Annotated in this window: 52 protein-coding genes and 1 pseudogene (2 of these 53 cut by a window edge); 14 read left to right on the top strand and 39 right to left on the bottom strand. The window is 35.4% G+C overall.

All coding sequences use genetic code 11. The features are described 5' to 3' along the window. Window positions 1-239, top strand: the 3' portion of a protein-coding gene (locus BFS35_RS00605) for a TrmB family transcriptional regulator (protein ID WP_099579884.1). 544 nt of this gene lie to the left of the window's left edge; only the last 239 of its 783 coding nucleotides appear in the window; its start codon lies off the left edge, out of view; it ends in the stop codon at window positions 237-239. A gap of 46 nt (window positions 240-285) precedes the next feature. On the opposite strand, the gene BFS35_RS00600 is transcribed toward BFS35_RS00605, so the two are convergent. The 4 genes from BFS35_RS00600 to ezrA are packed head-to-tail and all read right to left on the bottom strand — an operon-like array spanning window position 286 to window position 5,205. After that, window positions 286-1,092 (bottom strand): glycerophosphodiester phosphodiesterase, encoded by an 807-nt coding sequence (locus tag BFS35_RS00600; protein WP_099579882.1) that lies wholly within the window; start codon window positions 1,090-1,092, stop codon window positions 286-288. 12 nt (window positions 1,093-1,104) lie between these two features. Beyond that, window positions 1,105-2,316 (bottom strand): tRNA uracil 4-sulfurtransferase ThiI, encoded by a 1,212-nt coding sequence (thiI, locus tag BFS35_RS00595; protein WP_099579880.1) that lies wholly within the window; start codon window positions 2,314-2,316, stop codon window positions 1,105-1,107. Continuing rightward, on the bottom strand, window positions 2,313-3,449 hold the full coding sequence (locus BFS35_RS00590) for a cysteine desulfurase family protein (protein ID WP_099579878.1): 1,137 nt from the start codon (window positions 3,447-3,449) through the stop codon (window positions 2,313-2,315). The genes thiI and BFS35_RS00590 overlap by 4 nt, the downstream gene beginning before the upstream one ends. A gap of 55 nt (window positions 3,450-3,504) precedes the next feature. Next, the gene (gene ezrA / locus BFS35_RS00585) at window positions 3,505-5,205 is read right to left on the bottom strand and encodes a septation ring formation regulator EzrA (RefSeq protein ID WP_170137289.1); all 1,701 of its coding nucleotides are present in this window, start codon (window positions 5,203-5,205) and stop codon (window positions 3,505-3,507) included. Between the two features lie 136 nt (window positions 5,206-5,341). Here ezrA and BFS35_RS00580 point away from each other — a divergent pair, with 136 nt between their 5' ends. Together BFS35_RS00580 and rpsD are read left to right on the top strand one after the other, a co-directional pair. Continuing rightward, entirely contained in the window at window positions 5,342-5,818 is a 477-nt protein-coding gene (locus BFS35_RS00580) for a GAF domain-containing protein (protein ID WP_099579874.1), read from the top strand. Between the two features lie 219 nt (window positions 5,819-6,037). Then, window positions 6,038-6,640: a 30S ribosomal protein S4 gene (rpsD, locus tag BFS35_RS00575; RefSeq protein WP_096076146.1), complete on the top strand. Its 603-nt coding sequence runs from the start codon at window positions 6,038-6,040 to the stop codon at window positions 6,638-6,640. A 44-nt stretch (window positions 6,641-6,684) separates the two neighbouring features. Here the strand turns inward: rpsD and BFS35_RS00570 are convergent, their stop codons facing one another. After that, window positions 6,685-7,566, bottom strand: coding sequence for a glycerophosphodiester phosphodiesterase (locus BFS35_RS00570; RefSeq protein WP_099579872.1), 882 nt, complete (start codon window positions 7,564-7,566; stop codon window positions 6,685-6,687). Between the two features lie 293 nt (window positions 7,567-7,859). Here BFS35_RS00570 and BFS35_RS00565 point away from each other — a divergent pair, with 293 nt between their 5' ends. Together BFS35_RS00565 and BFS35_RS00560 are read left to right on the top strand one after the other, a co-directional pair. Further along, window positions 7,860-8,318: an OsmC family protein gene (locus tag BFS35_RS00565; protein ID WP_099579870.1), complete on the top strand. Its 459-nt coding sequence runs from the start codon at window positions 7,860-7,862 to the stop codon at window positions 8,316-8,318. Window positions 8,319-8,725: 407 nt separating this feature from the next. Further along, window positions 8,726-10,036 carry a cation:dicarboxylate symporter family transporter gene (locus BFS35_RS00560; RefSeq protein ID WP_099579868.1) on the top strand — a complete coding sequence of 437 codons (1,311 nt, stop codon included), beginning with the start codon at window positions 8,726-8,728 and terminating at the stop codon, window positions 10,034-10,036. Window positions 10,037-10,067: 31 nt separating this feature from the next. Here BFS35_RS00560 and hutH read toward each other — a convergent pair whose 3' ends face one another. Both hutH and nagE read right to left on the bottom strand, forming a co-directional pair. Then, window positions 10,068-11,573, bottom strand: coding sequence for a histidine ammonia-lyase (gene hutH / locus BFS35_RS00555; protein ID WP_099579866.1), 1,506 nt, complete (start codon window positions 11,571-11,573; stop codon window positions 10,068-10,070). 196 nt (window positions 11,574-11,769) lie between these two features. Next, window positions 11,770-13,260 (bottom strand): N-acetylglucosamine-specific PTS transporter subunit IIBC, encoded by a 1,491-nt coding sequence (nagE, locus tag BFS35_RS00550; RefSeq protein ID WP_099579864.1) that lies wholly within the window; start codon window positions 13,258-13,260, stop codon window positions 11,770-11,772. A gap of 207 nt (window positions 13,261-13,467) precedes the next feature. Here nagE and BFS35_RS00545 point away from each other — a divergent pair, with 207 nt between their 5' ends. After that, window positions 13,468-13,674, top strand: coding sequence for a hypothetical protein (locus BFS35_RS00545; protein WP_096076141.1), 207 nt, complete (start codon window positions 13,468-13,470; stop codon window positions 13,672-13,674). A gap of 17 nt (window positions 13,675-13,691) precedes the next feature. Here BFS35_RS00545 and BFS35_RS00540 read toward each other — a convergent pair whose 3' ends face one another. Next, window positions 13,692-14,111 carry a DUF1801 domain-containing protein gene (locus tag BFS35_RS00540; RefSeq protein ID WP_099579862.1) on the bottom strand — a complete coding sequence of 140 codons (420 nt, stop codon included), beginning with the start codon at window positions 14,109-14,111 and terminating at the stop codon, window positions 13,692-13,694. Window positions 14,112-14,395: 284 nt separating this feature from the next. Between BFS35_RS00540 and BFS35_RS00535 the strand changes: the two genes are divergently transcribed. Continuing rightward, complete coding sequence (locus BFS35_RS00535; RefSeq protein ID WP_099579860.1) at window positions 14,396-14,623, top strand: hypothetical protein; 228 nt, start codon at window positions 14,396-14,398, stop codon at window positions 14,621-14,623. Between the two features lie 3 nt (window positions 14,624-14,626). Here the strand turns inward: BFS35_RS00535 and BFS35_RS00530 are convergent, their stop codons facing one another. Then, entirely contained in the window at window positions 14,627-15,235 is a 609-nt protein-coding gene (locus BFS35_RS00530; protein ID WP_099579858.1) for a lysophospholipid acyltransferase family protein, read from the bottom strand. Window positions 15,236-15,458: 223 nt separating this feature from the next. Between BFS35_RS00530 and BFS35_RS00525 the strand changes: the two genes are divergently transcribed. Continuing rightward, on the top strand, window positions 15,459-16,715 hold the full coding sequence (locus BFS35_RS00525) for a S1C family serine protease (protein WP_099579856.1): 1,257 nt from the start codon (window positions 15,459-15,461) through the stop codon (window positions 16,713-16,715). A gap of 44 nt (window positions 16,716-16,759) precedes the next feature. Here the strand turns inward: BFS35_RS00525 and BFS35_RS14095 are convergent, their stop codons facing one another. The 3 genes from BFS35_RS14095 to tyrS form a co-directional block, all read right to left on the bottom strand. After that, complete coding sequence (locus BFS35_RS14095; protein WP_099579854.1) at window positions 16,760-17,608, bottom strand: TPM domain-containing protein; 849 nt, start codon at window positions 17,606-17,608, stop codon at window positions 16,760-16,762. After that, window positions 17,608-18,201: a LemA family protein gene (locus BFS35_RS00515; protein ID WP_099579852.1), complete on the bottom strand. Its 594-nt coding sequence runs from the start codon at window positions 18,199-18,201 to the stop codon at window positions 17,608-17,610. Before BFS35_RS00515 ends, BFS35_RS14095 begins: the two co-directional genes overlap by 1 nt. Window positions 18,202-18,320: 119 nt before the next feature. Next, a complete protein-coding gene (tyrS, locus tag BFS35_RS00510; RefSeq protein WP_099579850.1) occupies window positions 18,321-19,577 on the bottom strand; it encodes a tyrosine--tRNA ligase in 1,257 nt (418 codons plus the stop codon). Window positions 19,578-19,966: 389 nt separating this feature from the next. Between tyrS and BFS35_RS00505 the strand changes: the two genes are divergently transcribed. Further along, complete coding sequence (locus BFS35_RS00505; RefSeq protein WP_099579848.1) at window positions 19,967-22,369, top strand: transglycosylase domain-containing protein; 2,403 nt, start codon at window positions 19,967-19,969, stop codon at window positions 22,367-22,369. Between the two features lie 82 nt (window positions 22,370-22,451). On the opposite strand, the gene BFS35_RS00500 is transcribed toward BFS35_RS00505, so the two are convergent. Together BFS35_RS00500 and acsA are read right to left on the bottom strand one after the other, a co-directional pair. Continuing rightward, complete coding sequence (locus tag BFS35_RS00500) at window positions 22,452-24,119, bottom strand: formate--tetrahydrofolate ligase (protein WP_099579846.1); 1,668 nt, start codon at window positions 24,117-24,119, stop codon at window positions 22,452-22,454. 103 nt (window positions 24,120-24,222) lie between these two features. Further along, window positions 24,223-25,935 (bottom strand): acetate--CoA ligase, encoded by a 1,713-nt coding sequence (gene acsA, locus BFS35_RS00495; protein ID WP_099579844.1) that lies wholly within the window; start codon window positions 25,933-25,935, stop codon window positions 24,223-24,225. Between the two features lie 131 nt (window positions 25,936-26,066). Between acsA and BFS35_RS00490 the strand changes: the two genes are divergently transcribed. The 3 genes from BFS35_RS00490 to BFS35_RS00480 are packed head-to-tail and all read left to right on the top strand — an operon-like array spanning window position 26,067 to window position 28,480. Next, on the top strand, window positions 26,067-26,699 hold the full coding sequence (locus BFS35_RS00490) for a GNAT family N-acetyltransferase (protein ID WP_099579842.1): 633 nt from the start codon (window positions 26,067-26,069) through the stop codon (window positions 26,697-26,699). 9 nt (window positions 26,700-26,708) lie between these two features. Next, complete coding sequence (locus tag BFS35_RS00485; protein WP_099579840.1) at window positions 26,709-27,347, top strand: CBS and ACT domain-containing protein; 639 nt, start codon at window positions 26,709-26,711, stop codon at window positions 27,345-27,347. After that, the gene (locus BFS35_RS00480; protein ID WP_099579838.1) at window positions 27,344-28,480 is read left to right on the top strand and encodes an acetoin utilization protein AcuC; all 1,137 of its coding nucleotides are present in this window, start codon (window positions 27,344-27,346) and stop codon (window positions 28,478-28,480) included. The genes BFS35_RS00485 and BFS35_RS00480 overlap by 4 nt, the downstream gene beginning before the upstream one ends. A 71-nt stretch (window positions 28,481-28,551) precedes the next feature. Here BFS35_RS00480 and ccpA read toward each other — a convergent pair whose 3' ends face one another. The 14 genes from ccpA to BFS35_RS00410 all read right to left on the bottom strand — a co-directional run bounded on the left by ccpA (window position 28,552) and on the right by BFS35_RS00410 (window position 43,533). Next, on the bottom strand, window positions 28,552-29,541 hold the full coding sequence (gene ccpA, locus BFS35_RS00475; RefSeq protein ID WP_099579837.1) for a catabolite control protein A: 990 nt from the start codon (window positions 29,539-29,541) through the stop codon (window positions 28,552-28,554). Between the two features lie 85 nt (window positions 29,542-29,626). Then, window positions 29,627-30,697, bottom strand: a complete 1,071-nt coding sequence (locus BFS35_RS00470; protein ID WP_099579835.1) for a bifunctional 3-deoxy-7-phosphoheptulonate synthase/chorismate mutase — start codon at window positions 30,695-30,697, stop codon at window positions 29,627-29,629. 81 nt (window positions 30,698-30,778) lie between these two features. Then, window positions 30,779-31,318 (bottom strand): YtxH domain-containing protein, encoded by a 540-nt coding sequence (locus BFS35_RS00465; protein ID WP_099579833.1) that lies wholly within the window; start codon window positions 31,316-31,318, stop codon window positions 30,779-30,781. Between the two features lie 98 nt (window positions 31,319-31,416). Then, window positions 31,417-31,962 (bottom strand): DUF948 domain-containing protein, encoded by a 546-nt coding sequence (locus BFS35_RS00460; protein ID WP_099579831.1) that lies wholly within the window; start codon window positions 31,960-31,962, stop codon window positions 31,417-31,419. Between the two features lie 82 nt (window positions 31,963-32,044). Continuing rightward, window positions 32,045-33,340 (bottom strand): UDP-N-acetylmuramate--L-alanine ligase, encoded by a 1,296-nt coding sequence (gene murC / locus BFS35_RS00455; protein WP_099579829.1) that lies wholly within the window; start codon window positions 33,338-33,340, stop codon window positions 32,045-32,047. Between the two features lie 11 nt (window positions 33,341-33,351). Beyond that, a complete protein-coding gene (locus tag BFS35_RS00450; RefSeq protein ID WP_099579827.1) occupies window positions 33,352-36,981 on the bottom strand; it encodes a DNA translocase FtsK in 3,630 nt (1,209 codons plus the stop codon). A 9-nt stretch (window positions 36,982-36,990) separates the two neighbouring features. Beyond that, window positions 36,991-37,587 (bottom strand): YtpR family tRNA-binding protein, encoded by a 597-nt coding sequence (gene ytpR / locus BFS35_RS00445; protein WP_099579825.1) that lies wholly within the window; start codon window positions 37,585-37,587, stop codon window positions 36,991-36,993. 125 nt (window positions 37,588-37,712) lie between these two features. Continuing rightward, window positions 37,713-38,588 (bottom strand): DUF1444 family protein, encoded by an 876-nt coding sequence (locus BFS35_RS00440; RefSeq protein ID WP_099579823.1) that lies wholly within the window; start codon window positions 38,586-38,588, stop codon window positions 37,713-37,715. 77 nt (window positions 38,589-38,665) lie between these two features. Then, on the bottom strand, window positions 38,666-38,974 hold the full coding sequence (locus BFS35_RS00435) for a thioredoxin family protein (protein ID WP_099579821.1): 309 nt from the start codon (window positions 38,972-38,974) through the stop codon (window positions 38,666-38,668). A 4-nt stretch (window positions 38,975-38,978) separates the two neighbouring features. After that, window positions 38,979-39,977, bottom strand: a complete 999-nt coding sequence (locus BFS35_RS00430; RefSeq protein ID WP_099579819.1) for a PTS sugar transporter subunit IIC — start codon at window positions 39,975-39,977, stop codon at window positions 38,979-38,981. 150 nt (window positions 39,978-40,127) lie between these two features. Then, window positions 40,128-40,856: an amino acid ABC transporter ATP-binding protein gene (locus tag BFS35_RS00425; protein WP_099579817.1), complete on the bottom strand. Its 729-nt coding sequence runs from the start codon at window positions 40,854-40,856 to the stop codon at window positions 40,128-40,130. Beyond that, window positions 40,853-41,572, bottom strand: coding sequence for an amino acid ABC transporter permease (locus BFS35_RS00420; RefSeq protein ID WP_099579815.1), 720 nt, complete (start codon window positions 41,570-41,572; stop codon window positions 40,853-40,855). Before BFS35_RS00420 ends, BFS35_RS00425 begins: the two co-directional genes overlap by 4 nt. Beyond that, window positions 41,556-42,320: an amino acid ABC transporter substrate-binding protein gene (locus BFS35_RS00415; protein WP_099579813.1), complete on the bottom strand. Its 765-nt coding sequence runs from the start codon at window positions 42,318-42,320 to the stop codon at window positions 41,556-41,558. The genes BFS35_RS00420 and BFS35_RS00415 overlap by 17 nt, the downstream gene beginning before the upstream one ends. Window positions 42,321-42,468: 148 nt before the next feature. Further along, complete coding sequence (locus BFS35_RS00410; protein ID WP_099579811.1) at window positions 42,469-43,533, bottom strand: M42 family metallopeptidase; 1,065 nt, start codon at window positions 43,531-43,533, stop codon at window positions 42,469-42,471. A gap of 93 nt (window positions 43,534-43,626) precedes the next feature. Here BFS35_RS00410 and BFS35_RS00405 point away from each other — a divergent pair, with 93 nt between their 5' ends. Continuing rightward, on the top strand, window positions 43,627-43,911 hold the full coding sequence (locus tag BFS35_RS00405) for a hypothetical protein (protein WP_096076113.1): 285 nt from the start codon (window positions 43,627-43,629) through the stop codon (window positions 43,909-43,911). A gap of 37 nt (window positions 43,912-43,948) precedes the next feature. Here BFS35_RS00405 and BFS35_RS00400 read toward each other — a convergent pair whose 3' ends face one another. From BFS35_RS00400 to BFS35_RS00365, 8 genes are all read right to left on the bottom strand, one after another. After that, complete coding sequence (locus BFS35_RS00400; protein ID WP_099579809.1) at window positions 43,949-45,151, bottom strand: MalY/PatB family protein; 1,203 nt, start codon at window positions 45,149-45,151, stop codon at window positions 43,949-43,951. Window positions 45,152-45,262: 111 nt separating this feature from the next. After that, entirely contained in the window at window positions 45,263-45,898 is a 636-nt protein-coding gene (trmB, locus tag BFS35_RS00395; RefSeq protein ID WP_099579807.1) for a tRNA (guanosine(46)-N7)-methyltransferase TrmB, read from the bottom strand. 13 nt (window positions 45,899-45,911) lie between these two features. Next, the gene (locus BFS35_RS00390) at window positions 45,912-46,703 is read right to left on the bottom strand and encodes a phosphotransferase family protein (protein ID WP_099580143.1); all 792 of its coding nucleotides are present in this window, start codon (window positions 46,701-46,703) and stop codon (window positions 45,912-45,914) included. 186 nt (window positions 46,704-46,889) lie between these two features. Next, entirely contained in the window at window positions 46,890-47,729 is an 840-nt protein-coding gene (gene dat / locus BFS35_RS00385; protein WP_099579805.1) for a D-amino-acid transaminase, read from the bottom strand. A gap of 1 nt (window position 47,730) precedes the next feature. Then, window positions 47,731-49,143 (bottom strand): dipeptidase PepV, encoded by a 1,413-nt coding sequence (gene pepV, locus BFS35_RS00380; RefSeq protein ID WP_099579803.1) that lies wholly within the window; start codon window positions 49,141-49,143, stop codon window positions 47,731-47,733. A gap of 121 nt (window positions 49,144-49,264) precedes the next feature. Continuing rightward, window positions 49,265-49,711 (bottom strand): YtxH domain-containing protein, encoded by a 447-nt coding sequence (locus tag BFS35_RS00375; protein ID WP_099579801.1) that lies wholly within the window; start codon window positions 49,709-49,711, stop codon window positions 49,265-49,267. 68 nt (window positions 49,712-49,779) lie between these two features. Continuing rightward, entirely contained in the window at window positions 49,780-50,490 is a 711-nt protein-coding gene (locus BFS35_RS00370; protein WP_099579799.1) for a pseudouridine synthase, read from the bottom strand. Next, a complete protein-coding gene (locus tag BFS35_RS00365; protein ID WP_099579797.1) occupies window positions 50,487-52,109 on the bottom strand; it encodes a putative polysaccharide biosynthesis protein in 1,623 nt (540 codons plus the stop codon). The genes BFS35_RS00370 and BFS35_RS00365 overlap by 4 nt, the downstream gene beginning before the upstream one ends. Before the next feature lie 157 nt (window positions 52,110-52,266). On the opposite strand from BFS35_RS00365, the pseudogene BFS35_RS00360 reads away from it, so the two are divergent. Further along, window positions 52,267-53,515, top strand: a pseudogene (locus BFS35_RS00360) (NAD(P)/FAD-dependent oxidoreductase). A gap of 369 nt (window positions 53,516-53,884) precedes the next feature. Here the strand turns inward: BFS35_RS00360 and BFS35_RS00355 are convergent. From BFS35_RS00355 to BFS35_RS00345, 3 genes are all read right to left on the bottom strand, one after another. Further along, window positions 53,885-54,181, bottom strand: coding sequence for a rhodanese-like domain-containing protein (locus tag BFS35_RS00355; RefSeq protein WP_407943196.1), 297 nt, complete (start codon window positions 54,179-54,181; stop codon window positions 53,885-53,887). 8 nt (window positions 54,182-54,189) lie between these two features. Then, window positions 54,190-56,604 carry a leucine--tRNA ligase gene (leuS, locus tag BFS35_RS00350; RefSeq protein WP_099579791.1) on the bottom strand — a complete coding sequence of 805 codons (2,415 nt, stop codon included), beginning with the start codon at window positions 56,602-56,604 and terminating at the stop codon, window positions 54,190-54,192. A 336-nt stretch (window positions 56,605-56,940) separates the two neighbouring features. After that, on the bottom strand, window positions 56,941-57,671 hold the 3' portion of the coding sequence (locus BFS35_RS00345; protein ID WP_099579789.1) for an MDR family MFS transporter. Its footprint extends 439 nt past the window's final position; 731 of the gene's 1,170 nt are visible here — the last part of the coding sequence; the start codon falls outside the window, past its right edge; it ends in the stop codon at window positions 56,941-56,943.

Below are 57,671 nucleotides of genomic sequence, written 5' to 3'. Positions count from 1 at the left end.
CAAGTTATACAGATGCAATCGAAGATAAACAATGGTTTATTATCATAAATGATCAAGGCGAGATGATTTATGGGAGTGATCTTAATATTCACCCACAAGCGTATTACTCAATCGATCCACAACAAATTTATTTAATGCAGAACTTTATCTGGCATGACATACTTGTAAATCAGCTTGTTGAACAGAACCCGGAAGCTGATAAATGGATAGAGCTCAAGCGAGAAGCATTCTTTAATTAATTATCAAAAAAGCTAGCGACAAATAAATGTCGCTAGCTTTTTAACATTAACCTTCAAATATTTCTCCATTATCCATTCGAAATTGCTTTCTAAGTAAGTCTGGATAATTCGTAAATGCACCGTCAATGCCTTCATTGATAAGTCGCTCCATATCCACTTCATCATTTAAAGTGTATGGGAAGACAAGAAAGCCGATTCTGTGCATACGTTCAATTAACGCTTGATCTAAATCTTTATAGTTAGGACCGACCGCATAAACAAACTGATGAATCTTCTTTAGATCATCATCACTCATATCACGCAGCATACCTTTCTTACATAATAATAGTAATGGGATGCCTTGTTTTAACTGATTCATCTTTATCAAACTTTCCAGACTAAATGACTGAATGACAGTATGGTAATTCGCCATTCGCTCGTCCGTTAACAAATTAAAATCCTCTAGAATCATCGTCAATTGTTCTTCCATACCCGGATAAATATCTGGTGCTTTCGTTTCTATATAATAGTTCGCTTGTCCGTAACGCATAAATACTTCTCGTAATGTCGGGACAGTCTGTTCGGCATAATAATCATGTGCAAGTTCAGGAAACTTGTCATTAAACCACTGGCCGATGTGTATACGCTTAATCTCTTCAAGTGTCATTTCTTTGATTGTTCCTTGCGTGAGTCCTGTACGTTCAACTGTTTCATCATGCATTACGATAATTTCTCCGTCCAGGGTCATCTGTACGTCCAGCTCAATATAGTCTGCATGCATATCAAAGTGACTTAAATCATAAGATGCATAACTATGCTCAGGTGCGTAGGCACTCGCCCCACGATGAGCAATTACAACATTTTTATCTAACATCAAACTACCTCCTTATAAAAGGTCAGAGAAGTCACTTTCTGTTTTTTGATTATTTTTTGAAAGTGTGATTGTCTCTATACCTTCAATCGCAGTCTCGATCATTGCATCAAAATCGACCTTACTTTCAAAGCTTTCAACTTTGTCTAGTCTAGGATTAGTCTTAGGATTTTTCGGTGTAAATATTGTACAGCAGTCTTCAAATGGTAAGATAGACGTTTCATACGTACCAATTTCTTTCGCTTTAATTACGATTTCTTCTTTATCATACGTTAATAAAGGGCGTAGAATCGGTAGGTTTGTAACCGCGTTAATTGCATACATACTGCCTAATGTTTGAGAAGCTACCTGACCTAAATTTTCTCCGTTGACAAGTGCTTTCGCATCAATTTGACGTGCAAATTGATCGGCGATACGCATCATCATACGGCGCGTTGAGGTCATCGTTAAATTCTCAGGCACTGTCTTATGAATCATCTTCTGAATATCAGTAAACGGTACGAGATGAAGTTTAATTTCACCGGCAGTTTCCGCCATAATCTGAGTGAGATCTATAACCTTTTGCTTCGCTTCTTCACTCGTAAATGGTGGAGAATGAAAATGTATTGCTTCAATTGTTACGCCACGACGCATCACTTCAATTCCTGCAACCGGTGAATCAATACCTCCAGATAACATTAATAATGTCTTTCCACCTGTACCAACCGGCAATCCACCTGCGCCTTTAATAACGCGTGAGTAAAGGTATGCTGCATCACGACGAATTTCTACTAATAGCTTGTAATCTGGATCTTTCACTTTTACAGTTAAATGTTCGATGTGCTTTAATATCTCTCCACCCAGAATTTGTTGTAAATCAAACGTTTCGTATGGAAAGCCTTTATCAGAACGTTTCGCATCCACTTTAAACGTTTTGCCTGGTTCATCAATATCTTTAGCTAATACAACAGCCGCTTCTTTAATTGCTTCAATCTCCTTTTCTACTTTAACGACAGGACTTACTGAGTGCACACCAAATACTTTTGAAATTCGACGCATAATCTCTTCAACGTCCGCATCTTCTGTTACTTCAACATACATTCTATCTCTATTTGCTAATACTTTATATCCTTCTAAAGGGATTAAAGCATATTTTATATTACTTTTTAACTGGTTAACAAATGTGTTACGGTTGCCTGATTTTAATGTCAGTTCACCATATCTTACTAAAATATGATCAAATTTCATCGTTTTAATAGCTCCTTCATCTCTTCATAGATCAATTCAAATGCTTTCAAAAATGCTTCAATGTGTGCATGAGTCGTATATTTATCAAAAGAAATACGTACACTTCCAGTAATCGCATCTTCTGGTACATGGAGTGCAGTTAATGTTTCATTTAACTTTGCTCGCTTTGAGGAACAGGCACTCGTTGTAGATATCATAATACCATGTTTCGAAAAACTATTGACGATAACTTCACCTTTTACCCCGACAAACGAAATATTAACAACATGTGGTGCACCGTCTTTTATTGAATTTACACGAATGCCAGAATACTGACTCACTTTAGATTCAATAGCATTTTTAAATGCTTTCATACGCTCAAAATTATCATTCTGTTCATTTAAAGCGATTCGCATCGCTTTTGCCAAAGATACGTCACTCGCAACATTCACTGTGCCGCTTCTAAACCCGTACTCCTGTCCTCCACCAAACAAAGTATGCGTGATGGTTACAAGCTGATCAAACACGAGTATCCCTTGTCCTTTTAGACCATTGAATTTATGTCCACTTAATACAAAGCTATCCATCAGCTTAGCATCAATCGGTAGTTTACCAAAGGACTGTACGCAGTCTACATGAAAATGAATCTTTGGATATTCCTGAATAATATCATGTATCTCTTTAATCGGTAAAATTGCACCCATCACGTTATTAACATGCATTAAACAAACCATGATGACATCCTGATCAAGTATCGATTTAAAATGGACTAAATCAAGCGTGGCATCATCATTAAACTGAACATATTTAATATTGAAACCTTCATCTTCCAGTGCTCTTACTGTTTCTAACACTGATGGATGTTCAAGTTTAGAAGTGATGATTGTCTTTCCAAACTGTTTCTTACTACGTGCCATACCAGTTATCACTAGATTATTTGATTCTGTTGCACCACTCGTAAAAATAACTGATTGATGGGTTAATCCTAATAATGATTTAATCTGATCTCGAGCGGATTCTAGTAATTTATTTGCTTCTAAACCTTTGCCGTGAGGACTGCTTGGGTTATAGAAATATTTCGTATTGACTGTATTGAAAGTATTTAATACTTCCGGATCTGGCTTTGTTGTTGCACAATTATCTAAATAATTCATAAATTCACCTCAATGAATAAAAGACTTGAATGAATTCAAGTCTTTTAATGCTTTATTATTGTCTTTGATTTAATACACTTGCTTCAATCTTTTCTGTAACACCAGGTTCAACACGCTCAATCGCAGCTTCTGCAATCTCGACCGCACGCTTATATCGGTTGTTACTAAATAATCGTTCTGCTTCGTTTAAATCTTTGTTTACATCTGGTCTTTCTTTTCTGTATCGATTACCATACTGTATCAATTTCTCAGCATACTTCGCATTTTCTAATACGTCAACCGCTTCGGCTTCAAATGTATTCATGGTAATTAATACTTTGTTTACTTTATCACGGACTTGCGTCACATTCATCGGACGTTTATTGAATAGTTGGTGCACTTCACGTGTTTCAATATCAATTTCATTCTTCATGATAATAAAACGTTCAGGTACGCTTGATAAGTTCGATGCAAGTAACCTGCGATAAATCTCTTCTTTCTTAGCCTGAATCTTTAATATATTCTTTTGCGCTTCTTGCTCATCTTCACGTAAATTTGTTAAATGCTGCTGAATCTTATCCTGGTTATCGTTGATAACTTTCACATGATCATCAATATATTTCAGATTATCTTCAACTTCAGTATAGCGAATACTCGATTTAGCTGTTTCAGTTAAGATTTCATCATAAACTGTTATTAAACTTTGAATCTCATTATCATACTGACGAACTTTTTGAATATCTTCTTCATTGATATAATAGCTTTCTTTTACGTATTCAATTTCAGTGCGTAATGTATAATTCATATCTTTTGCATGGAATAACTGATCAGTAATGCTTTCTTTTGTAGTTTCGACTTTATTCTTAGCCTTCACTTCATACTCGATTAACTCTAACATTTCATCAAGTGAGTCATTGATCTCATTAATAATCGCTTCTGCTTCATTTAACTGTAGTCTTGCGATTAATGGTTCTACTAAATTAAGCTTACCTTTTAATGTTTGTAGATTACTATCCACTTTAACATGCTCTAAATTGTAACCTTCAATCTTCAGATCACGACATCCGAAACGAATATCCTGAAACTGTCCAGGCAATTCTTTTTGGACATCACGAATAAGTAATGGAATATCTTCCATATCTTCTTTTAAACGTGTCATTTCATTATGTAGCGCAGTAATATGTTCATGTGCATCATCATAATTTCCCGCTGCAACTAACCCTTCATATACTTCAATTTTTGGTGCATACGTTTCAATTTGAGCTTCCAGCGGATCAGCAGCTTCGCCAAATTGATGACGGTTCGCTAACACATCACGCTTAGCTTCTCTATAAATAATTTTACAGTCATCATACTTTCTATCATCTTCTTTTGTTGAAGATAGATAATTATTAATCTCTTCAGTAAAATGCTGATATTTCTTTTCAATCTGATCCAGTAAATGATGGCTTTCTGCAACCTTCTCTTCACTTTCTTTAAACTTAAATTTATCCAGCGCTTCATCCGCATCATTTATAGTTAACTCACAAGCTTTAATATCTTCATTTAAAACAGTCTGCCATTCTTTTTTCCATTTATCAAAACGGTTATTTGCCTGACCTGATAAATTTAAAACTTTCACTTTTACGAGTTCATCCTGGAACGGTAAATTTTTGATTTCATTTTTTCTTGCTTCAACACGCTCAACACTTGCTCTTTTTTGATTTCTTAAATAAAACATAATACCAATGACAATTAGTATTAATACGATTATTCCAACTATGGCATATATCATCAATTTTCATTCCTTCCAAAGTACTCTTACCTATTATAACGTAAAATAGGTATTACAAAAACAATTAATTGTGAAAAGTTCTCAAATTCGTTACACTAATGAATACTAATCATTAGAATTTACAAAATGGAGTGATATTATGTTTGAAACTAACCATATTAAAGATTATAAGACACTCAATCAAATGCTCGATGCTTTGCTTGAAGGAGAAGATGATATTGTAAGTCATCTCGCAAATGCGAGTGCACTGCTCAATGAATTTCTTACTGACGTAAACTGGGTTGGATTCTACACGATGAAAAATGGTCAATTACAACTTGGACCATTCCAGGGTAAACCAGCATGTGTAACAATCCCTGTCGGAAAAGGTGTTTGTGGTACTGCAGTGAGCGAACAAAAAACGATGCGTATCGAAGATGTCCATGCATTTCCTGGTCATATCGCATGTGATGCGGCAAGTCAATCTGAAATCGTTGTACCGATCATCATCAACGATAGTGTCTTTGGCGTGCTGGATATCGATGCGCCAATTAAAAATCGCTTTACTGCTGAAGATCAGGAAGGCTTAGAAAATTTCGTATCAATACTTGAGAAACACGTATCAAAATTAGATTAATTCGTTATTGACAATACATATCAACATGTTATAATAACATCTATGTGAATAAACGAAGATAGCAGATACATATTAAGGCGCTCTATAGTGTCCCCTATGTTGGCGTGTTGTGTAACTGAAGCTATAAGGCGAAGACACGGAATGACACCATATCGACTTAAGCATTTATCATATTTTTGTTTTTTACATAAAAAACAAAATAAGAGGAGGAGTCACATTATGGCTCGTTTTACAGGTTCAACTTGGAAAAAATCTCGTCGTTTAGGCATTTCTTTAAGCGGCACTGGTAAAGAATTAGAAAGACGCCCTTACGCACCAGGACAACACGGTCCTAACCAACGTAAAAAATTATCTGAGTATGGTTTACAATTACAAGAGAAACAAAAATTACGTTACATGTATGGAATCAACGAACGTCAATTCCGCACAATCTTTGACCGTGCTGGTAAAATGAAAGGTATTCACGGTGCTAACTTCATGGCACTTTTAGCATCTCGTTTAGATGCAGTAGTATACCAATTAGGTTTAGCACGTACACGTCGTCAAGCACGTCAATTAGTTAACCACGGTCACATCATGGTAGATGGCGCTCGCGTAGATATCCCATCATACCAATTAAAACCTGGTCAAGTGATTTCAGTTCGTGAAAAATCACAAAAATTAAACATCATCGTTGAGTCAGTTGAATTATCTAACCATGTTCCTGAATACTTAACTTTCGATGCAGAAAAATTAGAAGGTACTTTCGTACGCGTTCCAGAACGTAGCGAATTATCTGCTGAAATTAACGAACAATTAATCGTTGAGTACTACTCTCGTTAATATTTTGTTCAATCAAAAACACCAATCATACGATTGGTGTTTTTTTAATATACAGAAACATTATTATTACTTTCAATTTCAGCTTGATTTCGAACAACAATCTCCTGATCATAAGATTTCATAAAATCAGGATAATCCGTAATAATTGCATCTACTCCCTGCTTTAACAGCGGTTCAATCAGAGTTGCATCTCGGACAGTATAAGGTTTCACCTGTAAACCATAACGATGTGCACGTGATACAAGTTCATGAGAGACAATTTTAATAGAAGGATTATAAAAATCAGCAAAAGACTTGAACCATTGTAAATCTCGATCATGAACTCTAGGGTTTTTAGCACTGATTAAGACGCCATGTTTAATATCAGGCAATAAAGACTTTGAAACTTTTACAGCATGGTGATTAAATGATTGTATTGCTATTCTCTCAGCTGCTTTATCCAGATTGAAACGCACAAGTGATTGTTTAATTTTATCCTCGATGCCAGGATAATATTCTGGTGTCTTTATCTCTATCAGAATACCAATCGACTCATTTTTAAAACGCTGTAAAATCTCATCAAATGTCGGTATTCTTTCACCTTTAAACTTTTGATCAAACTTTACACCAGCATCTAACCGCTTTATTTCCGCTAATGATTTATCCCATACAAAGCCGGAACCAGTAGTCGTTCTCTCTAACGTGTTATCATGAATTGCAACAAGATGACCATCATGTGTTAACTGTAAATCAATTTCGATACAATCTGCATTCATCTCGAGTGCTAGTTCATAGGCATACATCGTGTTCTCAGGAGCATAACCACTTGCGCCACGATGCGCTACAGTTATAACATCTTTACTTGGTTGTGAAACTGAATGAACCTCTTGTGGTACGAATAGCATAAAAATGATTATTGCTAAAAACAATCCAAAGGGTTTTTTCATCGTCACTCTCCTTCGTTAGGATATACTTATCATAACAAGAGGATATTAAGTCATCTTTAATAATCATTGAGTTTTCGTTAAAAATGTTAAAGAGTTGTGTATATTTCAAAATTCGCATAAAAAATTTAACGAAGAACAAAATCTCAATTTTTCACTTTACTACATTTGAGTGATATTATAATCTTGTTTAAAGCTATAGCAATGTTTAATAACATTTCATTTAATGCTCTAAATATTAATTTCAAGTAAATATTTTAGCATTACATCAATAACTTCAAAAGGAGATAAAAAATATGGTTAAACATACTTTTAAATGCACTGCAAAATTTACCGGCGGATATAATGGTATCGGTACAATAGAAAATAAACATTTAAAATCTCAAATCTCAATTCCAGAGGAAATGAATGGACCTGATATTGGTACAAATCCTGATGAAATGTTAATGTCAGCTGCAGTAACTTGCTTTACCATTACGTTAAGCTCATATTTTGAGAAGAATAATCTATATACAGAAGTTGATCACGTAGACGCTACTGCTACAATTTCAGTTGATAAAGGGCTTCAAACATATGAAAGTATTGCATACAATATTTATCTCAAGTCGCTTGAAGATAATGTTCAGGTATTAAATATTCCTAAATTAAAGAGAATCATCGATAAAGCTGAAAATAACTGTATGATTACAAAAGCTTTAAAAGGTAACGTAACAGTTACGATTGAAAGTATCCTACTAGATGACATTACTATATAATTTTAAAAGTCCACTAATACTTATTAACATTTTAGTATTAGTGGACTTTTAAAATTAATTAGTAAAACATCAATATAATATTATTTTAATATATTAACAAATTAATATAGTGTCAAAAAATATTTATATCATTTTTTATATTTCCATTATAATAATATAATATTTCCACCTTGATAATAAGATAAACTATATTGTGATAACGTTTACAATTCAGCATATATTAAATAAAGATTAATCGATAAAAAACATAAAAACTCAAACATATTAATATCTATAGTGTGAATCAATACAATATTATTATAACATAATAACTACAGAATTTTCAGACTACTACATTAAAATTAAATTGACATCTTTAAGCTTTAGCAATAAAATAGTCAAGTACGGAAGAAATGAGGGATGGAAAAATGAGTTCAGTAACAGAGATAAAAAAACCTAAAAAGAAAAAATTTATAAGCTTACCTATGCAGATATTATTAGCATTAGTTCTTGGTGTGGTTGTAGGAGCCATGCTTAACGGAAAAACTGAGTATGTTAACTATTTTCAACCACTAGGTGATATTTTCTTACATTTAATTAAAATGATCGTAGTACCAATCGTATTTTGTTCTCTTGTAATTTCGATTGCAGGAACTGGAGATATGAAAACTGTTGGTCGTTATGGCTGGAAAACGTTATTATACTTTGAAATTATTACAACAGTAGCAATCGGATTAGGTATCATATTTGCTAACGTGTTTAAACCAGGTTCAGGTATCGATAAGAACCTATTACCTAAAGGTGACGTTACGAAATATACAACAAATGCCGAAGCAGCTGCAGAATCAACATATGGTAACCACATGATAGATACAATCGTTAATATTATCCCAACAAATATTATCGATTCAATGGCTCAAGGTCAATTATTACCGGTAATCTTCTTCTCAGTATTCTTTGGATTAGGGCTAGCAGCAATCGGTAAAAAAGGAGAACCTGTTAAAGCGTTCTTCGATGGATTCTTAGACGTTATCTTCTGGATGACAAATCAAATTATGAAATACGCACCAATTGGTGTATTTGCGTTTATGGCAGTTACAATTATCAACTTAGGATTAGGTGCTTTAATCCCACTTGGTAAATTAGCATTAGTAGTAGCTGGATCAATGGTATTCTTCATCATCGTAGTACTTGGTGGTGTAGCAGCACTTTGTAAGATTAATATCTTCCATCTACTTGTTATCTTAAAAGAAGAATTAATCCTAGCTTTCTCTACTTCAAGTTCTGAAACAGTATTACCGAAGATTATGGAGAAAATGGAGAAATTCGGTGCACCGAAAGAAATCGTGTCATTCGTTGTACCTACAGGGTATACATTTAACTTAGATGGTTCAGCATTGTACCAATCAATTGCAGCACTGACTATCGCTCAAATGTATGGCGTACATTTATCAGTAACAGAACAGTTAGTATTATTAGTAACATTAATGTTAACATCTAAAGGTATGGCAGCTGTACCAGGAACATCAATTGTAGTATTAATTACAACACTTACTGCAATGAACATTCACCCAGAAGGTTTAGCATTAATTATCGGTATCGACCGTATATTAGATATGATGCGTACAGTTGTTAACGTTGTTGGTAACTCATTATCAACATTAGTTATCGCACGCTGGGAAGGTCGACTGGATTACGAGAAAGGCCGTAGATATTACGAAACATTTAAGAAGAAGTAAAAACCACCAGTGGTGGTTTTTTTTATTCCCATTATTTCTCAGTATAAGCTTGTTGTCTTAAATAGTCAGACACTGTTTTAATATCTTTATGAAATGGTCTGTCTTCTACAATACTAGGAACAATCTGACGATATTCATCATATTTTGCTTTTGTTTTCTCAGATAATTTTTCTGCACCTTTGATTTCAGCTGCCTGCAATGCGATAATACATTCAATTGCAATTACATTTCTCACATTCTCTAATATTTGATATCCATGACGAGAAGCAATTGTTCCCATTGACACATGATCTTCCTGGTTCGCACTTGATGGAATAGAATCTACACTTGCTGGATGAGCAAGCGTCTTATTTTCTGACACTAAACTTGCTGCTGCATATTGCATAATCATAGCGCCACTTTGTAAACCTGGTTCCGGTGATAAGAACGCTGGTAGTCCACCATTTAACTGTGGATTGACTAGACGTTCGATTCTACGCTCCGATACATTCGCTAATTCACTTAACCCTATCTTCAAAAAGTCTAAAGCAAAAGCAACTGGTTGACCATGGAAATTCCCACCTGAAATGACTAACGTTTCTTCACCCTGATCAAAAATAAGAGGATTATCATTAGCAGCGTTCATTTCTGCTTCTAATTTTTCTTTAACATACTCGAATACCTGGAAACTTGCACCGTGAATTTGAGGTATACATCTCAGTGAATAAGCATCCTGAACACGAACTTCACCTTGTCTCGTTGTTAATTGAGAACCCTCAAGCCAATCCAGCATACGTTTAGCAACACCTACTTGAGCATCATTGTTACGCACAATATGAATATTTTCGTTATATGCATCTGTTATTCCATTTAATGATTGGTGTGTAAGTGAGGCAATCCATTCAGCCTGATATGCAATATCGATAGCTTCAATGTAATTGATGACACCTTGAGCAGTCATTGCCTGTGTACCATTAATTAATGCTAATCCCTCTTTCTCCTGTAGCACTAAATGGCTTCTTCCTAATCGATCAAGTACATCTTTACTATTTTCAACTTTTCCTTGATACTCAACATCACCTTCTCCAATTAAAGCTAATGCTAAGTGTGATAAAGGCGCTAAATCTCCAGAGGCACCTAATGAACCTTGTCCCGGAATAACCGGAATAATACGTTCGTTGATAAAGAATACCAATTGATCAACCAATGCTTCAGTTACCCCTGAGTGCCCTTTTAACATCGTATTAAGACGTAAAATCATCATAACAAGTGATACATTTGAATGAAACGGTTGCCCCACCCCACAAGCATGTGAACGAATAAGATGTACTTGTAAATCATTGCATTTATCCTGGTCAATTAACACATCACAAAACAATCCGAAACCAGTTGTGATACCATAAATCGTCTCTTTATTTTCTATGATTTTTTCTACAGTTTTTCTACTACTTTTCACTCTGCTTATTGCTTCATCGGAAATGGCCACAACATCTTTGTCGTTTAAGAATTTTCTAATAGCATCGATTGTTAAATTTTCACCTGTTAATAATAACGTCATTTTTATTCTCCTTTTTAATTATTCAAATTTTTCAGACAATATTATTATAAAATGAAAACGATTACAAAACAATAAAATATCCAAAAATTGTATTATGGTATAGTGTTATCACATTAAAGAATTAACAAAGTGAAGAGAGAGAAATAATTTAAAAATAAAAAACAGCCAAAAGGCTGCTTTTCAAAACATCATTTCATTATTTTAAAAATTCATCCACAACATCTGCTACTTGTTGAACATGTGTGCCGATGATAACTTGAGCATTCTTACGACCAACCTTCATTACACCAGCCGCACCAGCACGTTTGATTAAATGCTCATCCACAATTGAATTATCTTTTAATTCAAAACGTAAACGCGTCGCACAGTTTGTAACACTTTCAATATTCTCTTTACCACCTACACCTGAAATAACAGATTGTGCAAGTTTATCGTATTTTCCAGGTTGAGATGTGTTAACGACAACATCTTCTGATGATGTTTGACCCATATCAGCATCTTCTTGTGCAATCATCTTAGCGATATCTTCGTCAGATTCACGACCTGGTGTTTTTATATCTTGAAGTTTGATAACCGCTCTAAAAATTACGTAGTATAATACAAAATAAACTAACCCTAAAACTAAGAGCATTAAAGGATGATTTGCGTTAGGGTTTCTTGTAGAAAGTAAAAAGTCAATTGCTCCTGCACTAAAACCAAAACCAGCAGTCCAATGCATACTTGCCGCAATAAACATAGAAATCCCTGTTAATACTGCATGGATTAAATATAAACTTGGTGCAATAAATAAAAATAAGAACTCTACAGGTTCAGTAACACCTGTAACAAATGCTGCTACGGCTCCTGCTAAGAAGATACCTGCTACAGCTTTTTTACGTGCAGTTTTTGCTGAATGATACATTGCTAACGCAGCTCCAGGAATACCAAACATCATTACCGGGAAGAAACCAGCTTGATACATTCCTGTTACACCCTTAACAGCGTCTTTACTTTGGAATTTACCAATATCATTAATACCAGCAACATCAAACCAGAATACTGCATTAAGTGCATGGTGTAATCCAGTTGGAATTAATAAACGATTGAAGAATCCAAATAAACCTGCTCCAACTGCTCCTAGTCCAATCATCCATTCACCGAAAGAAACAAGCAATCCGAAGAAGAATGGCCATACAAATAATAAAATAACTGACAAAATCATTGCAAAAACAGATGTTAAGATTGGCACTAATCGTCTACCACTAAAAAATGCAAATGCTGTTGGCAATTCAGTTTGATGGAATTTGTTAAAAGTCCAAGATGAAATGAAACCAACAAGTAGACCAATAAACACGTTATTAATCTTTCCAAAACTCATATCAACTTTTTCAGGTTTGATATGCAATAAGTTTGCTACGGAAGCTTGAGATAAAACAGTTGTAACAACTAAAAATCCTACTACTGCCGCTAATGCTACAGCTCCATCTCTTGATTTAGACATACCTAGAGCAACACCAATCGCAAAAAGTAAACCTAAATTATCAAGAATTGCTCCTCCAGACTTAATTAAAAATCCAGCAATAGGGTTATTTGCTCCCCATCCAGTTGGATCAATCCAGTAACCTATACCAAGTAGCAATGCCGCTGCTGGTAATACAGCTACAGGTAACATCAAACTTCTACCTAATCTTTGTAAGAAAGAATACATCTTCTTACCTCCTATGAAATAAAATTTTTCATTGCACCTAATTTTATTATTTAAACAGAGCAAATACAATATATATTTTATTAATCATATATACATATATTGTACACCCTCAAATATATATGCAATAATAATATATATTGAAAAAAGACTTTTAATTATATGGTTTATTCGCTATAATAAACTAATAACTAATTTAAGGGTGATTGAATGAAAGGTCTTCCATTTCTATTTAAAGGTAGATTAACTGCATATCAAATATCAACTGCTACAGATATTGATATTGAATTAATTGAATCACTGTTTACAGATGAACAGAAAATCGAATCTTTAGATGATGATACTTATACAAAACTTAAAAATTTAGAGCGCAGTCTCTTTCCTACAGAAATTAAAAATAATGAAACAAGTGCATAACTTGATTCATTATTTTTTTATGTATTATCATACTGATTTTGAAGATATTTCATAGAATCCACGATAAGATGTTTTAATACTTTAACATCAATATGTTCTATATCACTTATATACACACACGTCTTTCCAAGTGTATGTTTCCCCAACTCTTTTAAGTAACGATCTCGATTAATATTATCCTGAGCAAAGTACAAACTGATTTTACTTTTCTTCAGACCAAATGCAATGAGCGGTGCATCTCCTTCTATTTGATCGTTTAACTTATAATGATACTTTCCAAACCCTATAATATTAGGGCCCCACATCTTTCCGATAAATCCAGAGCTGTCTTCAAATATTTCCAATAATTTAATACAGTCTTTCCTACGTTTTTCATCTTCTATCGTTTCAATAAATTCTATTACTGAATCTTCTTTTTTCATCCTATGTATCGTCATGATGCACCCCCATGTTACTTTTAATAAATTATACTATATATTCTGAATATTTAATATATTGTTTTTTATTTTTATAATAATTTTACATACTATTTTGGGGTGATTTTTTAGAATACTTTTGTCCTTTTAATAATTTTTTTAGATTATTTTAATATAATGATTATTAGCAATAGTTTCATTTTAAATTGAAATAAAATTTATTATCTATTATGCGTTTAAAGCGGCAGTATACGGGAAATAGTATTATAACTTAAATATAAAAATTTGGAAGTGGGTGAAGACTTATGAGTATCATCGTACTAAAAACGTCTTATCCTTACTCATCTGATGAAAAAACAGAATATAAATTAATTCAAAATGAAGTTGAGAAAGTATCATATATTAGTAAAATCAAAGAAAAAACACAGGCCATCGCTAGTAGAACAAACCAACCTCAAATCATTAAACTTGAATTTATTTACCCAGAGGACAAAGAGACGTATCTCTACAAAACATTAAAACACGAAGCGTAATTATTACGCTTCGTGTTTTAATGTTGCTATTAATGTATTTGTTTTACTTTCTAATGTTTGTGTAATCTCTTCAATTGCTTCATTCTTCTTATATTGCGCAGTAAAGCTTTGACTATCTATCGGTTCACCAAACATAATATAACATTTTTCTTTTCCAAATATTACATCTTTAAATTTAATCGGTCCTTCGTATGCTGCTGGTAATAGTTTAGATTTACTCATCACAGAAATAGTAGCTGCTCCTTTTTTCATCGGTGCATTATCTGCGCGTTGTCCACTTGGAAATATTCCTACAATCTTATTCTCTTTAATTAACTTTACTGGCGTCTTTATTGTAGATGGTCCAGGATTCGCTCTGTTTACAGGGAATGCATTCACAGATCTAAAGAACTTATCAAGTAACTTTCCTTTAAATAATTCCTGTTTCGCCATATAGTGCACTTCTCTTGGGTATAGTGCCATAGCAAGTATAATAATTTCAACCATACTTCTATGATTGCATGTAACGATAAACGCTTCATTTTTAGGGATATTTTCTTTACCTATTACTTTAACTTTACGTAATAAAATATTTGTTACAAAGTAAATTAGCGTTGCCAAAAATTTGTACATGTTATGAACTCCTTGTTGTTTGATATAACATTTTTTATATTTGTTTTTAATCTTTGTTTTTTATTATGTCTTATCATTTTAGCTTTATTTTAGCACAAATTAAATGCAAATGAATATACTTTGTTGATTTGTCGATTTCGTGAACTTAAGGGTAAATATATGAAATTTTCAGATAGAAGTGGTATCTTATTTTATTATCTTAATTAATTTAGGGGGAAATTTAATGGACAGATATAATCAACATGATCATGAAGAAAGGATAATACATAATAATGAATCATATGATGCTAATGAATCCGTACAATATGTTCGTAATGATGAGGCACGTACACATAGAAAGCATAATGGACCTGGCTTTTTTAAATTATTATTAGCTGCAGTCCTCGGTTCAGGTCTGACACTTGGTGCAACCCACATTCCTGATATAGTATCTCCAGATACAACTTCTAATCCAAATGCTACACCGATCCAGGTGGACCAGAAAACTGCCGGTAATAATACAGAACTTGCTGATATGTTAGAACAAGTTTCACCTGCAGTTGTTGGTGTCATCAATATGCAGCAGGCAAATAGCAGCATCTTTGATATTTTACGTGGAGATAGTGGTAGTAGTGAAGATACACCTGCAGGTACTGGTTCTGGTGTTATCTATCAGACGACTGATAATGAAGCATATATCGTAACCAATAACCACGTTGTAGAAGGTGCGAAAGATTTAAAGGTACGTTTATCTACAGGTGAAACAGTGGATGGTACTTTAATAGGCACTGATGCTTTAACTGATATTGCGGTATTGAAAATCTCTGGTCAATATAATATTAAGCCGATTCCGTTTGCAGATTCTTCAAAAATTCGTATTGGTGATACTGTTTATGCAATCGGAAATCCGTTAGGTGTTGAATTATCAGGAAGTGTTACTGAAGGTATTATTAGTGCGAAAGAAAGAACGATGAAGGTCGATACTTCTGCTGGAGAATCTTCAGTAAAAGCAATTCAGACTGATGCCGCAATCAATCCTGGTAACTCAGGTGGAGCGTTAATTAATAATCAAGGGCAGTTAATCGGTATTAATACCTTGAAGATTTCAGCAGACACTGTCGAAGGATTAGGGTTTGCAATTCCTTCAAACGATACGAAAGTCATCATAGATCAACTTGTAAAAGATGGTAAAGTGGTTCGCCCATTCATGGGTCTTGCATTGGTCAGTATTGAAAATGTTCCCGCTAATTATCTAGAGGAAATGAAAGTATCCGCTAACACGGGAGCACTTGTTGCAAGCACTGATGAAAAAGCCGGAAAAGTATTTAAAGAAGGCGATGTCATAACGCAAATTGAAGGACAGGATGTTAAAACTGATGGTGACGTTCGCAACTATATATACAAGAACAAAAAAGCTGGAGATAAAGTAAAGTTTACAATTATCCGTGACGGTAATGAAAAAGAAGTTGAATTAACATTAAGAAGTACTGAAGATAAATAGTAAAAAAAGGACTAACAACAAATTATGTTGTTAGTCCTTTCATTTTAGAATCCTCTGCCGGCGCCACCGCCACCAAAGTCTCCGCCGCCAAATCCACCGCCACCGAATCCTCCTGAAGAGAATCCGCCGCCGAAACCTCCACCGGTTGGGAAGAAGATGACTGGTCCTGATGAACGTCTACGTCCACCACCACCGCCACCTCGGCCACCTCCCATAAAGATAGAGATGACAAGGTATAATAAGAATAATCCAATCAATATTTCGAATACACTAATGCCATCTGAACTATTATCGACCATCGGTGTATCTCGCGTATACTTTTCACCATCGAATCCATAACTTTTACTTACTTCATCAAATATTGCATTGTAAAGTTTTCCTAGCCCCTGAGCATACAGCGCCTTACTCTCAGCACTTTCACCTTTAGGATCAGCTGCAAGCGCCTTTTGTACATCAGGCATTGCATACTTATCAATCATAGCTCCGACTTTCGCATCATTTAAGACGCCTTCCAAACCATAACCAACTTGTACTTCAATACCTCTATTTCTAAATTCATTACCGTTATCTAAGTTAAACAAAATCACTATCCCGTTGTTTTTCTCTTTATCTCCGACGCCGTATTCACGTCCAACGCGAAGTGCATAATCTCCTCTTACTTCTTGCCCTATCGACGGCATCGTCATGATTAAGATTTCAGCGGTAGTACCTTTTTGTAACGTTTCACCACGCTGATTGAGAAAATCTTTTTCATTTTGTTTGAATATGCCGAGATGGTCCTGAACAAATATAGGTTGTTCAAGCTTTGGCAATGGCTCAGCTGCATTCGCCGGTAAAGTAATCGTGAAGATTAAAAAGAGCGCGATAAAAATCGCGAACTTTTTCTTAAACATTATTTACTTTCTCCATCAGCATTAAAATCGATACTTGGTGCTTTATTTGCAGCTTCATCGGCTTTAAAGAATTCTTTCTTTTCAAATCCAAGCATGCCAGCATATAAGGCTGCTGGGAAACTTCTTACCGCTTTGTTATAAGTAGTAACAACTTCATTGTAATCATTACGCGCTACAGCGATACGATTTTCTGTACCAGCTAATTCATCACGTAAACCTGTAAACTGCGTATCAGCTTTAAGGTTCGGGTAGTTCTCTTGAATTGCAATTAAACGACTTAATGCTGAATTTAACTCCGCATTGGCATTCGCTTTATCTTCCATTGAACCATTTTCTTTAGCACCTGCTAATTTGGCACGTGCATCAGAAACATCTTTAAATACTTTTTCTTCGTGTTTTGCATAACCTTTTACAGTTTCAACTAAGTTTGGAATTAAGTCCAGACGTCTTTGTAACTGTGTATCAACCTTCGCTTCTGCATTTTCTACATCAGCATCAAGTCCGACAAGTTTATTGTATGGACCAATTAACATACTACCAACAATTAATAATAAAACAACTAATCCAATAATAGGTATTAATAATTTTTTCATATCTTTTCTCCTTTTAATTAAGTATTTATTTTTACCCTCTAAATTGCCTTCTAAACGCTTTCAGTAAAGAAATATTAAAGAGATGAAGCAACAGGCTCCACCTCTAAATATTGAATCATTTATTTATATGTGATCATAAAGTATTTTTTCTTACCACGGCGAATTATTGTAAATTCATCTTCAATTTTATCTACTGAAGTAATCTCATGACTCGTATCTGTAACTTTTTCACCGTTCAATGAAATTGCACCGTTCGTAATATCTTCACGTGCCTGACGTTTACTTGGCGCAATACCCGCTTCAATTAATACTTCAACCAGATTCGTATTTTCTACAGCTTTCTGCGGTACATCTTTAAAGCTCGTACGTAACTGATCTGCTGTTAAGGCTTTTAAATCACCTTTAAATAAAGCCTGAGTGATATTGATCGCTTCTTCTAAAGCTGCTTCGTCATGTACATATTTTGTAACTTCTTCAGCCAATTTTTTCTGAGCTAAACGTAAATGTGGTTCTGTCTCAACTGACTTTTCTAACGCATCAATTTCTTCTTTACTTAAGAATGTAAAGTATTTTAAGAATTTAATTACATCGCTATCCGGGGTGTTAATCCAGAACTGGTAGAACTCGTACGGGCTTGTCTTCGTACGATCTAACCAGACAGCGCCACCTTCAGATTTACCGAATTTCTTGCCGTCTGACTTCACAACTAATGGTACTGTCATACCAAATGCTTCTACTTCACCGTACATACGACGCATTAATTCTAAACCACTCGTAATGTTCCCCCACTGGTCACTACCACCAATTTGAAGTTTAACATTGTGTGCTTTGTTTAAATGACCGAAGTCAATCGCCTGTAATATTGTATAAGTGAACTCCGTAAATGAAATACCTGTCTCTAAACGTGATGCAATACTATCCTTGCTTAATAAGTAATTTACACCAACGTGTTTCCCGTAGTCACGTAAGAATGTTAATAGATCAATTTGACCTAACCAGTCTTTATTATCAACACGCATCGCACCCGTATCACCGCCGAAATCAAATAATTGTTCCATTTGTGCAGAAATTCCATCTACGTTGCGTTGAACTTGATCTAATGTCTGTAACGTACGTTCATCTGTACGACCTGATGGATCCCCGATCATTCCTGTAGCGCCACCGATTAATACAACAGGACGATGACCGTGTTGCTGGAATCGTTTTAATGTCATAAAGGGTAACAAGTGACCAATATGCAAGCTGTCTGCTGTTGGATCAGTTCCACAATATACACTGACACTCTCCTTATTCAGTAATGCTTCAATTTCTTCTGGGTGCGTTTCTTGATAGATGAGACCTCTCCATCTTAAATCTTCTAATAATGCATTTGCCATCTTTGTTCCTCCTCTAAATTTTATTGTTTAAATTGCTGATGTGGATGAGACTTTAAAATCTATAAATGATTAATAATAAAATAAAAAAACACCCCTACAAAAAATGTAAGGGTGCTCATGCACGGTACCACCATACTTATGATAAAATCATCACTTATTAATGAAAAAGGTCATTATCCTTAAGGTCGAAAGTATAGGTGTATTCATATGTTCATTGCTTAGTTTGCACCAACCACTAAGTCTCTTCATTCAATGTGTCATACTACTTGTCCTAAAAACCTTTATATTCAGTTCAATTTAAATTATGATACTAGTGTAAACAATAGATTCTATAACGTCAAGTCCCTGAAATTATGATATACTAAAAAAATATTCAGGAGGAAATTTGTATGCCGAAAAAACAACGTCAAATATTCAAACCTAAACAAACGAAAGATAATATAAAATCAACTTTTAAGTCTATAGAATTTACACCTTACGTATGGTTTCACGGTATTTACGAAACGCTTACACGTACCTTTCTATTCCTGTTAGTAACGGGATTACTCGTCGGTACTTTACTATTAGGACTCGGCACAGGTTATTTTTTAGCGCTTGTTAAAGATGAACCCGTAAAAAATAATACTGCGCTGAAAAAATCATTATACGAAATGACACAGAGTACTACCGTTTATTTCGGTACTGGTGAGTCACTCGGTACACTTAATGCTGATGTTCAACGTGAAGTCATTAAGTATAATAAAATGAGTCCCCATGTCGTCGATGCATTAATTGCTACAGAAGACGAAAATTTCTATAAACATAATGGTATCGTACCAAAAGCTTTTATCCGTGCAACAGCTCAGGAGTTTTTAAATATGGGAGTAACAAGTGGTGGTAGTACACTAACACAACAACTCATTAAGAACCAGCTGTTAACAAATGAAACTTCATTTAAACGTAAAGCAAAAGAAATGATGCTTTCATTTAAAGTTGAGAAATCACTCTCTAAGAAAGAAATTATTGAAGCTTATTTAAATGTTGTGAGCTTTGGTCGCAATACAAATGGTCAAAATATTGCTGGTGTTCAAGCTGCAGCACAAGGTATATTCAGTGTTGATGCAAATAAATTAAATATCGCTCAAGCAGCTTATATTGCAGGAATGCCTCAAAATCCTTATACATACACACCGTTCTTACAAACAGGAAAGATTAAGAAAGATAAAGACTTAAAGTTCGGTTTTGAACGTCAACAATACGTGCTAATGCGTATGTATCAAGAGAAAAAAATTACGAAAGCGCAATATGAGCAGGCTAAAAAATTTAATCTAAAAAAATCATTTACGAAAGATTTCGAAGTACCTAACGAAAAGTATCCATTCTTAACTCAGGAAGTTGAATCACGTGCAATTGATATTCTAAAATATATATTCGCTGAAAAAGATAATATTTCTCGCCAGGAATTAGATGAAACACCAGTATTAGAAGATAAATATGTCGGTATCGCAAATCGTGCTATTCGAAATAATGGTTACATCATTGATACGACAATTCATAAGAAAATTTTTGATACAATGGATCAGATTAAAGATAATCCAAATTACTATTCTTATGCCAGAAATGCAAATGTTAACGGCAAAACAAAACCAATCAATATGGAAGTCGGTGTTCTATTAAAAGAAAATGACTCTGGTAAAATTCTGTCATTCATCGGTGGACGTAATCATGATGATTCTCAAAATAACCATGCGACTAAAACGAAACGTTCTCCAGGTTCAACAATCAAACCATTATTAACATATGCTCCAGCAATTGAATATGGTGTCACTGCACCAGAAGCAGCATTACTTGATAAACGATTTAATTTTAATGGTTACTCGCCTGAGAACTATGCAAGAATGGAATACAACGTTGTAACAACGCGTTATGCTCTAGAGAATTCACTTAACTTAAGTACATTACGCTTATACTCTGGCATTCAGGATAGAAAGCCTTGGGAATTATTACAGAAGATGAACTTTAACATACCGAAGTCAGAACAAGAGAACTTATCATTAGCGCTCGGTGCAACAGATATTACGTTAGAAAATAATGTCGATGGATTTTCTACTTTAGCAAATAAAGGGAATTATCAGGAAAGCTATATGATTGAGTCAATTAAAACGCGTGACGGGAAAGTCATCTATCAGCATAAAGCGCGTCCAGTACGTGTTTATAGTCCAGAAACTGCATATATTACTACAGACATTCTACGTGGTGTATTAGATACAGGTAGTGGTTATCAGTTAAAAGGAACATTTATGTATAACCAGGATTGGGCAGGAAAAACAGGTACAGCGCAAGAAGGTAAAGATAGTTTATTTATCGGCTATAATCCAAAAGTAACGATGGGCATCTGGATGGGATATGACGTCCCTACTTCATTCGATGAGGAAAATCATTACCAGTTAAGATTATGGCGTGATATTATTAATCAAATTACTACTCAGGATCAGCTACAGATGGGCGTAGGTGAAAGATTTAATCAGCCTGATGGTGTTAAAACGATTGAAATGTGTCAATATACAATGTCTCAAAAAGGATCTTGCGATGGTGGTGAACCTGTGAAGCAAAGCTTAGTGTGGAGTAAGACAGATACATCACAAAAGATATTAGATGACTATAAAGTATTATCTCGTTTAGGTGAGAAACTAGATCCTGAAACAAAAAAGAAAATCTCATCCAAACAAAGTGCAGCAGATACTTTATCAAAAGCAAATCAAAATGCAAAACCAACGAATGATAAGAAGAAAGATAATCAAACTGCACAATAAATCAAGCCTCCACGATTCATTTCGTGGAGGCTCTATTAAAAAAAACTCACTAAAAATAATTTTAGTGAGTTTTTTATATGAATTAGAATAACCCTACTGCATTGCCATCTGCGTCAACATCCATTTTTAACGCTGCTGGTTCTTTTGGAAGACCAGGCATTGTCATGATGTCTCCTGTTAATGCTACGATAAATCCTGCACCTGTTTTAGGAATTAATTCGCGAATTGTTACATTAAATCCTGTTGGACGACCTAATTTTTTAGGATCATCTGAGAATGAGTATTGCGTCTTCGCCATACATACTGGATATTCATTCCATCCATTATCAGCAATTGTTTTAAGTTGCTTTCTAGCTTTCTCTGCAAAAACTACATCATCTGCACCGTAAATTTTTTGAACGATTGTACGGATTTTCTCTTCAACTGGCATAGATAAATCATATAAATGTTTGAAATCTTGTGGTGTTTCTAATACTTCAAGTACTAATTTAGCTAGCTCAACGCCGCCTTTTCCACCATGTTCCCAAACTTCCGTTAATGCTAATTTAACACCTTGTTCTTTTGCCCAATTTTGAACGAATTCACGTTCAGCATCAGTGTCAGTAACAAAGTTGTTTAAAGCAATAACCGGCTCAACACCAAATAATCTTAAATTCTCAATATGCTTTTCTAAGTTTTGGATACCTGATTTTAATGATTCAACATTTTCATTTGAAAGTTCTGTTTTAGCAACGCCACCATGCATTTTTAATGCACGAATAGTAGCTACAACAACGATTGCATCTGGTTTAATATCTGCTTTTCGTGCTTTAATGTCCATGAATTTCTCAGCACCTAAGTCAGAACCAAATCCTGATTCAGTAACAACGATATCAGCTAATTTACGTGCAGTCTTCGTTGCGATAATTGAGTTACAACCGTGTGCAATATTTGCAAATGGTCCTCCGTGGATTAAGGCTGGTGTGCCTTCAATCGTTTGCACTAAGTTTGGTTTTAATGCATCCTTAAGGATTAAAGTTAACGCGCCTTCTACACCTAAATCTTTAACTGTAACTGGTTTACGATCATACGTATAACCAATTGTCATCTTACCTAAGTTTTCTTTTAAGTCAGTGATGTTATTTGATAAACAGAATACTGCCATGATTTCAGAAGCAACAGTAATATCGAAACCATCTTCACGTGGTACACCTTTGAAAGGTCCACCAAGACCAACAACGACTTGACGTAATGTACGATCGTTCATATCAATAACACGTTTCCACTCAACACGACGCGGATCAATGTTTAATTGATTACCTTGATAAATATGGTTGTCGATGAATGCAGCTAACGCATTATTTGCAGTCGTGATGGCATGTAAGTCGCCATTGAAATGTAAGTTGATTTCTTCCATCGGTAATACTTGTGCACGACCACCACCTGTAGCGCCACCTTTCATACCGAATACAGGTCCTAAACTTGGTTCACGTAAAGCAACCATAACACTTTTACCTAACTCTTTAAATGCATCTGAGATACCAACAGTTACTGTTGATTTACCTTCACCAGCTGGTGTTGGGCTCATCGCAGTAACAAGGACAATTTTACCTTCTTTGTTTGTTGTCACTTTAGAAGTATCAATCTTTGCTTTAAAGTGGCCATAAGGCTCAACTGCATCAGCAGGGATTCCCGCTTCTTCTGCAATTTCCAAAATAGGTCGAACTGTCGCTTGGTTAGCGATTTCTAAATCTGATAAATATTTAGTCATTTTCACATTCTCCTAATCTTAAAAGTGTCTTTACTATTCCATAATAAGATAACGCTTTCAAGATGTCGACTAATTTCATAGAAATTTTAAGTAAAATTTACATTTAATCTTCCATCGTTGATAAATCACCAGTTGGTAAGTCTAGTTCCCATGCTTTAAGTACACGTCGCATAATTTTACCTGAGCGTGTCTTTGGTAATTTATCTTTAAATTCTATTTCTCGCGGTGCTGCATGTGCTGCAAGACCTTCTTTTACAAACACTCTGATTTCTTCTTTTAGCTCATCACTTTCTTTATAACCATCACGTAAAGCAATAAATGCTTTAATGATTTCACCGCGAACTGGATCCGGCTTACCGATGACCCCTGCTTCTTGAACGGCAGGATGCTCAACAAGCTTTGATTCAACTTCAAAAGGTCCAACACGTTCTCCTGCGGTCATAATTACATCATCGACGCGACCTTGGAACCAGAAATATCCATCTTCATCCATATAAGCACTATCACCTGAAATATACCAATCACCCGGTAAGAAGTAAGATTGATACTTTGGTTCATTATTCCAGATGGTCTTCATCATCGATGGCCAACCAGCTTTCATCGCTAAATTCCCCATTCTGTTTGGTGGTAACTCATTACCTAAATCATCTACGATAGCTGCCTGAACACCTGGCAATGGTTTACCCATAGAGCCGGATTTAATATCCATATCTGGTATATTCACAATCATATGTGCACCCGTTTCAGTCATCCACCAAGTATCATGAATACGAAGATTAAATACTTTATCTCCCCATTTTACGACTTCAGGGTTTAATGGTTCACCAACTGATAATATATGTCTTAAATGTGATAGATCATACTTTTCAACAAGCTCATCACCTGCACCCATCAACATACGGAAAGCTGTTGGTGCTGAATACCAGACAGTCACTTTAAACTGCTCCAGAATACCATACCATCCTTCTGGTGAGAAACGTCCCCCAGCGATGACATTTGTTGCACGGTTTAACCATGGTGCGAATATGCCGTAACTTGTTCCTGTTACCCAGCCTGGATCTGCTGTACACCAATATACATCATCTTCTTTTAAGTCTAATACGTAATGTCCTGAGATATAATGCTGAATCATTGCATTTTGTACATGTAATACACCTTTAGGTTGTCCAGTTGAGCCAGACGTATAATGCAGAATTAATCCGTCATCACGCGTTAACCATTCCACATCAAATTCTGTTGATGCATCTTTAAAATGATTTTTAAAATCTATGTATTTATCTTCGACATTATCATCGATTACGACGATATGTTGTAAATGCGGTAATTCACTTTGTGGAATACGTCCAAGTAAGCTATTTGTCGTAATGATGACACTTGCTTCACTATTTTCCAGACGGTCTTTTACTGCTTTCTCCATAAACGCTTCAAATAAAGGACCAACGATAGCTCCAATCTTAAGTGTACCTAGTAATGCAAAATAAAGTTCAGGTGAACGTGGCATAAAGATAAAGACGCGATCCCCTTTTTTCACGCCTGCTTCTTTCACCAATACATTCGCAGCTTTATTAGAATTCTCCATCATTTCCTTAAATGTATAACTTTCATTTCTGCTCGCATCTTTATAAAGTAATGCAACTTTATCTCCATATCCATCTTCGACATGTTTATCGATACATTCATATGCCATATTTACTTTTCCTGTTTCAGACCATGAGAAATACTTCTCAATCTCTTTCCAGTCAAAGTTCTCATACGTTTTCTCATAATCCTTTAAATTATGATTACCTGCTGTTGCCTTAAAAATTTCTGTCTTCACAATAAATCCCCCTTGTAAACGTTTTCAATATTTCCATTTTTATTATATAATAAAATTAACTGATAATTCAAAAAATATGAAAATTTTTATGCATTTAATAATATATTTCATTAACACTACAAGGAGGATGCATGAAACATATAAAAACCTATCACAAATCGACGTATACATTTAATGACCGCGAATTAATTATAGAAGGCCCCGTTGATGGTCATACACTTCAAAAATATACCTTCGATAAAGGACTCGTAGCTTTTCGACGACCGGATGAACAATTTGAAGCAATCATAGAAATTGCTGATCTCGAAGAAGGACGTATCATTATTTGTCGCGACGGTATTAACATCATTGGGTATACCACCTACTTATATCCAGATCCGATGGAACGGTGGTCCAATGGTAACCTTGAATTTATTTTAGAACTTGGTGCAATTGAAATTAGTAAAGATTACCGTGCTTTAGGATTAGGAAGTGAAATGCTGAGAGTTGCTATGATGGATGATGCGATGGAAGATTTTATCGTTATTACGACAGAATATTACTGGCACTGGGATTTAAAGAATAGCGGTCTTGATGTGTTTCAATACAAAGAGATTATGCAAAAAATGATGGGCAGCTGTGGTATGAAAGTATTTTCAACCAACGACCCGGAAATTACGAGTCATCCTGCCAATTCACTCATGGCAAGAATCGGCAAGCGTATTAATAATGAACAGATTCAGGCATTTGATAATTTAAGGTTTCAAAATAGATTTTTCTTATAGGAGGATGCTATGTTAGTTGAACGAATCATGACAAGTCCTTGTATTACATTCAATGCAGAGGGCACAATAGAAGAAATCATCACTTTAATGCATGAAAAAAATATCCATCATGTCCCAATTGTTGATGATGAAAATAGACTGCTCGGCATTATTAGCGACCGAGATATTAAACAGGCATTGCCGTCAAACTTACAAGACCGTCTTGTTCTGGATTTAAATGTACCGATAACAAAGATTATGGTGAAGAACGTTATTACATGTCATCCACTCGATTTTGTAGAAGAAATTGCGCTAGACTTCTACAATGAAAATATCGGTAGTATCCCTGTCGTGAAACGAGGCAAAGTTGTTGGTATTGTTACTGCAAAAGACATGCTGAATACTTTTATCGAACTGACAGGCGTTGTAACACCAGGAACAACAATTCAAATTCAAATACCGGATATACCGGGCAATCTTCACGAAGTGACTGAAGTCTTCCATAGATTTAAGACTGGAATAGAAAGTGTGCTCGTTTTTCGTGATAAAAAAAATCCAGGTAAGAAAATCGTTAGCGTACGCATGATGTCGATGCATCCTCAAACAATCATTGATGAACTCGAAGCAAAAGGATTCCAAGTATACAATCCAATGGAAAACAGCCTATGACGTTATTTGTATATGATGATGCATTACTCGCTTACCGTTTCAGTAACGATCACCCTTTCAATCAGATGCGATTACTATTAACAAAAACATTGCTGGAAGCTTTACAGTTACTGCCTCAAGATAAAATTATCACTCCTCGTATTGCAACAGACGATGAATTATTACTTGGCCATCAACCAGAGTATATTCAGGCCGTAAAAGATGCTGGTCAGAATACTTTAAGCGCAGCAGATTGTGAAAAGTTTGGTCTGAATTCAAATGATACACCAAACTTTGAAAGCATGCATGAAAAATGTGCAACACTCGTAGGTGCAACGCTAACAGCTGTAGATGCTGTCATGACTGGACAGACAAAAACAGCTTGCAACTTTGGTGGTGGATTACACCATGGATTCCGAGGTAGAGCTTCCGGATTTTGTATCTACAATGATTCCACTGTTGCGATTGAATATATGAGAAAAAAATATAATAAACGCGTGCTTTATATCGATACAGATGCCCATCATGGAGATGGGGTTCAGTTTTCATTTTATAATGATAACGATGTCTTCACATATTCAATCCATGAGACAGGAAGATATTTGTTTCCGGGTACAGGAACAATCCATGAAAAAGGAGACGGTAACGGTTATCTATATAGCATGAACTTACCTGTAGATGCATACACTGAAGACGACTCTTTTCTTCACGTCTTCCGAGAAAGTCTGATCAAAGCATGTGAATTCTTTAAACCTGATATTATACTGAGTCAAAATGGTGCAGATGCACATTACCTTGATCCATTGACTCACTTATCTGTCACACATCGCACATTTCAGACAATTCCTCAAATCGTCCATCAGTGTGCTGCACAGTATACAGACAGCAAGTGGATTGCAATCGGAGGTGGTGGATACAATATCTTTCAGGTCGCACCACTTGCCTGGGCACAAGTTTATAATGCGATGTTGGGCAACCCTCCTTTAACAGGAGAGATTCCGAAGTCCTGGATTGATAAATGGCAGCAGAAATCAAAGATAAAGATGCCACATACATGGAATGAGGATCTGAAAAATTACGAGGCAATCCCTAGAAGGTTGGATATCGAAGAAAAAAATCAACAGACACTTCAGAGAATTTTAATGCATTATTAAATAAACAAAATAAATATCATATTATTTATAAAAAATAAGCGATTAAACTGATTCAGTTTAATCGCTTATTTTTATTTCGTAGTACCTCTATAGACGATACTGTATGGTAATGTTACCTTTGATTCTTCAATTTGTTCATCATTCATATATTTAGTAAGTAATCGCATACCGACAGCACCGATATCATAAAGTGGTTGCATCACACTTGATAATTTTGGACGAACCATCTTAACAAGACGTGTGTTATTGAAACTAATCACCTGTAATTCATTTGGTATATCTTTCCCATCATCTTGAGCTGCATGAACAATGCCGATTGCCTGTTCATCACTGATACACATAATCACTTCAGGGTTTTGTGATTTAATTGCTTCGTATGCTTTCTCGCCATCTAAATATTGTTCTTGTCCGATGTAAATAGATGATTCATCAAGTTCAATATTATTAGCTGAAAGTACTGATTTCATACCTTCTAATATATCAATTTGCGCTTTTTCAGAGTAACCTCCGCCAACGAAAGCAAACTTCTTCACACCCTCTTGAACGAACTTCTCGGTAATTTCCTTACTTGCATTAACATAATCTATATTTACTGCCGGTAAACTTGCATCAAGGTCATGTGTTCCTGATACCACGACTGGAACTGAAGACGTCTTAATAATATTTGTCGTTTCTTTAGATAAAGTACCGCCTAAGAAAATAATACCATCAACTTGTTTAGATAATAAATTGTTGAAGATTTCCTGTTCTTTTTGTGCATCATTATCTGAGTTTGAAATGATTGTCTGATATTTATACATCGTTGCAATATCTTCTAATCCACGTGCTAATTCAGAATAATAAACATTTGAAATATCAGGAATGATAACACCAACTGTTGTTGTTTTCTTACTTGCCAGACCACGTGCTACTGCATTCGGTCTATAGTTTAATCTTTTAATTACTTCATTGACTCTATCTCTTGTCGCTGGTTTCACGTTTGGATTGCCATTCACCACACGAGAGACAGTTGCCATCGAAACTTTTGCTTCGCGAGCAACATCATATATTGTAACTGTCATTTTATCCTCCTGTAACCGTTTTATTTATTATTCTAACACGTTTTCATAATTTTTTCATTTTTCAAGTTAGCAAATTCACAAATTATTAATAATTTCGTGCTGCCTTTGTAATTTCCTGATAGAAAGTTTCAAATTCGTTAAGGTCCATCTGTTGACCTGCATCACTCAATGCAACAGACGGATCAGGATGTACTTCTGCCATCACACCATCTGCTCCAACTGCTAAAGCTGCACGTGCAACTGGTAACATAATATCTTTACGGCCCGTTGAATGCGTCACATCTACCAATACAGGCAGATGCGTACCTTGTTTAAGAATTGGTACTGCAGATATATCTAGTGTATTACGTGTCGCTTTCTCATAGGTTCTAATACCTCGTTCACAAAGTATAATCTTATTATTACCATTGGCATAAATATACTCGGCAGCATAGATAAATTCCTCAATTGTAGCACTTAATCCTCGTTTTAAAAGAATTGGTTTATTTGTTTTTCCCGCTTCTTTTAATAATTCGAAATTCTGCATATTACGTGCACCGATCTGAAATACATCCACATATGGATCAGCAAGATCAAAATGGTTTGGATTAACAATTTCACTTACAACATTTAAGTCATAGCGTTTTTTCATTTCACCTAATATTTTTAGACCTTCAACACCTAGTCCCTGGAAGTCATAAGGAGAAGTTCTTGGTTTAAATGCACCGCCTCTAATAAATTGCTCACCTTTTTGATGTAAATTTTTCGCAACTGCATCCACCTGTTCAATAGATTCTACTGAACATGGACCAAATACAAATGACTTTTTACCGTCACCAATAATCGCTCCATTATCAAAAGAAACAATCGTATCTTCTGGTTTTAATTTACGTGATACTAAAAGATGCTTTTCACTATTTGATTTTTGTAATTCTGTCGATGCTTTAAAGATTTCTTTAAACAACTGCTTGATCACATTATCATCAAATGGTCCATCGTTTTTATCCAGTAACATGTTAATCATTTCTTTTTCACGTTCAGGATCATAAATTGCAGTACCTTGTTTTCGCTTTTCTTCACCTATTTGTTTAGCGATTTCACCACGTTCGCTCAGTAACTGTAAGATTTCAATATTAATTGCTTCTATTCTATCTCGTAAATGATTCAATTCATTCATCGTTATAACCTCGTTTATATATATTAAAAAATAGTAGACCGTCAGCCTACTATTTTATCATAATCCAAAAAAATTTGTATATTATTTGTTTCTTGCTTTATTATCAGCATCTTTTGCTGTTTTAATTGTTTGTTCACGTTCTGCTAAAGCTTCTTCTTTAATCGGTGTATCTAATGCTTTATCTACAATTGCGATCGGTTGTGCTAATGTATCATCATTTACTTCAGATTTAATCGCTTGTTTTTGACGCTCTAATTCATTAAACGTTACATGATTATCTTTATCACTATTATTTAATTTTTGTACTGCTTTCTCTTTTAATGCTGCTGTTTTTTCTGTTAACTTTGCAGCAAATGCATTAGATTTTTCTTTGAAACCTTGTGCATTTTCAATTTGTTTATTGTAATGATCTACTGATTTCGCTTTTAAACTTTCTGACTTTTGACTTAAATCCTGTTGTAAATCTTTACCTGCTTTCGGTGCAACAAGTAAACCGATAAATGAGCCAACAACTAATCCCGCAGTTAAACCGATTGAAAAGTCACGTGCTGTTGTATCTTTTTGAACTTTATATTCTTTTACTGTATGTGTATGTAAGTCTCTATTATAAGTATTTGCCATTTTTAAACGCCTCCGATAATATATTGATAATTGATTAATAATTCTTATTTTATTCAAAAAATAAAGGAATGTACAATATGTACATTCCCAATTAATGATTATTTTAAACCAGCATTGATTTTATCTTGGTCTAAATGATCACCTTTAGTATGTGTTTCATTAAAATTGTTTTGGTTAACATGATTCTCGTAATTCGGCGTTGTTGTTTCAGCAAAGTTAACTGAATTACGACGTTGTTTTCTCATTTGCCATTTGTCAGCAACTTCCATCGCTACGTTTGACCATTGAACAACTTGAGAAATTTTGTCTTCGTTTTGTGAGATATTGTGAGTAATTGAAGAAGTCACATTATCCACTGAACTGTTTAAGTTTTGAACCGTTGAACCGATACCACTTACTGCATCAACAACTGTGTTTAATTTTTGAGCTTTAACCTGAACATCTTCAGCTAAACGATTTGTTTTGTGTAATAAATCAGTTGATTCACGTGTAATACCTTGAATTTGTCCTTCAACACCGTCAAGTGTTTTAGCAACATGGTCTAAATTCTTCTTAACTGACATTAAAGTCAACCCTAAGAAGATACATAATACTAAAAATGCAATTGCAGCGATTAATCCTGCGATTGGTAAAATCCATTCCATAAAAACGCCTCCTATTATTTATAACTCTTGTTATTTAGTCAAATACCCTGCTGAATAAAGCTTAAACATACTTTATATAACGTTATATAAGATTTTCATAAGATTTCTGAACTTTTTGGATGTCGCCAGCACCCATAAATATAATTACACTATTTTCATGTGTCTTTAATTGAGATACAGTTTCCTCACTGATGAGTTCAGCATTAGGAATTAATGTCTGTAGATCCTTAATTGTAAGTTCTCCAGATGATTCTCTTGCAGAACCAAATATGTCACATAAATAAGTTTTATCAGCTACTTTTAAACTATCTGCAAATTCCTGTAGAAATGCACTCGTTCTTGAGAATGTATGCGGTTGGAAAACTGCTACAATTTCTTTATTTGGATATTTTTTTGATGCAGATTCTAATGTTGCTTTAATTTCAGTTGGATGATGCGCATAATCATCAATTAAGATTTGTGCACCAAATTTCTTTTCACTAAAACGACGTTTCACACCGCCAAATGTAGCTAATGCATCTTTAATTGCAGCCATATCTAAATCTTCAAGATAACAAATTGTAATTACTGCTAAAGCATTGAGTACTTGATGATTACCAAACATCGGTGTTTTGAAATGATCAATAAACTTACCGTCGATATAGACATCAAATGTTGTTCCATTATCAACAGATTCTACATTTTTAGCAGTGACTTTATTATGCTCACCTAATCCATAATAGTAGATTGGCACATCTGCTTTTAATTCTTTAAGATTCTCATCATCTCCACATGCTACAATCGCCTTCTTCACTTTATAAGACATTTCCTGAAATGCACTGAACACGTCTTCTAAAGATTTAAAGTAATCGGGATGATCGAAATCTACGTTCGTAATAATCGCATAGTCAGGTGAATAGCTTAAGAAGTGACGACGATATTCACAAGCTTCAAAGGCAAAGTATTCACTGCCTGGCATACCCATACCTGTACCATCACCAATTAAAAATGATGTTTTTTTATCTCCATTCATCACATGAGATAAAAGACCTGTTGTACTCGTTTTACCATGAGCGCCAGTTACTGCTACAGAAATGTAACGACTCATAAAGTCTCCTAAAAACTTATGATAACGAATCACTTCTAAACCTAACGCTTTTGCACGGACAATCTCTACGTGATCGTCGGGAAATGCATTCCCGGCAATTACAGTCATACCTTCTTTAATATTATCTGCATTGAATGGAAGAATTGTAATCCCTTTATCACGCAAACCTATCTCAGTAAAAAATTCCTTTTCGATATCTGAACCTTGTACTTGTTCACCCATGTCGAATAAGATATGTGCTAGTGCACTCATTCCTGAACCTTTAATACCAACGAAATGATATAAAGTCATGTGCTCATCTCCTAATATTCTGCTTGTTTTTCGGTTATTAATACTGCTCTTGGTTTAGAGCCGTTCTGGCCACTAACGTAACCCATTTCTTCCAGCTGATCGATTATGCGTGCAGCACGATTATAACCAATCTGGAATCTACGTTGAATTTGAGATGTTGAAATATGACCTTCATCAATCATAAAATCACAAATTTCATTAAATAATTCATCTTTAGGTGTTTCCGAAACTTTCTTCAGCAATTCTTTTTCCTGAAATAAATAATTCGGTTCACCTTGTGTCTTGACGTATTGAACAACCGCATCAATTTCTTCATCAGAAACAAAGTTACCTTGAATTCGAATTGGTTTATTCATTCCATTACCAAGATACAACATATCGCCGTTTCCTAAAAGCTTTTCGGCTCCGCCACTATCAATGATCGTTCTCGAGTCTACTGCTGAAGAAACCATAAAGGCAATTCGCGTAGGAACATTTGCTTTAATCAGTCCTGTTATAACATTTACAGACGGACGTTGTGTCGCAAGAATCATATGAATACCAGCAGCACGTGCCTTTTGTGCAATACGTGCGATAGCATGCTCAACATCTTGCGGAGACATCATCATTAAATCAGCTAACTCATCGATTACGATGACAATCTTCGGTAAACGCTCTACATAACTTACCTTCTGATTATAAGCAGTAATATTTCGAACATGAATATCTGCAAATATTTTGTAGCGACGTTCCATCTCTTCAACGACCCATTTTAAACTTTCTGTCGCTGCTTTCACATCTGTTATAACAGGCGCAATTAAATGCGGTAAATCATTATATGGCGCAAGTTCTACCATCTTCGGATCGATCAATAACAATTTAAGCTCATTCGGATTATTTCTATATAATAAAGAAACTAATATCGAATTGATACAAACAGATTTACCAGAACCTGTAGCACCAGCAATTAAACCATGAGGCATCTTAGCAAGATCCATAATCATCGGTTCGTTATTGATACGAGCACCAAGTGCTACTGTAAGTTTGCTCTCTGCAAATTTCATCTTCTTACTGAATAATACTTCGCTTAAATTTACATTACGTGTCTCTACGTTTGGTACTTCTACACCTACAAGTGAAGTGCCTGGAATCGGTGCTTCAATACGAATATCTTTAGCAGCAAGTGCCATCTTAATATCATCTTGTAAATTAGTGATACGAGAAACTTTTACTCCTTTTTCAACAGACAGTTCAAAACGTGTTACGGATGGACCGACGACAACATTTTCAACTTTTGCCGGAACATTAAAATGATAGAAAGCATCATCAAGCTGTGCTTTATGTTCCTCTACCCACGTTTCATCACGTTCTACTTTATCTTCAGGATTTAAAAGAGAAACCGGTGGTAACAAATATTTTGGACCAATACGTTTCGCCGGTTCCTTTTTCACAGGGTAACCGTTGTTACTCACAATCTGGTTAGAATGAGGTTGTGATGCAATTACAGTAGTTGATATATTTTCTTTGTTGATTGTTTCAATATTTTTATCTACTTCTTCTATTTCATTTACTTCTTCGACAGCGTTATTATCTTGCTGAACGATATTTTCCTCTGCCGTACCTTGCTGTTCAAATGACTGCTGAATATCATCTGCGATTGTAACATCTTCAACAACGTCCGTCTGTTCAACAGCGTTCAAATTATCTTTAACTTCGTTTTGCTGAATATTCTGTTGCAGTTGATTTTCAGCTTGTCGTTTTTTATCCAGTAAACGGCGTTTATCACTTGGTGTCATAACGACATTGAATGGTGACACTTTCTTTTTAAGTTGTTGTGCTGATGAGATAACGGCTTGTGGCTGATGATCACGAATATTTGCTTTAATCTCATTATTTTCAACTTGAACGTAATGTCCTGAAGAAAGATGTTGATTGATATTACCTGTTACAACGCTTTGTTCTACTTCATTTATTTCATCTAATTGATCACTATCATCAGTTGTTAACTCAGGTAGAGTCACTTCTTCTGTACTTTCAGGCGTAAGAACAGGTTCAAATGATGCATGTCCTTTTGTAGTATCCAACTCATCAATTATGTCTGTTTCTTCAGTAGCATCTAATTCATCGAAAACTTCGGTATCTTCCTCAGTTTCAATTAACGCAATAACGGGTTCTAAAGAACTTTCATCAACTGCTTCATACTCACTATCTCCAGAAACTACTTCATCGTTATCATCCTCTGACGTTTGTTTGAATTCTGGTTCAAGTATCGGTTCTAATGATTTTGAATGTGCTGTATAATCATCTGTTGTATCACTAGTTACTTCTTCAGATTCTTCTTCATCATCTGAATCTTCATCAATCATCTCATAAGCATCATCATCGATTTCAATCAGTTGGTCTTCTAACGGTTCAAACGTCACATTCTCATCTAAAAATTCATCTTCTGTTGATGTTTCTTCAATTGTTTCAACTTCGTTTTCTAAAAGTGTTACTTCTTCCACCTCAGCAATTTCTTCTTTATCATCTTCAACAGTTTCATCTTCATAACTTTGTTCATCTGCTGCTTCAATAATTGTTAATCGCTCAGCATTAGCACTATTAAATGGTGTCTTTGTAGAATAAGTATATCTTTCACCTTCAGAGATAGTGATAGCTTCTGTTTCATCAACGCTTTCTTCTATTTCACTAATATCTTCTTCACTGTCTTCAGTCAAATCAATATGATTGATAACGGGTTCGTATACGACAACATCTTCTTCTATAATCGTTACACGTTCGTCAAATTCAGTTGTTTCCGGTTCAGCGTGAACATATTCAACATCACTTTTTTCTTCACGCATCATCGAAGATATTTCTAACTCTTGAAGTTTCTTAAGTTCACGTTCTTGTTCAAACGCTTTTTTACGCTGTAATTTTTTTTCGCGTTCACGCCTAATTTCAGCAACAATTTGAGAAGCATAGACATTCTCAATATTGACTGTATTATCTTCTTTACGATGTGTCGGAGTTGCAGGTCTCGCTTCTACTGTTTTCTTACCTTGTAGCGGCTGAATTGGTTGCTTTAAAGATGCCGGATCTTTTCTTGGCTTTGTACCATATATAGCTGAAGGTACTACAGATGCTTTAAATTTAGGTTGATGTACACTATATTGTTTCTCACTGAATGTCTGTGTATTGTTAGCTTTATGAATACTATTACGTTTATCCTTCGGTTGATAAGATGTATACTTTGGTGCATCGTTTAATCTTGTCTTAGGTTGATAACGATCAATAGCTTCATTATTACTTAGAGATTCAGAGCGTCTTGGTTGAAATGATTGCTGTTCACCATTTCTACCTCTTCTTCTTTCACGTCTGGGAATATAATCAGATGAAAAAGATGCTCTAATTTCTTCTGTATTAATGCTTTCATTTTGAGCAATATATGGTTCACGGAGAGGTTGATCCGGTTCAATATATTCATGCTTATCATCTGTATACTGTGTGTTATGATCATTATCAATTGAACGATGATGTTCTGCTGTTTTAATATTTTCTACATTTAGTGGGAATCTGAATTTTCCTCGTGGTCTGCGATAGACATCGTCTTCATGTGTTTGATCTTGCGTATGTTCTGTTTTCTCTGATGATTCTCCAAATAGTTTATCAAACCAACTCATGTTATCACCCTATTCTGCTTTAAAGAAGTCTTCGCCAATCTCACGCGAATCATCTAGTACTAAAATACCTTTTTTCTCTTCAGAATCTGTTAATCCTAATTCACGTTCCGAACAAATCATACCTTTTGAAGGTACACCACGGAGCTCAGCATCTTTAATCTGCATCCCGCTCGGCATGACAGCACCAACTTTAGCGACTACAACTTTCTGACCTTGTGCGATATTTTTTGCTCCACAGACAATCTGTAATTTTTCAGTCCCAACATCAACCGTTGTAACATTTAATTTATCAGCATCAGGATGTTTCTCACATGTCTCAACGTAACCTACAACAAACTTAGGTGATAAATCTACTTCTAGTGGTGCTTCTAATCCTTTTTGTAATAATAGGTCATTAATTTTAGACATTAAATTTTCATCTAACTTCACTTGTCCATTTGTATCTAATCCTAATGATGCAACACCACTAACGTTATACCCTACGACTTTACCATCTTTTTTTATCGTGATGATATCACCGTTCGTAATGTACTCAAATGGTCCATCTACTGGTTCTAAAGTAATAAATAAATAATCTCCAACGACTTTGTTATAAAAAATATTCATATGTTTGCTCCTTAAAAGTTTGTATTATTATTCTTTATCTATTATATGCTTTATTCAATCGTTTTTCTTAAAAAATCAATTAAAAATAACAGAAATATTACACTCAATATAATTTAATGATAACATCATTTTTTATCTTTATTTTGTGTTTGCTGCGCTTGCTCTGCCATAAACTTCTGACGGTTACTTTCAATTCGCTTGATTGCTTCCTGATCGCGTTTTGCATTATTCTTTCCTAATATAAATACCGGTGTTAGCACATCATCTTTATACTGGAATGATAAAGATGTTATCGGTACAAGCCCATTCGCAAAGAACGTCATCATCATTTGTGCTAGTACATCATATCCCGTTTCATTTTGAATATCAGCGATTATCAAAACATCTGCATGAGGTGTAGCAACTAACATTTCTCCGTTTATGCGAGCTTCAAAATCTTTTAAAAGCTGTTTATTTAATATGCGACTTGCATCATAACCATCATTGGCATTAAAGAAATAATATGTATTGCCTGCGACAACATCTGTTTTATACGTCGTCTTTAACCCTTTTACATTAAATAAAGCTTGTTCTTTGATGTGTGTTTCATCAATACCTAATTCACTTTGAATCTCTACATCAATTAAACGATATGTCTTGCCTAAATCTATCGCATAATAAATATTAGTTTCTGCCGTATGTTCTGTAATTAAGAATGGCACATCATTTTGTGCTTTAGGAAAACTCGTCGAACGAATAACAGGCATAATCTTCGCACCTTCCGGCAAAGTCGTATTTCCCATCGCCTGAATTGTTTCGTTGATATAATATAATACTTCTTCAATAATGCTTTCTTTCTTCTCTTTATATTTAGCTGCAACAGGTGCAAGCTTTATCGTTAAACCTTTATTATTATCAAGACGCTCTACGCGCAGTGTTTCTTCTTTACGGTCAAACTTTGTTGAAACGATTGAAGTATCTAATGATTCAGTCAATCGATCTCTGATTTCAAAAACATTCACATTCTCACTCCTCACATAACTTTCATTGTACAATAAAACCACTACCGTTTAAAGCAACGCGTAGTGGTTAACATATTTTATAAACTTTGTATAAATTCGTTCACTTGTTCTTTTGTTTTTCTATCTTTCGATACAAAGCGTCCAATCACTTCTGAATCTTTAAATGCAATAAAGCTCGGAATACCCATCACTTCATACTCTACTGCTAAATCAATAAATTCATCTCTATCGATAGAAATAAACTGGTAGTCCGCATTTTCTGCTTCAATTTCAGGCATTAACGGATCAATAAAGTGACAATCCGGACACCACGTTGCAGTAAACATCGCTATCGTTGGTTGTGCTATCGCTTCTCTAAATGCTTCAATATGCTCTATCTTTTTCATTACATTATCCCCCTGTGTTAATCTTTTGTTCGCCGGCTTTAATAATATTAGCTCGGCTCATCATTATATATACAATATAACTGATAACACCTGGTAAAAGGAAGTGAAACAGTCCAATCTGCATCCATGTCGTTAAACTACTACCCATCGTTTTGATTGTCATAATCTGTCCAACGAAACCACTTGTACCCATTCCAGCACCTGCAGCAACGTTTTTCATCGGCCATAACATTGTCATAATAGGTGCCACAATAATACTCGCGATTACAGGTGGCACTAAAATAAATGGATGTAACATGTAGTTTGGAATTTGAATCTTACTCGTTCCAATACCGTGTGCTATTAATCCCTGAATACCGTTATCTTTAAAGCTTGTCACCGCAAAACCGATCATATGACAACAACAGCCGATTGTTGCAGCCGCTGCTGCAGTGCCATTGATACCTAACATCAGTGCTAAAGCTGCACTCGATATCGGACTAGATAAAGTAAGACCAAAGATAAGTGATACAAGAATTCCCATTAGTAAAGGCTGTTGATCTGTTGCAAATGTAATAAATTCTCCAAGTGACAACATAAACGCCTGAATAAAAGGTCCTACAAGCTTTGCAATGATTGCTCCGATTACTAATGTCAAAAGCGGTGTCAATATAATATCAAGCTTTGTTTTACCGCTGTAAAATCTGCCAAGCTCAGCTGTTGCAAGACTGACCACATACGTTCCTGCAGCTCCGCCTTGCTCATAACCATACATACCTGTTACAGCACTTGCAAATATGACCATCGGCTTTGCGCCTAATCCAAATGCAACGGCAACACCAACCGCTGCTCCTGTATAAAGTTTCGCCAGCTTACCAATTTCTATTAATAATGAAGTGTCTAGAAAAGGCTTTAACTCTGTTCCCAAAGTTTCTAAAATAAGACCGATAATCAACGAACAGAATAAACCTAATGCCATAAAGCTCATTCCATCAACAAACCAACGTTTAAGTAATGCTTTCAAACTGCCAGCTCCTTTAATATCATTTTCATTATCATAGCACAAATGTATTTAATAATAACATATGTAAATTGATTATATTGTGATTAAGGTATGCTTATCTATCATTACAAAAAAATCGTTCATCTGCAAAAGTGCAAATGAACGTTTCAATTAAATCGATATAATGTTTAAGAAACGCTGTAAGTGTTCTGACTTTGGATTTGTGAAGATTTGTTCTGGATGATCTAACTCTTCAATACGTCCATCATGGATAAATGCCACTTTGTCGGCAACACTTCTTGCGAATGCCATTTCATGCGTAACAATAACCATCGTCATTCCTTCATCTCTTAATGTTTTAATTACTTTTAATACGTCCTGAACAAGTTCCGGATCAAGTGCTGATGTCGGCTCATCGAACAGCATTACTTTTGGATTCATCGCAAGCGCTCTTGCAATTCCTACACGTTGTTGCTGTCCACCAGAAAGAGAAATTGGATACTGATCTTTAACATGTAATAAATCAACTTTTTCAAGTAAATTTACCGCAATTTTTTCCGCTTCCACTTTACTCATACCTTTCACTTGAACTAAGCCTTCCATTACGTTTTCAAGTGCAGTCATATGAGGAAACAACTGAAAGTTTTGAAATACCATACCTGTTTTCTTACGCACTGCAATTTGTGATTTTTTGTCGTTTGCTGTGTAAGTTACACCATCAACAGTCACAGTACCTGATGTAGGGATTTCTAACGCGTTCATCGTACGCAGCAATGTCGTCTTACCTGAACCACTACGACCGATGAGTACGACTACTTCACCGTTCGCTACTTCAAGATCAATATCTTTCAGTACAGTTTTTTCGCCAAATTTTTTAACTAAATTTTGTATTGAAATCATCGCTGATACTTCCTTTCAACACGTGCTTCATAAATACCTTGAATGATGGAAACGATGAAACAAACCACCCAGTACATAATCGCTACTAAAGTATAGATTGATAAGAATTCATATGTTGTTGATGCAACTTGCTGCGCATTTCTAAACATTTCAGCCACCAATATATATCCTAATAGCGATGTATCTTTAATTAAACTCAGGAATGTATTTCCTAATGCTGGTGTCGCTGTACGAATAGCCTGCGGTAAGATGATGCGTTGCATCGTTTTCTTCGGGCTCATCCCGATTGAATATGCTGCTTCAGTTTGTCCGTGTGGTACAGATAATATACCACCACGAATGATTTCAGAACCATAAGCACCAACATTTAAACTTAATGAAATAATAGCAGCTGTAATTGAGCCGAGTTTAAATGCCTGATCCGGATCCCCTGTAATCAGACGGCCGATTTCAGGGATACCGAAGAAGATGATAAACATCTGAACAAGCATCGGTGTGCCTCGGAAGATTGATACGTAAACACGCGCTGGAATGCGTAATAACTTATTATTTGAAATACGTGCAAGCGCCGTAAATATCGCAATAATAAATCCTAGTATAAACGTAACAATCGCAATCGGAATCGAATATTTGACTAAACCCCAAAGCATTGGCTCAAAAGCTTGAGCCGCCGCATTCAGGGCATGGGACATTTCTTCATTAAGGACGAGTGACATCTTCACCGAACCATTTTTCACTGATTTTTTTCATTGTACCGTCTTTTTGTAATGCATCTAATGCTTTATCAAAATCTTTGATGATTTTCTCATCTGTTTTCTTAGTGAAAACAAAACCAGATTGTGTTTTCTCAGCGTTACCTTCAACAATTTTGATATCAGCATTTTTCTTTTGTTTTAAGTAATCTAATACTGAAATTTTATCATTAAAAGTTGCTTCAACACGGTTAGATAATACCATTTCCATCGCCTGGTTAAATCCTTCAACCGACGTTACTTTAGCACCTTTTTCTTTCGCTAATTTGCCGTAGTTAGAAGTTAAAGTTTGTGCTAATGCGCGACCTTTAACGTCATCAAATGATTTAATATCTGAATTTTTACGTGTTACTAATACACCTTGTGTGTAAGTGTATGGTTTAGAGAAATTATATTTCTTCTTACGATCTTCATCCATACCTACCTGGTTTGCAATCGTATCGAAACGACCAGAGTTAAGTCCCGAGAACATTGAATCCCATTGTGTTTCTACGAATTTCACTTTGTATCCTGCTTTTTTCGCTACTGCTTCTGCTACTTCCACATCGAAACCTGTTAATTTGTTGTTCTTATCATGGAAAGTAAATGGTGCATAAGTACCTTCTGTTCCAATCGTGATCTCTTTCTTGCTGTCTTTTTTATCTGAATCATTACTACCACATGCTGCTAAAATAAATAATACTGTAAACAATAAAGCTAATAATTTTTTCAATTTTCCATTCTCCTATTCTTATCAACTTACTCAGAATAGGTTTTATTTTAAAGCATTTTAATATTAAGTCAATAAAAAGATACTCTAGATGAATAATAAAAAAAGATGAAGCGAACACTATTGCTTCATCTCAATAAAAAGTAAACTATTAATTCATCTTTAAATATTCAATTTTTTCATCATTGACATCTTTGAGTAATGCAAGCAGTCCATCACGTGCTGCATAATAGTCGCGTATATCAAAAATCGTGTGATTGGAATGGATATAACGTGCTGGCACACCGATTACTGCTGTCGGAATGCCTTGTAATGCTGTATGGATAACACCACCATCCGTACCACCTGGCGAAGTATAATATTGATGTTTAATATCATTTGCTTTATATATTTCTTCCAGCCATTGTTTAAATGACGGCTTCAGAATCATCGTTCTATCAATAATTCTAACAAGCGTTCCTTCACCGAGTTTACCATTCGCATTACTTCCTGCAGTATCATTGGCTGGTGAACAATCAACGACAAATGCTAAGTCTGGTTTGATCATATTTGCAGATGGCCCTGCACCACGCAGTCCAACCTCTTCCTGCACGTTAGCACCTACATATAGATCAAATGGTAAATTTGTATCTTTTAATTGTTCAAATAAGTCAACGATAATTGTGCATCCATAACGATTGTCCCATGCTTTACATAGGAATCTATTCTCAGTCAATTGTTCAAAATCAACTGCCGGAACAATTGAATCACCGATTTGAATGCCCATTGCTAATACTTGTTCCTTACTTTCAGCTCCCACATCAAGCAACATATCTTTTATTTGCGGTGCTGCTTCCTTACCTGTTCTAAAATGTGCTGGCACACTGCCTATAACACCGCTATATGCTTTGTTGTCACGCGCTAATACTTTCATCTTTTGTGCTTGCAGGACATCAGCTGGCCATCCACCAATTTCAGTAAATTTAAGCAATCCTTTTTCTGTGATGTCCGTTACCATGAAACCAACTTCATCCATATGCGCCGCAATCATGATGCGTTTAGCATTGTCCTGTTTTGATTTTTTGACGAAGAAGACGCCACCTAAACCGTCTTGTAATACTTCGTCCGCTAATGGAGATAGTCTTTTTATCAGATATTCACGTACGAGACGTTCGTGTCCTGGTGCACCATGTAGTTCAGTTAAAGTTTTTATCGTATCTAATAGTTGTTCTGTCATGTTTTTTGCTCCTTATGGTAGAATATAATCAAATCGTTAACCTAAAAGTTATACGCAATGCATTCAAATTTATTGATGAGAGGACTTTTAACTATGAAAAAATATCAAATCATCATTCCCGTTATTGTAGTCACTGGTATTATCGCTTATCAACTTCGTCATCATATGACGATGCAGCACCCAGAAACGCTGCTACAACAAGTGCTGACAAACTTCGATCACGTCACAGGTTCAGCTATCGTATATGAGCCAGAAAAACAGGAAAAGTTTGGTCAGATTTCTCACATTTATCGTGGTATCATTAATACACAGGATAAAGATTACGAATTTACAGTCGATGCCTATACCGGTGAACTCATCGACACAATTGAGATATAAATTAATTGAATATAAAGATGAATTTGAAGCACGACATTTATTGTGCTTCTTTTTCTTTTGTTGTTTTTAAATAGTCGAATGATTTTTTTATACGTTCAAGACCTTCTAATAATTTATCTTCACTACAAGCGACATTAAATCTAAAATGTGTACTTGCCGATAATTCGTAAGTATTACCGATACCTGTCGCAATTTTACCAACATTCTGTAAAGCATCCTGTACTTCCATTTCACTAAATCCGCTTTTCTCGAAATTAATCCATGCTAAAAAAGTAGCATCCGGCTTCTGGAAAAATAAACAATCCGACAGGTGATCTGCAATGTAGTCTTCTACGAGTGTCATATTATTATCGATATGCTGATTAAGTGCATCGACCCAGTCGCCACAATCTAAGTAAGCTGTTTGAATAACAGTTAAGGCAACTAAATTTACTGCCGCTAAACCATACACAGACATCACTTTCGTATTAATTGTCTCGCGCATATATTTATCTTTTGTTATAAAGTAGGCATGCGGAATACCAGAAATATTAAATGTCTTACCTAAACATGTCGTCACTAACATCTGCTCATAGTCATGCATATATTTTGCAAGTGTTTCATGTTGACCGCGACGCACAAAATCCATATGAATTTCATCAGCAATGATATACACATTATATTTCTTACAGATTTCAATAATCTTTAAAAGTTCCTGCTCAGAAAACACTTTACCTGTCGGGTTATGTGGATTGCATAATAAGAACACTTTGTTTTGAGGCATCTGACACAGATATTCAAACTGTACAAAGTCCATCGTGTATTCGTAGCCATCAAAGTAAAGTTCACTTTCAACAATCATACGTTTATTACCGTTAATCAGATTGATAAAGTTGTTATAGGAAGGCGTATTAAGGATCACACCATCACCTTCATTAGTCAGGATACGTATCGCTTCTGTCACAGTAAAAAGCACTGATGGTGAATAAAAGAGATCTTGTTTAAGAATATTTGTATTAAATCGGTTACTATACCATTGTTTAACCGGCGTATAGAAAGCGTCATTTTTCCAGTTCGTATATCCGAAAATTCCGTGTTCCAGGCGATTAGCAATAGACTTTGTAATCTTTTCCGGCGTTTTAATATCCATATCTGCTATCCAGAAAGGCATTAAATCTCTTCGTTGATAGATTAAAGGAATCATTTCAGTTTGAACTGCATTCGTATTTAATCGGTTAACATTTTCATTAAAGTTATACATAGCTTCCTCCAGTTCAGAAAATTCTCTCAATATATCCAGTCTACACTAAATAAAGCATAAAAAAAAGATGAGACACTTATTATGTCTCACCATGTAAATTTGCTTCAATTGTTATTTAAAACTTGCTTCAAGTCGGTTGATTCTAAAACCTTTAGCAGAAAATTTCTCTTCGTACTCTGTCTTAATATTATCTGCAGGTTCATTGTCATGCAGATTTAAATTAATATTTTTAAGTTTCATTCCAAACTGACTCATACTTTCAATAGAAAATTCGAACAGACCTTGATTATCTGTCTTGAAGTGAATTTCACCATCATCTTTCAGAATCATCTTATAAACTGATAAGAAATTAGCATGTGTTAAACGACGTTTGGCATGTCGTGTCTTCGGCCATGGATCTGAAAAGTTTAAATAGATGCGGTCAATTTCTCCAGGATTAAATATTTCAGTCAGCTTCTCAGCATCAACTGTCAATAATCGTAAGTTTTTAATATCCTGCTCTATCGCTTTTTCTACAATACGAATCATTACATTCTTATCTCGTTCAATACCGATATAATTGATTGCTGGATTTGCTTTTGCCATCTCAGTAATAAATCTACCCATACCGCTTCCGACTTCTATATGAATCGGCTGAACTTTTTCAAACCATGATGTGATATTGTCTTTTTGTGACAGGTCGATACTTACAATATCACGATGTTCAAGCAGATAATCTTCTGCCCACGGTTTATTACGCATTCTCATGTATGTTACTCCTTTAAATAAATCTATTCTGTGTTAAAACTTCATCTAAAAACTTCAACCATTCGTTCATATCGTGGTAACGACTCTTCTCCTCATACCACTCTACCATCGCAATCGCCTGTATAATCGTATACCATTTCATACGTTTCTCTAAATCGATTGTATAGTTAATACCGTAATCAGCAAGCCACGCTTCCCAGTCAACTTCTTTGCTATAAGTATATAAAATCATACCAATATCAATCGCAGGATCTGCAATCATTGCACCTTCCCAGTCAACAATAAACAGTTCATCCTGATCTGAAAGTAACCAGTTATTATGATTCACATCGCCATGACAGACTGTATAAAACTGACTATCTAGATTAGGCATATGTTCTTCTAAGTAAATTAAAGCTTTTCTAACCGTATGATGTGCTAATACATTGCGTGAAAGAGAACTATTAATTTTCTTAAGTAAGATGTGAGGATACATCGGTTTCATTTCTAAACGTTTTAACATATTAAGTAAAGGTTTAGAGCGATGAATTTTTCTGAGGAGTTTCGCAACACGCTTGGAACCCATTTCTTCGTGTGTCAATGATCTTCCATTCTTCCAATGTTGAGCGGTAACGACCTCGCCCGTTTCAATACGTTTTGTCCATACGAGCTTAGGTACGATACCCTCAGCAGATAACGCTGCTAAGAATGGCGAAGAATTTCTTTTAAGAAATAATTTGCGGCCATCCTGCTCTGCCATATATGCCTCTCCAGAAGCGCCACCAGCGGAATCTAATGTCCAACCAAGCTGATAGAAATGTTCCAACATGTTCACCTCCCACAGTAGAAAAAAGAAAAGGCAATGAGAAATAATCTCTTGCCTTATTTTTAGTTCGAACGTTTTAACGACTTATTTAAATTTTATAACCTTTTATAAAAATATTCAAGTCAAACTTTTTTAAGCGTACTGAATATATGTTCAAATGTAATTCATTGTGTAATATGATGCCTTTTAGGCGTGATTTGTGATAATATGCTCATCAAACTTGCTTTGCAGACGCTTCGTAATCGGACCAACCTGACCCTGATTAACATTCTCACCATCAATCTCAGTAATCGGCATTACTTCCTGTGTTGTACTCGTCAAGAATACTTCATCCGCATCCTTTAACACTTTCTCATCAAATGTAAATTCTTCAAAAGCAATACCTTCAGCATCTGCAATTTGTTTAATGACACGACGTGTAATACCGTTTAAGATGAAATTATTTGCAGGATGCGTAATGATTTTATCATCTTTAACGATGAATATATTACTTGATGCGCCTTCTGTAACAATACCGTTACGTATTTGGATCGCTTCTTTTGCACCATTGGTTACCGCTTTTTGTTTATTCATAATGTTACCAAGTAAATTTAAACTTTTGATATCACAACGCAACCATCGAATATCCTCAGTCGTAATCGCTTTAACACCTTGCTGAAGATCTTGCATCGGACGTTCTGCAGTATTGGTATAAAGTAATATATTCGGTTGTGTATCTGTTGGATACGTATGATTTCTAACTGCATCTCCTCGTGTTAACTGAACATAAATTGTACCGTTATCTATTTCATTTTCCTTGATAAGCTGATTACAAATTTCGATATATTCCTCAACAGAATAGGGACTTGTTATTTCTATTTCATTTGCACTTCGCACAAGTCGTTCGAAATGTTCAGTGGCTGTAAATAAAGTGCTGTGGTATACTCGCACGACCTCATATACACCATCACCAAACTGGATGCCACGATCGTTGTAACTGATTTTCGTGTCATCAGACACATAACTGCCGTTAATAAAAATTACCATTTTACTCACCTTCTACACATACAGAGTGGATTGCTTCTAAATAAATTGCTGTCGCATCAAATAATTGTTTCTTGCTGATATATTCATTTTTTTGGTGCATTAAATCTTCTGACTCCTTAAACATCGCACCAAATGCTACACCTTTTTCCAGGTTACGGGCATATGTACCACCACCGATAGTATACGGTTCAGTCATATCACCTGTTTGGTTACGGTAAGCTGATAATAACTTTTGAACGAATGGATCATTTTTATCGACATAGTGAGGCACCTGATGCGTTTCAACTTCAATTTCAAAGCCATCTTTAGCAATCTGTTCTTCGAATTTCTTAATTTCAGTTTCGAAATCAAAGCCATTTGGATAGCGTAAGTTTACACCATAATGTCCGCCGTCAACGTCTGTATAACTAATCACACCATAGTTTGTAGTTAACTGACCCATTTCTTCAGTTTCATAAGCCATACCTAGCTTCTCACCAAAGTGAGAGTCAAATAGATATGTATCACCAAAATTAACGAATGACTTTGCTTTCTTATCTAGATCTAATGTATTTAAGAAATTAACAAGATATAGACCGGCGTTCACACCTTTAAATGGTTCCATACCATGAACTGACTTTCCTTCAATTTGAAGTGAAATCTGACCGTTCTCTACGAATTGTTTTCCAGTTAATTTGTTGTTTAATAAATATCCTTCGAAAGCTTGAATAACTGCATCCATCTTTTCTTTAACTTCGATTTTTGCTTCTGCAAAATCCGGGACCATATTGTATCTTTCACCAGCTTTAAATGCCTTTAATTCCACTTCTGGTGCTGTTTCGCTTTCTTCATCACTATTTTGAATAATATCAAATGTTGTGATACCTTTTTCGCCGTGAATTAACGGGAAATCTGCATCCGGTGCAATACCTAAATCAGGCATCGGTTCAGTTTCGAAATAACGATCCGTACATTTCCATCCTGATTCTTCATCAGTACCGATAATGATATGGATGCGTTTCTTCCAGTCTACCTTCATGTCATCTAAAATTTTAATTGCATAATACGCTGCAATTGTAGGTCCTTTGTCATCTAAAGTACCACGTGCAATAATTTTATCTTCAGTTACGACAGCCTCAAATGGATTACTTTCCCATCCACTACCTGCAGGTACTACGTCAACGTGACATAATATACCGAAAATATCATCACCATTACCTGCTTCGATACGTCCGGCTATATGATCGATATCAACCGTCTCGTATCCATCACGTTGTGCTAATTCATACATATAATCTAAAGCTTTTCGTGGGCCAGGTCCAACAGGGTTTTCACTATCAGCTAAACTATCATCACGAACACTTTCTATATTTAATAAACCTGTAAGGTCTTCAATAATTTTATCTTCATATTGTGCAACTTTTTCTCTCCACATAATGATTCCTCCTATTGCTTGTATATTCCTATATTACATGATACATAAAGGAATTCAAAATAATAATCGTAAAATTTATCAAAATAAAAAAAGCCAGCATACGCTGACTTTTATAGCATTATTATTTTAATTCGTCTTTAGATACTGCATTAGGATTTTTTTCAGCAACTTCTTTGTCTGTTACGACATGGATGTTGTTTGCTCCACCTTCGTCGTCAAAGTTTTGTTTTTCTTCTTCAACAGTAACATCTTTTTTAGTTAATTTATCAGCTAATGGTGCCGCTTTTTCTTTTAATGGAGCAACTTTTTCTTCAACTTTAGAAGTTAAGTTTGCTTTGTAAGCATTTGGATCCTCTTTTGCTTTGTTGATTTCTTCTTTTGCTACTTGTTGTAAGTTAGCAGCTTTGCCTTTAGCGTTATCTGCATAACCTTTAGGATCTTGTTTCGCTTTGTTGTATTCTTCTAATACTTTATCTCTGTTTTCTTTTTTTGAAAGGAATGCTGCTACTGCAGTACCACCAATAACTAATGCTGCTTTTAATAAACCTGTTTGATTGTTGTTAGCCATGTTAAACACCTCTTCTTTTGATTTGTACTGTAATTATACCCAAGGTGTAACGGTCTAAACATTAATCATCATTTTCTTACTAAATTAATTTCATTTTGCATCAATTTCTTATATTCACCGGGCTTTAAGCTACTATCTAAAGACAAATCACCCATCTTAATACGTTTAAGATAAGTTACTTTCATACTTACTGCCTCAAACATTCTTTTCACTTGATGGAACTTACCTTCCTGAATTACAAGTTCTATTTCACTTGTATTATTATTCGTATCGACTGAGAGACATGTTAAATCACCAGGCATTGTATGATAGCCATCATCTAATGTTACGCCTTGAGCAAATTGTTCCACCGTCTGATTCGTGACAATTCCGTCAATATTGGCAAAATACGTTTTATTCACATGTTTCTTCGGACTCAGCACGTCATGTGAGAATTGACCGTCATTCGTTATGATGAGCAATCCTTCTGTATCCTTATCCAGTCTGCCAACAGGATGCAAGTCATAATGTTCCAGCCCTGTAATAAGGTCAATGACTGTCTTATCTTTATCATGTGTGCTTGAAACTACGCCAGCCGGTTTATTAAGCATAAGATAGATAAAGGGTTCAAAGTGAATCATCTCACCTTGAACCTTTATGATATCTGTTTCCGGATTAATTTTAATATCTGATTTCGTGACAACTTTCTCATTAACCGTAATCACTTTTTTCTTGAGTAATGCCTTAACATCTTTTCGTGAGCCTACGCCATGGTTACTTAAAAATTTATCAAGTCTCATCGCGTTAACCTATTTCTTAAAGATTGGATACGTGAACCGAAGAATTGATCGGCCAAACGTGATTTCATCGATAATGATGCATAGACTAAAGCACCCACTACTGCTCCAATCACTAAAATGATAAGTGCATCCAGTTTATTGGATACTGTAAGGAATTGCATTAAAATGACATAAACGATTTGTACAACTAGTACCATAATTAAGCTGTATAACGTAATCATCAACATTTGACGGGCAGTCGTTCGATACTGGAATCCCGCATATTTCTTAATCACATATAAGTTACAAACAATATTAAATGTCATGGCAATCGCAGTCGCAAGTACTGCGCCAACTGTATGGAATGCCATAATTAACGGAATATTAATCACTAATTTAACAAGTAGCGCAGCAAGCACGATATAAACCGTTAAATTTTGTTTATCAATCCCCTGCATCATCGCAGCAGTTACAGAAACAAGCGCAAGTAAAATGCCTACAGGTGCATAATAAAATAGAATATTATTCGCAATTGGATTATAGCTGTAAAATACCGTATAAAGTGGTGCAGCTAATACCATAATACCTAATGAAGCTGGCACTGTAAGAAACATCAGTAAACCGAATGTCGTTTTAATCTGATGATGCATTTCTTTGATTTTGCCTGATGCATGTGTTCTTGTAATTGACGGTACAAGACTAATCGCAAATCCTCCTGCAAGGGAAGTCGGAATCATAACAAGTTTATTAGATGTCGTATTTAATATTGTAAGGAGCATATCATTCATTTTTCCGGGCACACCTGCTAAACCTAATGCATAGTTATGTGTAAACTGATCAATCGTTGTATAAAGCGGCACACACAAACTTACGATAACGAATGGAATACTGTACTTTAATATTTCTTTATACATACTACCGTAACTTACATCAGTATTAGAATCATCGGAATCAACCATCTTGTCGATAAATGGTTTACGCTTTCTCCAGTAATACCAAAGTGTTAGAATCGCAGCGACCGCACCGATCGCTGCTGCAAACACAGCAATCTCATTAGCCAGTAGCATTGATTTATTCATAACGTTAAGGACAACGAACGTACCTCCTAGTAAAAATAGAATACGTGCAATTTGTTCAATAACTTGTGACACCGCTGTTGGTCCCATTGAATCATAACCTTGAAATATCCCGCGCCATGTCGCTAAGAAAGGAATAAACAACACTGCAAATGAGATGATGCGAATAATCTCGGTAATATCTTCAACAGTCCATTTACCTTCAGAACCAGCAAGTGATGCTTCAGCAATCATCGGACTTAAAAAGTAAAGAATAACAAAGCCTAAGAAACCAGTGATACCCATTACTAATAATGATGACTTATACAGTTTATAGCTGACTTTATAAGCACCTATCGCATTATACTTCGAAACATATTTAGCTACCGCTAACGGTATACCACCTGCAGCTACAGTAAGCATCACTACATATGGTGGATAAGCCATATTATATGGTGCTAAATTTTCTTCGCCACCGATAATGGCATAGAACGGAATAATATAAAGTATCCCTAAAATCTTGGTAATAAAAATACTTGCCGTTAATAAGAATGTACTTCTGACAAGTGAATCTTTCTGTGACATAACTTCATCCCTATCTTTTTTAAAATAAAAGCTTCATAATTGATTAAACCCATTTTCAATGTAGATTATCATACCACCTTTATAAATTTTTAACTACTGTATTCATATATTTTACTATAAATAAAATGTATAATAATTGAAAATGGAGGTATCAAATATGTATCAGACAATTGTCATAGGTGGTGGCCCTAGTGGATTGATGGCTGCAATCAGTGCGAGCGAAAATAATAACAAAGTCTTACTTATCGATAAAAAAGATCAGCTGGGTCGTAAATTACAAATATCTGGTGGTGGACGTTGTAATGTTACGAATAACGTTACACACGAAGAACTGATTAAACATCTGCCTGGTAACGGTAAGTTTTTATACAGTGCATTTAATACATTCGATAATTATGCGATTATCGATTATTTTGAAAATCTTGGCGTCGCTTTAAAAGAAGAAGATCATGGTCGTATGTTTCCGGTATCCAATAATGCAAAGGATGTCGTTAATGCGCTTAAACAACAACTTATCAATAATAAGGTGGAAGTTCGAACAACGACAAAGGTTGAATCTTTAATAATAGAAGAAGATAAGATTAAAGGTGTGATGCTATCAGACAACATACCTGTATATTCAGAAAATGTCGTTATCGCTACAGGCGGTAAATCTGTGCCTCATACCGGTTCTACTGGAGATGGCTATGTATTTGCACAACAAGCTGGACATACAATTACCGACCTATTTCCTACAGAAGTACCGATCACATCAAGTGAACCATTTATAAAATCAAAGATATTACAAGGGCTTAGTCTGCAAAATATTGGATTAAGTGTACTGCGTAAAAATGGTAAAGTACGTATTACCCATCAAATGGATATGTTATTCACACATTTCGGAATATCAGGACCAGCAGCACTTCGCTGTTCACAATTTATTTATCACGAGCAAAAAAGCCAGAAGAAACAAGAGATACGGATGATGATTGATGTATTTCCGGAAATGACTATCGGTCAACTCACACAACACATCGAAAAAATCATAAATGATAATAAAGATAAAGCAATTAAAAATAGTCTAAAAGGATTGGTGCAGGAACGTTATTTACATTTTCTACTGGAACGTGCTGAAATTAACCTTGAAGAAAATGGTCATCATATCAAAAAAGAAAGTCTTAAGACATTTATTAGCGCTATTAAAAGGATTTACCTTTACCGTTAACGGTACATTATCAATTGATAAAGCGTTTGTTACTGGCGGTGGTGTTACTGTAAAAGAAATCGTACCAGCAACGATGCAGTCGAAATTACATGAAAATCTTTATTTTTGTGGTGAAGTGTTAGACATACATGGCTATACTGGTGGTTATAATATTACAAGTGCACTCGTAACAGGATATGTAGCTGGAATGAGCTGCAGATAAAACTAAATATAATGAAACAATGCCGGATACTTAGAGTATCCGGCATTGTTGCTTTACATATTATTCAATTCGGTTTCATCTTTGCCGGATACTCCTGGTATCCGGAAATGTTGGCCACATAACCATCAAATTCGCTTTCATCTTTGCCGGATACTCCTGGTATCCGGAAATGTTGGCCACATAACCATCAAATTCGGTTTCATCTTTGCCGGATACTCCAAGTATCCGGAAATGTTGGCCACATAATCATCAAATTCGGTTTCATCTTTGCCGGATACTCCAAGTATCCGGAAATGTTGGCCACATAACCATCAAATTCGACTTCATCTTTGCCGGATACTCCAAGTATCCGGAAATGCCTGCCACCATTTATTCCCCTAACATCGGTTCAATAACTGCCATGCCACCTTCTACATTCACAGCTTTATAATCATTTGCTAATAAATAATGAGTAACATTCGCACTTCTTACTGCATGTGCACAAACTATATAATATTCTTTTTCACGATCTAAATTTTCCAGCTGTTCAGGTATATCATTCATCGGAATATGTATTGCCCCTTTGATCATACCTTGTTCTACTTCAAATTGCTCACGCACGTCAATAATGTTCATCGCTTCATTAGCTTTTATCTTGGCTACAAAATCTTCAGTTGATATATTCATCATAACTCCTAGTTTGCCACAATATTAACTAATTTATTTGGTACTGCGATAACTTTGCGAATCGTCTTACCTTCAATTTGTGTTTTTATAGTATCCTGCTCAAGAGCAAAAGCTTCTAACGCCTCTTTATCAGTATCTTTTGCTACTTTCGCTTTAAGTTTTACTTTTCCGTTTACCTGAATGACAATTTCTACTTCGTTATCAACAAGTTTACTTTCATCATATGTTGGCCACGCTTCATACGTAATTGTTCCATCGTGTCCTAAAATTGACCAGATTTCTTCTGTAATATGCGGCGCAATTGGAGATAATAACTTCACAAATCCTTCAACGTACGTTCGACTTACAACATCTTGTTTATAAACTTCATTGATAAATACCATCATTTGAGAGATTGCGGTATTAAATCCTAAAGTATTATAATCATCTGTTACTTTCTTCACTGTCTGATGATAAACTTTTTCTAATGCTGGTGTTGCAGCATCTACAACTTTAACAGCTAATGTACCCTCTTCGGTAATAAATGCACGATATACACGGTCTAAGAATCGACGTGCACCATCTAATCCATTTGTGCTCCAGGCAATCGATGCATCCAGTGGTCCCATAAACATTTCGTAAAGTCTTAAAGTGTCTGCGCCGTGACTTTCAACAACATCATCTGGGTTTACGACGTTACCTTTTGATTTACTCATTTTTTCGTTACCTTCACCTAGAATCATCCCTTGGTTGAATAACTTCTGGAATGGTTCTTTCGTTGGTACAACGCCTAAGTCATATAACACTTTATGCCAGAAGCGCGCATATAATAAGTGAAGTACAGCATGCTCTGCCCCACCAATATATAAATCAACTGGTAACCAGTATTTTAATTTTTCAGGATCAGCTAACGCTTCACTGTTATGTGGGTCGATATAACGTAAGTAGTACCAGCAAGATCCTGCCCACTGCGGCATCGTATTCGTTTCGCGTCGACCTTTCATACCTGTAACAGGGTCTACCACATTAATAAATTCATCAATATTTGCAAGTGGAGATTCCCCTGTACCTGACGGCATAATCTTATCCGTCTTCGGTAACATTAACGGTAATTCTTCTTCAGGTACTGTCGTCATTGAACCGTCTTCCCAGATAATTACTGGAATCGGCTCACCCCAGTAACGTTGACGTGAGAATAACCAATCACGTAATTTATAAGAAACTTTCTTCTCACCGATTTGTTTCGCTTCAAGCATTTCGATTGCACGCGCAATACCATCTTCTTTGTTTAAGCCGTCTAGTTCACCAGAATTAATATGAACGCCATCACCAGTGAATGCTTCTTTGTCGATATCTCCACCTTCAAGTACCGGTTTAATTGTAAGACCGAATTGTTTCGCAAATTCATAGTCACGTTCATCATGTGCCGGTACTGCCATAATCGCACCTGTTCCGTAAGATGCTAATACATAATCAGAAATCCAGATTGGCATTTGTTCATTCGTAAATGGATTAATCGCATAGCTTCCTGTAAATACACCAGTCTTATCTTTCGCTAAGTCTGTACGTTCTAAATCCGATTTACGACTTGCCTGTTCCTGATAAGCTTGAATCGCCACGCGTTGGTCGTCTGTAGTGATTGATGCTACAAGTGCATGTTCAGGTGATAATACTGCATAAGTTGCACCATAAATAGTGTCAGGACGTGTCGTAAACACTTTAAATGACGCATCTTTCCCATCAACTTTAAACTCAACTTCAGCACCTTCAGATTTTCCGATCCAGTTACGCTGCATATCTTTTAATGATTCCGGCCAATCCAGCTCATCTAAATCCTCTAGCAGTCGATCTGCGTATTCAGTAATTTTAAGTACCCATTGACGCATCGGTTTACGGATTACTGGATGTCCACCACGCTCTGATACACCATCGATTACTTCCTCATTTGAAAGTACAGTACCGAGTGCAGGACACCAGTTAACTGCAACTTCATCGACATAAGCTAATCCTTTATTGTACAGCTGGATAAAGATCCATTGCGTCCATTTATAATACTCAGGATCTGTCGTATTTACTTCGCGATCCCAGTCATAACTGAAACCAAGTTCCTGAATTTGTCGTTTAAATGTTTCGATATTTTTCTTTGTGAATTCAGCAGGATCATTACCTGTATCAATCGCATATTGTTCAGCAGGTAAGCCAAATGCATCCCACCCCATCGGATGTAATACGTTATAACCTTGCATGCGTTTAAATCTAGAGACGATATCAGTAGCCGTATATCCTTCTGGATGACCAACGTGTAATCCAGCACCAGATGGATAGGGGAACATATCTAAAGCGAAGAATTTTGGTTGTTCCATGTCTTCTCCAGTTTTAAAAGTTTTATTATCTAACCAATATTTCTGCCATTTCTTTTCAATACTTTGATGATTATAGCTCATAACTTTTCCTCCTTTAATATATAAAAAGACAGCCATCCCTAAAATAAGGGACGACTGTCATATATGACAACCGCGGTACCACCCGCAATTCACTTTAATAAGTGCAGCTTTTGTTATTTATTTCAACACTAGCAAGTTCACAAGTTTCAAATACCAGTTCGCAGCACCCACTGGCTTTCTTTAAAATGATTGCTTGTTACTACTCTAGATACATTTACTATAAAGGAGCTTTAAATCTTTTTCAAGTCTTTTTACTAAAATTAAATACATCTCAATCAATTAATTTGAATTATGCAAATATTTTAAATTTTTAGTGTAAAATTAAAACCTTATCGATTATGTTGTCTGTTTTATATTTTTATCAAATATTGACAAAAATATAAATCCGATTAAGACAAAACCGATCATCGTATAGAACATCGTATGCATATTGTAAAGGTCAACGATAACGCCACCTAAAACTGGTCCTATCGCTCTACCTAATGTTGCAGTTGAATTAACAATACCCTGATAGACACCAGTTCTCCCCTGAGGTGCCAGTTCATTGGCAATGGTCGGAACTGCTGGCCAGACAAACATTTCACCGATCGTCAATATAACCATCCCAACAATAAACATTGAAAAATCCTGTGCAAAACTCGTTACAATATATGAAATAATAAAAATAATCAAACCTGTTGCTATCTGCATTTTTATCTTTTCACTCATAAAATTAATCACCGGTTTAATCAGTGGTTGTCCAACAATGATTAATACGCCATTGATGGCCCATAATAAACTGTATTGTTTAAGCGATATGCCAAGGTCTTGCGTATAACTTGAAATCGTTGACTGCCACTGTACATAACCAATCCAGCATACACAATAGGTAACACAAATGAGTATGAGTGCTGTAAAGCGATCCTTATCTTTAATATTGCCGACATCTTTCATTACATTCCCACCACTATGGACTACACCAGCTGTTCGGTAGCCAAAGAATGCGATAAAGAAAAATACGACATAGAGCAATAGATTTAGCATGAATATATAATCAAAGCTCATTTCAGCGATAAAACCACCAAGTG

Origin of the sequence: Macrococcoides goetzii, from assembly GCF_002742385.2 — a bacterium.
Classification (GTDB): Bacteria; Bacillota; Bacilli; order Staphylococcales; family Staphylococcaceae; genus Macrococcoides; species Macrococcoides goetzii.
Note: the sequence above shows the minus strand (reverse complement) of the source record. Positions and strands in the feature narration are given on the sequence as shown.

Bases quoted from the DNA above. Each gene is read 5' to 3' on its own strand.
- BFS35_RS00530 (WP_099579858.1), bottom strand. From the start codon at position 15,235: ATGTACAAATTTTTGGCAACGCTAATTTACTTTGTAACAAATATTTTA.
- BFS35_RS00565 (WP_099579870.1), top strand. From the start codon at position 7,860: ATGGTTAAACATACTTTTAAATGCACTGCAAAATTTACCGGCGGATAT.
- hutH (WP_099579866.1), bottom strand. From the start codon at position 11,573: ATGACGTTATTATTAACAGGTGAAAATTTAACAATCGATGCTATTAGA.
- ytpR (WP_099579825.1), bottom strand. From the start codon at position 37,587: ATGAATATTTTTTATAACAAAGTCGTTGGAGATTATTTATTTATTACT.
- BFS35_RS00370 (WP_099579799.1), bottom strand. From the start codon at position 50,490: ATGAGACTTGATAAATTTTTAAGTAACCATGGCGTAGGCTCACGAAAA.
- BFS35_RS00500 (WP_099579846.1), bottom strand. From the start codon at position 24,119: ATGACTAAATATTTATCAGATTTAGAAATCGCTAACCAAGCGACAGTT.
- BFS35_RS00525 (WP_099579856.1), top strand. From the start codon at position 15,459: ATGGACAGATATAATCAACATGATCATGAAGAAAGGATAATACATAAT.
- BFS35_RS00570 (WP_099579872.1), bottom strand. From the start codon at position 7,566: ATGAAAAAACCCTTTGGATTGTTTTTAGCAATAATCATTTTTATGCTA.
- BFS35_RS00600 (WP_099579882.1), bottom strand. From the start codon at position 1,092: ATGTTAGATAAAAATGTTGTAATTGCTCATCGTGGGGCGAGTGCCTAC.
- BFS35_RS00480 (WP_099579838.1), top strand. From the start codon at position 27,344: ATGACGTTATTTGTATATGATGATGCATTACTCGCTTACCGTTTCAGT.
- leuS (WP_099579791.1), bottom strand. From the start codon at position 56,604: ATGAGCTATAATCATCAAAGTATTGAAAAGAAATGGCAGAAATATTGG.
- trmB (WP_099579807.1), bottom strand. From the start codon at position 45,898: ATGAGAATGCGTAATAAACCGTGGGCAGAAGATTATCTGCTTGAACAT.
- BFS35_RS00545 (WP_096076141.1), top strand. From the start codon at position 13,468: ATGAAAGGTCTTCCATTTCTATTTAAAGGTAGATTAACTGCATATCAA.
- BFS35_RS00460 (WP_099579831.1), bottom strand. From the start codon at position 31,962: ATGGAATGGATTTTACCAATCGCAGGATTAATCGCTGCAATTGCATTT.
- BFS35_RS00465 (WP_099579833.1), bottom strand. From the start codon at position 31,318: ATGGCAAATACTTATAATAGAGACTTACATACACATACAGTAAAAGAA.
- BFS35_RS00400 (WP_099579809.1), bottom strand. From the start codon at position 45,151: ATGTATAACTTTAATGAAAATGTTAACCGATTAAATACGAATGCAGTT.
- ccpA (WP_099579837.1), bottom strand. From the start codon at position 29,541: ATGACAGTTACAATATATGATGTTGCTCGCGAAGCAAAAGTTTCGATG.
- tyrS (WP_099579850.1), bottom strand. From the start codon at position 19,577: ATGGCAAATGCATTATTAGAAGATTTAAGATGGAGAGGTCTCATCTAT.
- BFS35_RS00425 (WP_099579817.1), bottom strand. From the start codon at position 40,856: ATGATTTCAATACAAAATTTAGTTAAAAAATTTGGCGAAAAAACTGTA.
- BFS35_RS00375 (WP_099579801.1), bottom strand. From the start codon at position 49,711: ATGGCTAACAACAATCAAACAGGTTTATTAAAAGCAGCATTAGTTATT.
- BFS35_RS00580 (WP_099579874.1), top strand. From the start codon at position 5,342: ATGTTTGAAACTAACCATATTAAAGATTATAAGACACTCAATCAAATG.
- BFS35_RS00420 (WP_099579815.1), bottom strand. From the start codon at position 41,572: ATGTCACTCGTCCTTAATGAAGAAATGTCCCATGCCCTGAATGCGGCG.
- BFS35_RS00535 (WP_099579860.1), top strand. From the start codon at position 14,396: ATGAGTATCATCGTACTAAAAACGTCTTATCCTTACTCATCTGATGAA.
- BFS35_RS00470 (WP_099579835.1), bottom strand. From the start codon at position 30,697: ATGAATGAATTGAATCATTTACGAGATAGAATAGAAGCAATTAATATT.
- BFS35_RS00405 (WP_096076113.1), top strand. From the start codon at position 43,627: ATGAAAAAATATCAAATCATCATTCCCGTTATTGTAGTCACTGGTATT.
- thiI (WP_099579880.1), bottom strand. From the start codon at position 2,316: ATGAAATTTGATCATATTTTAGTAAGATATGGTGAACTGACATTAAAA.
- rpsD (WP_096076146.1), top strand. From the start codon at position 6,038: ATGGCTCGTTTTACAGGTTCAACTTGGAAAAAATCTCGTCGTTTAGGC.
- BFS35_RS00560 (WP_099579868.1), top strand. From the start codon at position 8,726: ATGAGTTCAGTAACAGAGATAAAAAAACCTAAAAAGAAAAAATTTATA.
- BFS35_RS00515 (WP_099579852.1), bottom strand. From the start codon at position 18,201: ATGAAAAAATTATTAATACCTATTATTGGATTAGTTGTTTTATTATTA.
- BFS35_RS00490 (WP_099579842.1), top strand. From the start codon at position 26,067: ATGAAACATATAAAAACCTATCACAAATCGACGTATACATTTAATGAC.
- BFS35_RS14095 (WP_099579854.1), bottom strand. From the start codon at position 17,608: ATGTTTAAGAAAAAGTTCGCGATTTTTATCGCGCTCTTTTTAATCTTC.
- BFS35_RS00365 (WP_099579797.1), bottom strand. From the start codon at position 52,109: ATGTCACAGAAAGATTCACTTGTCAGAAGTACATTCTTATTAACGGCA.
- dat (WP_099579805.1), bottom strand. From the start codon at position 47,729: ATGGTAATTTTTATTAACGGCAGTTATGTGTCTGATGACACGAAAATC.
- BFS35_RS00450 (WP_099579827.1), bottom strand. From the start codon at position 36,981: ATGAGTTGGTTTGATAAACTATTTGGAGAATCATCAGAGAAAACAGAA.
- BFS35_RS00485 (WP_099579840.1), top strand. From the start codon at position 26,709: ATGTTAGTTGAACGAATCATGACAAGTCCTTGTATTACATTCAATGCA.
- BFS35_RS00540 (WP_099579862.1), bottom strand. From the start codon at position 14,111: ATGACGATACATAGGATGAAAAAAGAAGATTCAGTAATAGAATTTATT.
- murC (WP_099579829.1), bottom strand. From the start codon at position 33,340: ATGACTTTATATCATTTCGTTGGTATTAAAGGTTCAGGAATGAGTGCA.
- BFS35_RS00505 (WP_099579848.1), top strand. From the start codon at position 19,967: ATGCCGAAAAAACAACGTCAAATATTCAAACCTAAACAAACGAAAGAT.
- BFS35_RS00355 (WP_407943196.1), bottom strand. From the start codon at position 54,181: ATGAATATATCAACTGAAGATTTTGTAGCCAAGATAAAAGCTAATGAA.
- BFS35_RS00590 (WP_099579878.1), bottom strand. From the start codon at position 3,449: ATGAATTATTTAGATAATTGTGCAACAACAAAGCCAGATCCGGAAGTA.
- nagE (WP_099579864.1), bottom strand. From the start codon at position 13,260: ATGTATTCTTTCTTACAAAGATTAGGTAGAAGTTTGATGTTACCTGTA.
- BFS35_RS00435 (WP_099579821.1), bottom strand. From the start codon at position 38,974: ATGAAAAAGATAGAGCATATTGAAGCATTTAGAGAAGCGATAGCACAA.
- BFS35_RS00410 (WP_099579811.1), bottom strand. From the start codon at position 43,533: ATGACAGAACAACTATTAGATACGATAAAAACTTTAACTGAACTACAT.
- pepV (WP_099579803.1), bottom strand. From the start codon at position 49,143: ATGTGGAGAGAAAAAGTTGCACAATATGAAGATAAAATTATTGAAGAC.